Source organism: Micromonospora sp. NPDC005257, assembly GCF_042872445.1.
In the GTDB taxonomy this organism is placed as follows: Bacteria; Actinomycetota; Actinomycetes; order Mycobacteriales; family Micromonosporaceae; genus Micromonospora.
Window position 1 is genome coordinate 111,197 of sequence record NZ_JBIAKL010000010.1, and the last position, 54,917, is coordinate 166,113.

Genomic DNA, 54,917 nt, shown 5'->3' on the forward strand with positions numbered 1-54,917 from the left:
CCGGGTGACGCTGACCGTGGCCGACGCCGGACCGGGACTGCCACCCGGACCGGTGCGCCGGGGCGCCAGCCGGGCCGGCTCGACCGGGCTCGGCCTGGACATCGCCGAGCGGGCGGCGCGGGCCGGCGGCGGCCGGCTGGAGTTGACCGGTGCGCCCGGCGGCGGCGCCGAGGTGGTCCTCACGCTCTCCGCCCGGGTTCTTAACCCGCCGTTGTCCCTCGGCTAGCGCGGCCCTCACCAGCCGGCGCGCACTCTCGTCGGCAGGAACGAGGAGAGGTGGAGACCATGCGACGGATGTCCCTGATGCTGGCGGCGGCCGGTGGCGTGGCGGTGCTGGCGGTGGCCGGTGCGGCGCTCGGGGTGGCCGCGGCCGACCGGTCGGGCGGGCCCACCGCCCCGGCGGCCGTGACCGCGGACGGCACGGGCCCGGCCGGCGAGGACAACCCGGCCCGGCAGGGCGTTGACGACGACGGCGGTGCGACCCCGGCCGACGACGGGGGTACGACCACGGCGCCGGCGCCCGCGCCGACGAGCGGTGCGGCGGTGGACCGGCAGCGGGCCGCCGAGGTGGCGCTCGCCCGGATCGGGGGCGGCCGGGTGGTCGAGGTCGAGGCGGAGACCGAGCACGGCCGTCCGGCCTGGAGCGTGAAGATCACCCGGGACGGGTGGCGGCACGAGGTCAAGGTCGACCGGGGCGACGGCACGGTGCTGGAGGTCGAACGGCAGCGGGCCGGCGCGGACGACCGGGGCGGCGCGGACGACCGGGGCGGCGCGGACGACCGGGGCGGCGACGACTGAGCGCCGGCCGGGGCCGGGTGTGGACGCGTCCGCACCCGGCCCGTGGGCGCACGTGCCGGCCGCGCCGGTCCGGCCGGAACCGGACCCAGCGCGTCGGCTGGGCTCACTCCTTCTCGGCGAACCCGAACTGGACCACGCCCTCGTCGTCGACGACCGCGTCCACAGACGTGTCATTCAGCAGCTCGGCCGCGTCGGAGTCGAGGAAGATGCGCGCCCCCTCGGTGTCCACCACCTGGTCGCCCTGCACCGGCTGCGGCACCAGCTCGATCGAGAGCGAGCCGGCGTCGGTGTCGGCGGCGATGCGCAGCCCACCGGCGTCGGCGACGTCCTGCTGGGCGGCGAGGTCACGGATCACCAGGACGGCGTTGTCGGTCATGGTCAGCATGGCTGAACTCCTCATGGCTGGGTGTCGGGTTTCGCGGGCGACACGGCCCACGCGGTCGGCTCGCGACCCGGAAGCGGGCGGAACAGGTTCTCGCCGCGCTGGAGGCAGGGCGTTCCACCGCCCTCACCCCACCGTGCCCGCTGACCGGCCATCCGTCAAACGGAACCCGATGATCGGCCGCTCCCCGGTGAACAGGGGTTTTCCCCGGCCCGGTCGGGGAACTCCCCGAGGTTCGCCGACGGTCCCGCCGATCTCGCAAATAACCTTTCACGCCGGAGTCTTCTCTGCAGGAAATCTCCGTGGCAGCATCTGGACATGCATCGTCGCCTATTCCCCCGGGCGCTGGCGGTGCTGGTGCTGGTCGCCACCGCGGCCACCGCCGGCACCACCACCGCCACGGCCGAAGCGCCCACCCCCGCGCAGACCCGGCTGCACGCCACCATCGACGCGGTCCTCGCCGACAGCCGGCTCGCCGGGGCCCAGGCGGGTGTGGTCGTCGTCGACACCACCACCGGCCGCACGCTCTACGATCGCAACGGCACCCGACGGCTCGTCCCCGCCTCCAACACCAAGCTGCTCACCTCCGCCGCGGCGATGGAGCTGCTCGGCCCGGGCCACCGCTTCGCCACCGAGGTCAGCACCGACGGGCAGCGCCACGCCGGGATGCTCTCCGGCGATCTCTACCTGCGCGGCGGGGGTGACCCGACCATCCTCGCCGCCGACTACGACCGGCTCGCCCAGCAGGTCGCCGCGGCCGGCGTACGCGTGGTCGCGGGAAATCTGGTCGCCGACGACACCCGGTACGACCGCGACCGGCTCGGCCCGGACTGGACCTGGGACGACGAGCCCTACTACTACGCCGCTCAGGTGTCCGCGCTGACCGTGGCCCCGGACACGGACTACGACGCCGGCACCGTGATCGTGCACGCCGCCCCGGGCACCCGGGCGGGCGCCCGGCCGAAGATCACCATGACGCCGGACAACGGCTGGCTGCGTATCGACAACCGGGCCGAGACGGTGACCGAGGGCGAGACCACCATCTCCTTCGAACGCGAGCACGGCGGCAACACGGTGGTGGTGACCGGCCAGATAGCGGTCGGCCAGGCCGCCGAGAGCGACTGGGTGACCGTCTGGGAGCCGACCGGGTACGCCGCCGACGTGTTCCGCTCCGCGCTGCGCCGGCACGGCGTACGGGTGCTCGGCCGGACCGTGCTGGGCAGCGCCACCCCGGACACCGCCAAGCCGCTCGCCCGGCACGACTCGATGCCGCTGGCCGACCTGATGGTGCCGTTCCTCAAGCTCTCCAACAACGGGCACGCCGAGGTGCTGACGAAGGAACTGGGCCGGCAGCTGTCCGGGTCCGGGACCTGGGCCGCCGGCCTGTCCGCGATCAGCGGGTACGTGGGCGACGCCGGAGTGGACACCGGCACGCTGCGCCAGCGCGACGGGTCCGGCCTGTCCCGGCGCAACTTCGTCCCGCCGGCACAGTTCGTCACGCTGCTCTCGGCGGTCCGCGCCGAGCCCTGGTTCGGCACCTGGTACGCCGCGCTGCCGGTGGCCGGCAACCCGGACCGGTTCGTGGGCGGGACGCTGCGCAGCCGGATGGGCGGCACCCCCGCCGCGAACAACGTGCACGCCAAGACGGGCAGCCTGACCGGGGCGTCGGCGCTCTCCGGTTACGTCACCGACGCCGACGGGCGGCTGCTCGCCTTCTCGATCGTGCTGAACAACTACCTCACCTCGTCGGTGAAAGGGCTGGAGGACCAGATCGCGATCGCGCTCGCCGCGTACACCGAGAAGGAGACGGGAACCGCCCGGCGGACCGTGCCCACCGCGCCGGACTCGCCGCGCGTGCCCGAGGGGCGGGAGTGCTCCTGGGTGAAGCCCGCGCTCTGCTGACCGGCCGTGCCGCCCCGGCGCTCAGGCGCCGGGGCGGTACGGGCGCGGGCCCGCCCCGGGGTCACCCCGCTCGACGAGCGCGTCGATCTCGGCCGGCGGCAGCCCTCGCAGGGTGAGCACCCGCCGGCCCCACCGGTGCAGCCGGCACGGGTGCGGGCTGGCGTCGTTGCGGCAGACGGTCCCACCCGACCAGGTCCGGGGCGCGTGCACCACCACCGCCCGCACCGCGAACTGGACGTCCTCGACCGTCACGTACGGCGGCATCGGGATCTCGCGCAGCACGTCGGCGTCGGCACGCGGGCGGGCGGGGGCGACGGGGGCAGAGCCGGTCATCGGTCGGGCCTCCACAGAGGATGGTCGGACGTGGCAACGGAAACGTACGACGCCCGGCCGGGTACGCGACGGACAAACTGTCCCCGCTCAGCGCAGCGCCACCGCCTGGAGGCTGACGTTGCCGCAGTCGCCCAGTGACTCCTCCACCGTCCAGTTCAGCAGCAGCTTCGCGCCGCGCGGGGCGCGGTACTTCACGGTGAACTCGGTGGTGAGCGCGGTGTGCGGATCCTCCATCCGCAGCGTGGTCACCGGGCCGCCGGTGGAGACGCGCACGTCGAGGCGGCCACGGGCCATCCAGAGCCCGGCGTACAGACGCACCGTGCGAAGGCTCCCGTCGGCGGCCACCGCCAGGGTGAACCCGTTGCCCCGGTGGCAGGTGTAGACGCCGGACATGGTGCCGCTCGCCGACGCGACCGGGACGCCGTCGCGCCAGGCGTACGCCTCCGGGTTGTTGCTGAAGCTCTCCCGCCGCCCCCGGCCGCCCTCGTCGCGGATCTCGCCGGAGCCGCCCCGCTTGCGGACCGTGCGGTCGGCGCCGTTGAGCCCCCAGTGGACCCAGTCGGCGGGGCCGGCGGCGGTGAGGTCGACGGTGGCGGGCACCTCGGCGCGGGTCACTGTGACTGTCGGCGGCGGCGCGCTCGACGGCGACGGCGACGGTGTGGACGGCGACGGGCTCGGCGACGGCGGCCGCTGCCGGGGCCGCAGCCCCGGGTTGACCACCGTTTCGCCGGCCTCGTTCGGCAACCCGACCGGGCCCGGCGGAGCGACGGGCAACCCGGCGTGCTCCTCGCGCGGCGCGTCGTGCCGTTCCACGCCGAGATAGAACGCCAGCGCCGCCAGGCAGAGGACCGCGGCCAGCCCTTCCAGCATCAGCCGCCGCCGACGGCGCAGCCGGCGCAGCGCGGACCGGGTACGCGGAAGGCCGTGTCGATGCGATCCGGGGCCGGTACGCGGACGGTCCTCCTGGCCCACCACACCCTCCACTTCGGTCACCGCACCGCCGGGTACGACCGGAGCGTGACGGGCTTCACGGTGTCATCGGATGAGAGTTTGCGCCATATGTCGAGCGACGGGCTTTTCCAGTTTGTTACATGATGATCTGCCACCGGGCCGGTCAGCTTACCGTGATCGCTTGCAACGCCACCCCGTCGTTCTGCCCACCGGTCACGGTCAGCGCCCGCCACCTGATCAGCAGCCGCTCCCCCTGGGGCGCCCGGAATCGGACGACGTACTGGTAGAAGCGGTCGCCCGCGGCGAGGGCGACCTCGCGGACCACGGGATCGCCGCCGCCGGACAGCGACAGGTCGAGCCGCGCGCCGGCCGAGAACGTGCCGACGAACAACCGGACCGTACGCAGATCCCCGCTCCCGGCCACGCCGAGCGTGAAGCTCCTGCCCGCGCCGCGCTGGAAGACCCCGGCCCGGGTGCCCGCCTGGGCGGCCGTCGGTGTGCCGTCGGTCCACTGGAGATCGCTGGCGCCCGCGTTGTGCTCCAGCCGCTCGCCGCCCGGATCCTGAATCTCACCGGTGCCGCTCACCTTGCGATGGAAGCTGTCCGCGCCGTCGCCGCCCCAGTGCCGCCAGTCCCGCGTACCGAGAGCGGTGAGCGACACCGTCGACGGCAGCGGCGCCAGGTCCACGTCGAGCAGCGCCCTGCCGGGCGACCCCGGATCGCCGGTGACCGGCACGCCCGGCGCCTGCCCGCTCGGCGCGGCCGCGGGCGCGGTCGCTCCGGTCAGCGGGGGTGGCGCGGGTGACCGGACCGCGTACGTGAGCGCCGCCACCAGCCCGGTCACGGCCACCGCCGCCAGCACGGACCGTCGGCGCCGGCGGCGGGCCCGGGCGGTGGCGACCCGCGTGGCCGGGGCCTCGGGCGAGTGCCGCAGCGGGTCGGCGATCGGGGCGAGCGACCGGCTCAGCCGGGTCTTCGCCGCCCGCACCGCGGCGCGCAGCCGGACATCGATCCCGCCCGTCAGGTCTGCCAGGCGCGCCGGGACGCTCTCCCGGGCGGAGTGCCGGCCCGATCTCGCCTCCGCGTCCGCCTCCTGCAGCGCTCCGAGGTCGGCCGGCTCGGCCGGCGTGGGCGGTGCCCGCCCGGACCGGCGACGGAGCGGACAGGTGCAGGCCGATCGGGGCCGGCCCGACCAGCGGAACCCGGCCGGCGGGCGGGCTCGGTCGCGGCTCGGGACCGACGGGCGGCGAGGCCCCGCCAAGGAGCGGACCTCGGGCGAGCTGGCCCGGGGCGAGCTGGCCCGACGCAAGTGGGCCGGGCGCGACGGGCGGGGCGGTGGGGCGGCGAGGGCGGGGGGGTCAGCTCTCTATCAGGAGGTGGTCGGGTGGGTCGCCTACTCGGGTGAGCACCACCTCGGTCAGCTCGATCCGGAAGCTGTGCGAGCCGTCCTCGGCGGGCGGCTCCTCGTGCGCCCGGCCGGCGATCTTCGCGTCCCCGTCCACGTGGACGGGTCGTCCGGCGGGGCGTCCTCGGTCGGGCTGTGCAGCGCCACCCGGGGGTCGCGGCGCAGGTCGAGCGCCTTGACCGCACCGGCCATGCTGCCCAGTCGCAGCTGCCCGTCGTCACCGAACTCGAACTCGGTACCGCTGATCCGCGGCGAGCCGTCCCGCCGCACTGTCGCCATCGTGCCGTGCTTGCGAACCGCGAAGCGGGCGCGCACCCGCGCCGCGAACTCGGGTTCGGCCGCCACCAGATCGGACCACCATGTCATGCGCCCGAGTCTGTCCGGAAACCTGACAACCCGCGGCGTCTTCCGACGGCTCAGCCCACCTGGAAACCGAGCGCCTGGGCCAGCAGCACCGCCTGCTCGGCGTCGATCCGCGCGCCGGAACGCTGCACCGCCGTCGGGTCGAGCGCGGACAGGTCGCTGCCGCGCAGGTCGGCGCGGATCAGCTTGGCGGCGTGCAACTGGGCGCCGGAGAGGTCCACGCCGGTCAGAGTCGCGCCGGTGAGGTCGGCGCCGGTCAGGTCGACCTCCCGCATCCGCACGTCGGTGATCCGCGCCCCGCGCAGGTCGGCGCCGGCGAGCGTGACGAAGGACCAGTCACCCCGGTCGACCCGCAGCGGACGCAGGTCGCAGCGGTCGAACGTGCTGCCGACCAGCTTGCAGCCGGTGAACTCGGCCTCGAAGAGGTTGCACTTGGTGAACGAGCACCTGGTGAACGCCGAGTCGGTGTGCCGGGAGGAGTTGAACGCCACGTTGCCGAACACGCAGTCGGTGAAGACCGCGCCCCGGCTGACCGCCTCGGTCAGGTCGACGTGGAAGAACTCGCACCGCACGAAGTGCCGGTCGGCCAGCTCCTCGGCGTACCAGTCCTCCTGGCGGTAGGTGACGTCCTCGACCTGCTCCGGCATGCCCCCGACCCTAGTGACACTTCCCGGCCGGGGAGCCTGCGGGTAGGTTCGCGTCGTGAGCGTCACCGTGAGCACCGACCCCGGCCGCGTCGGTTTCGATCCCGCCCGGCTGACGCGGATCGACGAGCACTTCGCCGGGTACGTCGACGACGGCCGGCTCGCCGGCTGGCAGATCGTGGTCACCCGCCGGGGCGAGGTCGCCCACTCCTCGACGTACGGGCTGCGGGACCGGGAGGCCGGTACGCCGGTCGAGCCGGACACGCTGTGGCGCATCTACTCGATGACCAAGCCGATCACCTCGGTCGCCGCGATGATGCTCTGGGAGGAGGGCCGGTTCGAGCTGAACGACCCGGTCAGCCGCTGGCTGCCGGAGTTCGCCGACGCGCGCGTCTACGACCGTGGTTCGGTGCTCAAGCCGTACACGGTGCCGGCGACCGAGCCGATCCGGATCTGGCACCTGCTCACCCACACCGCCGGCCTGACGTACGGTTTCGCCCGGGTCTCGGTGGTCGACGGCCTGTACCGGGCGGCCGGCTTCGACCTGGGCGTGCCGCCGGGTGCGGACCTGGCCGCGGCCGCGGCCGGGCTGGCCCGGCTGCCGCTGCTGTTCGAGCCCGGCACGAGCTGGAACTACGGCGTCTCCACCGATGTGCTGGGCCGCCTGGTCGAGATGGTGTCCGGGCAGTCGCTGGACGCGTTCTTCGCCGACCGGATCCTGGGCCCGCTGGGCATGACCGACACCCGCTGGTGGGTGGACGCGGCGGACACGAAGCGCCTCGCCGCCCTCTACAGCCCGCACCCGGCCACCGGTCAGGCGGTACGCGCCGACGGGATAGGCCGGGCCGCGCTGGCGGAGCCGGCCTGGCACTCCGGTGGGGGCGGGCTGGTCTCCACGGCGGCCGACTACCACCGCTTCACCCAGTTCCTGCTGCGCGGCGGTGAGCTGGACGGGGTGCGCCTGCTCGGGCCCCGCACGGTGCGCTTCATGACCCGCAACCACCTGCCGGGCGACCGGGACCTGGCCTCGTTCTCGCCGGAGGGCTTCGCCGAGACGGTCCTCGACGGGATCGGCTTCGGGCTGGGCTTCGCGGTCGTGCTGGACCCGGTGCCGGCGCGGGTGCCCAGCAGCGTCGGCGAGTTCTACTGGGGCGGTCTGGCCAGCACCGCCTTCTGGGTGGACCCGGTGGAGCAGATCACCGCGCTGCTGTTCACCCAGTTGATGCCGTCGAGCACCTACCCGCTGCGCAGCCAGTTGCGCCAGCTCGTCTACTCGGCGATCGTCGACTGAGCCGGTTCGGCGGAACTCCCGCCGCCCGCCGGTGGGCTGCCTAGCCTGTGAGGCATGAGCGACATCGTCGTGTTCGGCGCCGGCGGGACGGCGGGCTCGCGGATCGCGGCCGAGGCGGTCGAGCGGGGGCACCGGGTGACAGCGGCGGTGCGGCGTCCGGAGGCGGTCGGCTATCTACCACCCGGCGTACGCACGGTGACCGGCGACGCCACCTCGGCGCGGAGCGTACGCGAACTGGCCGAGGATGCGGACGTGCTGGTCGTGGCCATCGGCGGTGGCGAGCGGGAGCTGTGGCGCGACGCCGCGCGGACGCTGGTCGGCACGCTGCGTGAGCTGCCCGATCCGCCCCGGGTGATCCACGTCGGCGGCGGCTCGACGCTGCTCACGCCCAAGGGCACCCGCTACCTGGACGAGCCGGACTTCCCGGAGGAGTACCGGGACTCGGCGCACGGCCAGGCCGACGCGCTGGAGTTCTACCGGTCCAGCGCGGACGGGGTGACCTGGACGTACGTCTCCCCGCCGCCGCTGGAGTTCCACCCGGGCGAGCGGACCGGGCACTACCGCACCGGCACCGACCAGCCGGTGACCGACGCGCAGGGCCGGTCGGTGCTCACCTACGAGGACCTGGCGGTGGCGATCGTCGACGAGATCGAGAGTCCCCGGTTCGGCAACGCCCGGTTCACCGTCGCGTACTGATCCGGCGCGTACCGGCTCAGTCGGCCAGCCGGGCCGGGAAGCCGCCGGTGGCGATCGGACCCCAGGACTCGATCGTGACCCGGATCAGCGACTTGCCCTGCGCGACCATCGCCGACCGGTACTCGTCCCAGTCCGGGTGCTCGCCGGAGATGCTGCGGAAGTACTCGACGAGCGGCTCCAGCGCCTCGGGCAGGTCGAGCACCTCGGCCACGCCGTCGACCTGCACCCACGGGCCGTTCCAGTCGTCGGAGAGCACGCACGCGGACACGCGCGGGTCGCGGCGGATGTTCGTCACCTTGGCCCGCTCCGGATAGGTGGAGATCACCAGCCGGCCCTCGGCGTCCACCCCGCAGGCCACCGGGGAGGACTGCGGGCGGCCGTCGGAGCGCGTGGTCATCAGCACGACGTGGTGCCGGGGGCGGAGGAACTCGATCAGGGCGTCCCGGTCGACCCGGGTGTTCTTCGCGATGCTACGTGCCATGCCTCGGTTCTACCAGCCGGGTCGACGGTTCTCAGCGCGGACGGCCGGCGGCTCGCTGTGCGGTGACCTGTTCCGGCACGCGTGGGCGGGCCGCCGGCCGCCACGCGCGGCCGTTGGCGTAGATGACCCGGAAACCGAGGTACGCGGCGAGCGGCGCCCAGTGCGCCGAACGCATCCGCATCTCCGCGGCGTTGTGCCGCTGCCCGTTCGCGAGCACGTCGAGCAGCACTGTCTCGAAGGCGGCCGACTCGACCCAGTCCACCTCGCGGGTGAAGCCGCAGATCAGGGCCGCGCCGGTGACGTCGAGGAACTCGCGCAGCGTGGCGTCGGAGGCGCGCAGCACCGAGCAGCTGCCGAAGTAGAGGCGCCGGCCCTCGCAGCGGCCGGCCATCCGCTCGGCCACGTCCGACAGCTCGACCGAGTCCCAGTCGGTGAGGCAGAGCCGGCTCGGCTCGCCGTGCATGGCGAAGAAGCCCACCCGGTGGTCCGCGTACTGCTTGAGCAGCCAGCGGTCGAGGAAGTAGAACAACTCGTCGCGGGTGGCCGCGTCCTTGTGGATGTAGCGGATCCGGCCGAGCCGTTCGAGCAGGTCGAGCGTGGGCAGGACGGATCCTCGTTCGTTGAGGTCGCGGTGCCACTGCCCCTCGACGCAGAACACGCCGCCTCGCGCCACGCCCACCTCCCCGCCCGTCGAGGTCGCCGCCCGGGTCCGGGAGCAGACGTTACCGCTCTCCTCCGGCAGGCGACACCTGGCGGCGGGTTCGCAAACGGGCACTATTCACAGCTGATACTCAGCAACCGCCTGATGTGAGAACAATTTCGGCTAATCACCACGAAGATTCCTCGCACCTGTCACGGTGAGAGAGACGGGACGTACCGGTCGATGTGCCCGTCGAACCCCAGTTCCGCTCTGACATCGGGAGGACTCTGTGCGCGTCAACACCCTGAAGCGGGCGGCGGTCGCGTTCGCGCTGGCCCTGCCCGGGGCCGCCGTGTCGACCGTCGTGGCCGCGCCACCGGCCCACGCCGACGGCTGCTACACCTGGAACCGGACCCTGTCACAGGGGCGCTCCGGCTCCGATGTGCGGCAGCTCCAGATCCGGGTGGCCGGCTGGGCCGGGTACGCCGGCATCGTCCGGGTCGACGGCATCTACGGCCCGGAGACGGCCGCCGCGGTCAAGCGCTTCCAGGCCGCGTACGGGCTGCGCGCCGACGGTGTGGCCGGGCCGCAGACGTTCGCCAAGATCTACGGCCTGCAGAAGGACAGCGACTGCACGCCGCAGCACTTCAGCTACGCCGAACTGGACAACGGCTGCGGCAAGGGCGGATGGGCCGGCGGCCCGCTCTCGTCGGCGGCCACCAAGGAGAACGCGCTGCGCACCATGTGGAAGCTGGAGGCGCTGCGGCGCAGCCTCGGCGACAAGCCGCTCTACGTGACCAGCGGGTTCCGCAGCATCGCCTGCAACCGGCAGGTCGGTGGCGCCGCGGAGAGCCAGCACCTCTACGGCAACGCGGCCGACCTGATCGCCAAGCACCGCAACCTCTGCGAGATCGCCCGATCGGCCCGCGACCAGGGCTTCAGCGGCATCTACGGGCCCGGCTACCCGGACCACGACGACCACACGCACGTGGACTCGCGGCGGGAGAACAACCGGGACAAGGTGGCGAACACCAGGGACTGGTCCGCCCCGGACTGCGGCGTCGAGTGACGCGGTGACGGCGGCCCGGCACGGGGGTGGGGGCTCCCCGGCCGGGCCGCCGTCGGCATGCTCCGGCGCGATCGACGCCACTCCGCGACGGGGCGTGGACGCGACCGGAACGGGACGCCGGGCGTCACCTCACCCGGACCGGCGGGCCTGGGTGGGCCCGCCCGGGGCCGGGCGAGGGCTCGGCGTCAGCTCGCCCGGGACCAGGCGAGGGCTTGAGGGTCAGCTCGCCCGGGACCGGGCGAGGGCTCGGGGGTCAGCTCGCCCTGGGCCAGCGGGGGCGGGCGGCGGGTGCGGGCCGCCCGGCGACGGGCCGCATCCCGGGCCGCACCGGCGGCGCGGCGACCCGAGGGACCGGACCGCGGGCCGCCTGGGCCGCGGCGGCCGGGCGGGCGACCTGCCCCGGGGCCGGACGCGCGCCGGACCGACCGGTCAGCACGAACGGGAAGGGCACGTGCACGAACGGGTTGCCGTGCCGGATCAGCGCGTCGATCTGCCGGTCGTTGAGACCGTGTGTCTCCAGCACACGCCGGCCCCAGCGATGCAACCGGCAGGGAAAAGACGACCCGTCGTTGCGGCACTTCGGCCCCGCGGGCCACTCCTCGGCGGCGTGCACCACCACCGCCCGGACCGCGAGGCGGACGTCCTCGGGGGTCAAGGGCGCCGGGACCGGCACCTCGCCCAGGATCTGGTCGATGGGATCCGTCGACTGCTCACCAACTCGCACGGCAGGCCTCCCGCAGTTCGGCAGCGGTGCGGCGGAACGGCCGCACCACATCCTCGACCACTGGTACGGCCGGGAAACGGCAGCAGTTCAATCCCGCCACGCGGCGAGTCAGACCAGGCCGGCGTCCTGGACCAGCAGGGCCACCTGCACGCGGTTGTTCAGGTCGAGCTTCGTCAGCAGACGCGACACGTACGCCTTCACCGTCGCCACGCTCATGAACAGCTCGGCGGAGATCTCCGCGTTGGTCCGGCCCCGGCCGAGCAGCACCGCGACCTCCCGCTCCCGCTCGGAGAGCCCGTCGAGCAGCCGTACCGCCCGCTCCCGTTTCGGATCCGGACCGCGCGCCGGCGCGGTGCCGGTGACGTGCGCGATGAGTTTGCGGGTCACCGCCGGGGACAGCGTCGCCTCCCCCGCCGCGACCCGGCGTACCGCCGCCACGATGTCGGCCGGCGGGGTGTCCTTGAGCAGGAAACCGCTCGCCCCGGCGCGCAGCGCACGCAGCACCTGCTCGTCGGCGTCGAAGGTGGTGAGCACCAGCACCTCGGGCGGCTCGGCGGTGGCGCGCAGCGCCTCGGTGGCGGCCAGCCCGTCGACCCGGGGCATGCGGATGTCCATCAGCACCACGTCCGGGGCGTACGCGGCGACGGCGTCGGGCACCTCGGCGCCGTCGGTGGCCTCGCCGACCACAGTCAGGTCGGGCACCCCGCCGAGGATCATCGACAGCGCGCCGCGGACCAGTGGGTCGTCGTCGACGATCAGCACCCGTACCGGGGCGCTCACTGAGCCGCCGCCCAGGGCAGCCACGCGGTCAGCCGGAACGTGCTGTCGGCGTCCCGCCCGTGCTCCAGGCGGCCACCGGCGAGCGTGACCCGTTCGGCGATCCCGACCAGCCCGGTGCCGGTGCCCGGGATGGCGGTCGCGGGCGCACCGACGGGCCACGGGTTGACGATCTCCACCGCCAGCCCCTCCCCCGGGCCGCCGGCCAGCCGGACCGTCACCACCGCCCCGGGCGCGTGCTTGCGGGCGTTCGTCAGCCCCTCCTGCACGATCCGGTAGGCGCTGCGCCCGATCGCCGCGGGCACCGCCTCCTGCTCGATCACCTCGTCGACCACGGTGACCCGTACCCCGGCGTCGCGGCTCTCCGCGACGAGCGCCGGCACGTCGGCAAGCGTGGGCTGCGGCCGTTCCGGCGTGGCCTCGGAGCCGACATCGGCCCGCAGCACGCCGATCACCTCGCGCAGGTCCTGGAGCGCGGCGTGCGCGCTGGCCCGGATCACGCCGGCCGCCCGGGCGACCTCGTCCGGCGGCGCGTCCGGCCGGAACTCCAGCGCGCCCGCGTGCAGGCTGAGCAGGGAGATCCGGTGGGCGAGCACGTCGTGCATCTCCCGGGCGATCCGGCCGCGTTCGAGTTGCCGGGCCTGGTCGAGCCGGAGTTGCTGCTCGGCCTCGGCCCGTTCGGCGCGGTCCCGCAGGGACAGCACCAGTTGGCGTCGGGCCCGGACGAACAGCGCCCACGCCACCACCACGCCGATGCACAGCGCGGTCCAGACCACGGAGGCCCAGAACGGCATGGTCGGGTCGGGCCGGACGGCGAGGTAGACCGGCAGGACCAGCAGGTTCCAGCCCACCACGGCCAGACCCACCGGCAGCGGCCGGTGCACCAGCACCGTGAACGTGATGACCAGCAGCGCCAGGCCGGCGGTGACCGAGAAGAGTGCCAGCGGCGCGGTCGCCACCGCGAGCCCGACCGGCCAGCGCCGGCGCAGCCACAGCGCACCGCTGATGAGGAAGCCGATCCGCAGGTCGAACTCCACCAGCCAGGCCGGGCCGGTGTTGAGTCCGAACTCCGGGGTGGCGCTGGTGACGTCGCCGTGCGCGAGGAGCACCCAGAGCAGCGCCGCCACGAAGAGCAGGCCGTCGACGAGCCAGTCCCGCGGGGTTCGCCGGGCGGCCCGGGCGGGCACCAGGGAGCCCGGCAGGAGCCAGGGATGATCGGGTACGGCGGCGCTGGTCACCCGTCCATGCTAGGAAGCCGTCCGGACCGGCTACCAGCTACCAAAGTCGACGTCTGCGGTGAACCGAGGTCGACGGTGACGGCGACCGCCGGCCGCAGCGCGTGACCGGGTGGCCCCGGCAGGCTCGACGGCATGATCGAAGTCGACCAACTCACCAAGCGGTACGGCCCGCACACCGCCGTCGCGGATGTCACGTTTCGGTGTGAACCTGGCTCGGTGACCGGTTTCCTGGGTCCGAACGGCGCCGGGAAGTCCACCACGATGCGGATGATCTGCGGGATGACGCCGCCCACCTCGGGTGACGCGACTGTCGCCGGCCGCCCGTACCGCGACCTGCCCAATCCGGGGCGGGAGATCGGCGTGCTGCTCGACGCGTCGGCCCAGCACGCCGGACGCTCCGGGCGGGAGACGCTCACGCTCGCCGCCCGCACCATGGGCGTGGACCGGGAGCGGGTGGCGGCGGCACTCGACCGGGTCGGGCTGAACGACACCGCGGCCCGGCGCCGCGTCGGCGCGTACTCCCTGGGGATGCGGCAGCGGCTCGGCCTGGCGCTGGCGCTGCTGGGCGACCCCCGGGTCCTGATCCTGGACGAGCCGGCCAACGGCCTCGACCCGGAGGGGATCTTCTGGATGCGCGGCCTGCTGCGCGACTTCGCCGACCGGGGCGGCACTGTGCTGCTCTCCTCGCACCTGCTGCGGGAGGTGGAGGCGGTGGCCGACCGGCTGGTGGTGATCGGCGGCGGCCGGGTGGTCGCCCAGGGCGGCAAGGACGAGCTGCTCGCCGGCGCCGGCACGCTGGTGCGCGCCCGAGACCCGCAGGCGCTGCGCCTCACGCTGGACCGGGCCGCGCTGCCCGCGTCCCCCGGCACCGACGGCGGCCTCGTCGTCCGGGCCGAGCCGGGCGAGGTCGGTCAGGCCGCGGCGGACGCCGGACTGGTCCTCACCGAGCTGCGCCCGGCCGGCAGCGGCGGCCTGGAACAACTCTTCCTCACCCTCACCGCCGGCGCGTCGACCAAGGAGGCCGTCCGATGACCACCACAGCCGTTCCGACCGCCCCGCCGCGGCACGACCCGGCCGTCGCGGGGCCCTCGCCGGCCCGGCTGACCGGCGTGGAGCTGCGCAAGCTGGCCGACACCCGGGCCGGACGCTGGCTGCTGATCACGATCGGGCTGGTCGCCGCGGTGATCGTGGTGGTGCAACTGTTCGTCCTCGACGCGCCGGAACAGACGTTCACCGCCTTCTTCACCCCGTCGCTGCTGCCGGCCGGCCTGCTGCTGCCGGTGCTCGGCATCCTCTCCATCACCGGCGAGTGGTCGCAGCGCACCGCGCTCACCACGTTCGCGCTGGTGCCACGCCGGGAGCGGGTGATCGTCGCCAAACTCGCCGCGGTGGTGCTCGCCGCACTCGCCTCGGTTCTCGTCAGCCTGGCCGTCGCCGCCGTCGGCACGCTCGCCGCCCGCGCCACCGGCGGAGCGGGGGCCTGGACGTTCGACTGGCAGCTGCTGCCCCACGCGGCCGTGTTCCAGGTGGTGAACGTGCTGATGGGCGCCGGTTTCGGCCTGCTGCTGCTGAACACGCCGCTGGCGATCGTCACCTACCTGCTGCTGCCCACCGTGTGGAGCCTGCTGTCCGCGATGATCTCCAGGCTGCGTGAGCCGGCCCGCTGGCTGGACACCTCGCGCACGATGGAGCCGCTGCTCGGCGCCGAGATGACCGGCGGGCAGTGGGGCCGGCTCGGCGTCTCGCTCGCCGTCTGGGTGCTCCTGCCGCTGGCCGTCGGCCTGGCCCGCACGCTACGCCGGGAGGTGTCGTGACAATGGCGGCCCGGGGAATCGGCGAGGACGTCGTGGTCGACGGCGGACGCGGCGAGCTGGTGTTCATGTGGGTGGGATTCCCACTGCTCGGGGCCGGGCTCGGTGCCGGCCTGACGGCGCTGTCCGGCTGGATCGCCGGGCTGCCCTGGTTCCCGTTCCAGGGCTTGTTCGAGCTGTTCGCCGGCTGGCCGGACGAGCGGGCGTACCCGGTCGGGGCCGGGGTGGGCCTGCTCGGCGGCCTGTTCGTGGCGCTGGTGGCGGTCCGCGAGCGGCTGACCGTCACGGTCGGGCACCGGACGGTACGGCTGCACCGCGACGGGCACGGCCGGGACGTGGCCCGCGCCGACGTGGCGGGGGTGTTCGTCGACGGTGAGGCGCTGGTGCTGCTCGACACCGCCGGTGGCGAGCTGGCCCGGGAGAAGTCCGACCTGGACGCCGAGCGGTTGCGCGCGGCGTTCACCCGGCAGGGCTGGCCGTGGACCGGGCAGGACCCGCACCGGGACGCGTACCGGAGGTGGGTCGAGGGGCTGCCCGACCTGCCGCCGGGCGCGGACGCCCTGCTGCGCGCCCGGCAGCGGGCGCTCGACGGCGGCCACGACGCCGAGACCCGGGAGCTGCACGGGGAGCTGGCCCGGCTCGGCGTGGTGGTCCGCGACGAGGGCAAACGGCAGTACTGGCGGCTGGTCCCCGGACCGCCGGCGCGGTGACGGCCTCCCGCCGCGCTGCGATCTTCGAACCGAGGATTTTGCGTTCGGCCATGGCGGGTGCGGCTCGTCGGACGGCGGCGGCCTCAGGCGGCGATCACCACCACGGCAAGCGCGGCGAAGGCGGCGGACAGCGCCGCGCCGGTCCAGCGTTGCCACGGCGGCGCCCCGGCCACCAGCGGCAACCCGCGCCACCGCTGGACGGCGGGCACCACCGCGGCTCCGGCAAGCGCGGCGCCGAGCGGCCAGATCCAGCCCGGCACCACCGACCAGTCGCCGAGCCGGTGGCCGAGGCCCAGGGAGACCACCGCCCAGGTCGCGTCGGAGAGCACCGTCACCCGGTCCTGTCCGCCCCGCGCGGTGCTCCACAGCGACAGCCCGCCGAGGAACGTGAACGCCAGCGCGAGCGCGGCGCCGATCCATCCGTCCAGGCCGGTCGACTCGTCCGCCGCGTCGCCCCGGACGTCGAGCAGCCGCAGGCCGATCGGATCCACGTCGCGCGTGGTGTTGCCGAGCACCACCACGCCCCGGCCGGCGGCCCGGTCGAAGCCCAGATACGCCCGGAAGCCGCCGGTTCCCCCGTTGTGCCAGACGATCTCCCGGTCGCCGTGGCGGCTGGTGAACCAGCCGTACCCGATCCGGCGGTCGTCCCCGGCGTCGAAGCGGGGCGTGGCGGCGTCGGCGCCGGGGGCCGTGCCGGCGAGCATCGCGGCGGTGAGCCGGGCCAGGTCCTCGGCCGTGGACCAGATCCCGACGCCGGCCGGGGCGTAGCCCGCGCCCAGCCACGGGTCGGCGGACCGGCCGGCGGCGGTGGCGCCCTCGGCCCGCCGGGGCGGCAGGTGCCCGGCGTCGGTGGCGGCCAGGGTGCCGGTCATGCCCAGTGGACTCAGCACGTCCCGCCGGACCAGTTCCGGGTAGCCGACGCCGGCCCGGGCCGCCAGCGCCTGGCCGAGCAGCGCCGCGCCGAAGTTCGAGTAGGAGACGGTGCCCCGGTCGCCGCCCGGCTCGGTGCTCCCGGCGGCGGCGACGACCCGGTCCACGTCGTAGCCGGCGTACGCGTTCCCGGCCGTGGACGCCGCCCACCACGTGCGGACCATCGCGCCGGCGGAGCCGAGTGCCAGCCGGGGCAGCCCGGCCCGATGACTGGCCAGTTCGGCGAGGGTTACCTCACCGGCCGGACCGGTCACGCCGGGCAGGACGGCGGCCAACCGGTCGTCGGGACCGACCGCGCCGGCCGCCACCTGCCGGGCCAGAAGCATGCCGGTGAGCGGCTTGGCGATCGAGCCGATCTCGAACGGGGTGCCCGGTTCGACGACCGGCCCGCCGCGAGCCCGCTCGCCGAGGCCCGCCACGCGGATCCGGTCGCCCTCGATCACGGCCACCGCCAGACCGCGCAGCCCTTCGGGATCGTCGACGGCGGCACGGACGGTAGCGGCCAGGTCCGCGTCGCCGGTCTGCTGCGGGCCCAGTTGCGGGGGCTCCGGCTTCAGGACCGCCGCCACGGCCGCCGCGGCGAGGCCGGCGGCGACGGTGAGAACGATCGGGGTACGCATGGTGTTGCCTTCCGTCGGGGTGGGTGGCCGGGTCAGCGGCGGGCGGCGGTGAGGATGGCCAGCAGCGGCACCACCCGCTCGGGCGGTATGTCGTAGCGCCCGCGTGCGCCGCTGCGCAGCCAGCCGGCGGCGGCGAGGTGCCGCAGGTGGTGGTGGAGCTGGCCGGTGGTGCCGATCCCGTCCAGGTCGGCCAGTTCGGCGGTGCCGTGCCGCCCGCCGAGGATCTCCCGCAGCAGGCGCAGCCGCACCGGATGCGCCAGCGCCGTGAGCGTGCCGGCCAGTGTCGTCCAGTCGTCGTCGAGCAGGTCGTCGACGGTGGCGCCGTACTGCCAGTCGTAGTTGCGGTCCCCGGTGCGGACGGTGCCGGTGTAGAGGACCGCGCCCGCGCCGTCGGCGGGAACCCGCTGCTTCAGGCCGCCCAGCGCCCAGAAGACGTCCGCCGGCACGACCTCGCTGTTCGCTTCGCCGGCTTCGGCATCCCGCTCGCCGGCCAGCCGGGCCACCTGGGCCTCCAGGGCCGCCAGCCGTTCCTCCACGCTTGCCACGACCGCTACGGTACGGAAGTACGTACTTACGTGCAAGCAAACAAACGAGCGGAGCCGCCGATGGCGCGACTACTCATGGCGCGTTTCCGGTATCAGAACGAACCGTTCGGGCATGTTCTCCGTACACAGGTGTGGTACGTGACGTCTACCTCGGAGGCATGGTGTCCGCACTTCGAACTGATCCATTCGCGGGGGCGATTCTCCAGGTCGGCGTACTCGCGGCCCTGGCCGGCACGGTCGGCCTGAGCGCGTACGGCTGGCTGGCCGGTCTGCTCTTCGGGGTGGTGATGGTCGCGGCACTCGGCTACGGGCTGCGCCGCTCGGGTGCGGACCGGCTCGGGCCGGCCGACTGGGTGACGCTCACCAGGGCGACGCTCACCGGTGGCGTCGCCGCGTTGGCAGTCGACTCGTTCCGCGGCCCGATCGCGGTCCCGCTCCTGGTCGCGCTGGCAGCCGTGGCACTCTCCCTCGACTGGGTCGACGGGCAGGTGGCCCGGCGTACCGGCACGACCAGCGCGCTGGGCGCCCGGTTCGACATGGAGGTCGACTCCTTCCTCGTCCTCGTCCTCTGCGGGTACGTCGCCGGCCAGGTGGGCGCCGGGGTGCTGGTGATCGGCGCGATGCGGTACGCCTTCGTCGCCGCCGGCTGGGTGCTGCCGTGGATGCGCGGCTCGCTGCCGCCGCGCTACTGGCGCAAGGTGGTCGCCGCCGCGCAGGGCATCGCGCTGGCGGTGGTCGCGGCGGGCGTACTGCCCCGGCCACTGGCGGTGGCGGTGCTTCTCGGCGCGCTCGCGATGCTCGTCGAGTCGTTCGGCCGCGACGTCGCCTGGTTGTGGCGGCACCGCGTACCGTCGCGGCGGCGCCCGGCGGCGCTCCCGGCCGCGCCGGTCTCCCCCGCACCGGCGGGCCACCGGCCCGAGTGGGCGCCGGGCGTGCGGATCGCGCGGCAGCCCGCCGAGGCCGGCGGGCGACGCCGGTGAGCGACCTGTCCTCCCGGGCGGACGACGACGACACCCGGCACGGCACCGCAACCGACCGCATCACGACCGACGACACCGCGGCCCCCGGCCAGCAGCGTGCCGGGCGGCTGGTCGCCGCGACGGTCACCGCGCTGGCCGCCGCGCTCGTCCTGGTGGCGCTCGTCGCGCCGAGCGACGTCAACCGGTTCAGTCCCGGCGCGTTCCTGCGCATCCCGGTGGAAGGGCTGGTCGCCGTCGCCCTGTTGCTGGTTCTGCCGGCACGTCCGCGCCGGGTGGCGGCCACGATTCTCGGTGTGCTGCTCGGCCTGGTCCTCGTCCTCAAGGTCACCGACCTCGGGTTCTCGCTGGTGCTGGACCGCTCCTTCGACCTGATCGCCGACTGGACGTTCCTCGGCGCGGGTGCGGAGTTCCTCTCCGAGTCGTACGGTCGCGCCGCCGAGGTGGGCGCGGTGGCGCTCGCGGTGGTCGCGGTGCTCGCCGTACCGCTGCTGGTGACACTGTCGGTGCGGCGGCTGACCCGGGTCGTGGCCGCGAACCGGATGGTGACCGCGCGCGCGGCCACCGCGTTCGCCGCGGCCTGGGTGGTCTGCGCCGTGCTCGGCGCCCAGATCGTGCCCGGCGTCCCGGTCGCCGCCGACACGGTGGCGGCCGGCCTCTACGACCGGGCCCGGCAGGTACGGGCAGGCCTCAACGACCAGGAGAGGCTCAACACGCAGCTCGCCGGCGACCCGTTCCAGAACGTGCCGGGCGAGCAGTTGCTGACCGCGTTGCGCGGCAAGGACGTGCTGTTCACGTTCGTGGAGAGCTACGGCCGGGTCGCGCTGGAGGACCCGGACCTCGCGCCGGAGGTGGACGCCGTCCTGGACGAGGGGACCCGGCAGTTGCGCGCGGCCGGCTACGGCAGCCGCAGCGCGTTCCTCACCTCGTCCACCACGGGCGGCGGGAGCTGGCTCGCGCACGCCACGCTGATGAGCGGCATCCGGGCGGACAACCAGTTGCGCTACACCAACCTGGTCCGCAGCGACCACCTGACCCTCAACGGCGCGTTCAAGCGCGCCGGCTGGCGCACCACGCTGGTCATGCCGGCGCTCACCCGGGCCTGGCCGGAGGCCGAGTTCTTCTGCCCCGACCAGGTGTACGGCGTGAAGGAGCTCGGCTACCGGGGACCGCTGTTCAGCTTCTCCTCCCCGCCGGACCAGTACACGCTGTCGACGTTCCAGCGCCGGGAACGCGGACCGGGGCACGCACCGGTGATGGCCGAGATCCCGCTGCTGTCCAGCCACATCCCGTGGACGCCGGTACCGCCGCTGGTCGACTGGGACGACGTCGGCGACGGCTCGGTCTACAAGGGGTCGGCGCGCGCCGACCGCTCCGCGGAGGGCACCCGGGAGGCGTACCGGCAGGCGGTGGTCTACACGCTGCGCACGCTCATCTCCTACGTGCAGCGGTACGGCGACGAGAACCTGGTGCTGGTGTTCCTCGGCGACCACCAGCCGGCCCGGGCGGTGACCGGCGAGGGCGCCGGCAAGGACGTGCCGATCACGATCGTGGCGAAGGACCCGGCCGTGCTCGACCGCATCGCCGGGTGGGACTGGCAGGACGGCCTCAACCCCGACCCGCGGGCGCCGGTCTGGCCGATGGAGTCGTTCCGCGACCGGTTCCTGCACGCGTTCGGACCGAAGTCCACCAACCACAGTTAGGGATGTCGTGACGATGCTCGCGCGGGCCTGGGGGATCACCCGTTCCCTGGCCGTCTACCACGGTCAGCCGGCCAAGCACCGGCGTGCCCGGCAGCTCTACGGGCAGTTCCTCTCCCCCGGCGACCTCGCCTTCGACATCGGCGCCCACGTCGGCGGCCGGGTGCGCACCTGGCGGCGGCTGGGCGCGCGCGTGGTGGCGGTCGAGCCACAGCCGGACTGCCTGCGGGTGCTGCGCCTGGGCTTCGGCCGGGACGCCGACGTGGTCATCGAGCCGACGGCCGTCGGCGCCCGGTCCGGCAGCGCGCGGCTGGAGCTGTCGAGCGCGACGCCGACGGTGTCCACCATGTCGTCGTCCTGGATCGAGTCGGTCACCGCCGATCCGAGCTTCGCCGGGGTCCGCTGGGACCGGTCGATCGAGGTGCCGGTGGTGACGCTGGACGACCTGATCGAGCGGCACGGCGTACCGGCGTTCTGCAAGGTCGACGTCGAGGGCTTCGAGGTCGACGTGCTGGCCGGGCTGAGTCGTCCGGTGCGCGGGCTGTCCTTCGAGTACCTGCCGCCCGCGCACGACTCCGCGCTGGCCGCGCTGGAGCTGGTGGAACGGCTGGGCGCGGCCGCCGGCGGCTACCGCTACAACTACTCGCCGGTGGAGACCATGCGGTTCGCCGGTGACCGGTGGCTGGACGCGGCCGAGCTGGTACGGCTGCTGCAGACGTACCGCCCGGCCGGTCGCTCGGGCGACGTCTACGCTCGGCTGGCGGCCTCCTGAGCGGCGCCGTCAGAACCGGTACGCGGTGTGGTACTCGGGCACCAGCACGCGGCTGCGCGGCGAGACCCGGCGCACCTCGGCGACGAGGGCGTCGAGGCGTTCCCGGTCACCGTCGGCGACGGTCGGCGGGTTGGTCAGCGGCGTCTCGAAGTTGTCCCAGTGCACCGGCACCACGACCTTCGGACGGCCCAGCGCGGCCATCAGCCGGGGCACGTAGTCGGCGGTCGCCGTGGTGGCGGCGGAGGCGACCATCGCGACGTCCGGGGCGAGCCCGCTCAGCTTGCGCTCGTCGAAGTCGCTGGCGCCCATGAAGAACACGGACGGGCCGCCGTCGATCCGGATCTGGTACGCCAGCGTGTCCCCCTCGGGCAGGTCGGCGATCGTCTCCGGACGGGGCGGCGGGGTGAGCCGTACTCCGGGGAAGGCCATCGACCAGGTGGGATTCCGGCTGTGCAGCGAGCCGACCACCTCCACCGTGTACCCGTCGAAGTCGAGCACCTCCCCGCCCTTGACCGGGGCCAGCTGCCCGGCCGGCAGCCCGTACGCAAGACCGAGGTGATACGCGGTGAGCGTGCCGAAGACCCGGGCACCGGTCCGGGCGGCGATGTGCGGCACGTCGTTGACGTGGTCCCAGTGGGTGTGCGTGACGAGGATGTTCTCCGCCCGGTCGGCGAGCCGGTCGACCACGTCGGCGGCCACTGTCAGCCGGGTGTCGGGGTTGAACGCCTTCCGGAACAGACCCGTGTCGTACCGGCTCAGGTACGGGTCGACGAGCACCGTCCGGTCCCCGATGTCGATGCGCCAGCCGGAGGTGCCCCACCAGCGGAAACTCACCGCGCCGCCGCGTCGCGTACCGCCGGCGGCGCGGCTCGGCGCGGCGACGGGGCCCGGCCCGGCGGCTCCCGCCGGGGTGCCGGCGACGAGTCCGGCGGTGGTGACGGCGGCGGCGCCGACGGCGGTGTCGCGTAGAAGTCGTCGGCGGGCGTAGCCGGACGGCCGGTTCTCGGGCATGTGTCGTCCTCCCCGTTCGGGATCGGTGATCGGTAGGCCCAGCCCACCACCCGACCGACGGCGATGTCCAAGATCGACGAGCGCAACGACCGATATCCGGACCGATATCACCGCAGCTCAGCACCGATGCGCCGACCTGGATCAGCGCAACGACTCGACGGCGGTGCGGGCCGCCTCCCCCATCGCCAGGTCCACGTCGATCCGGCGGGCGGCCAGCCGTTCGGTGCGTACCGCCACCGCGATCGCATACCTACGACCGTCGGGGTACTCCGCGACGCCGGCTTCGAGGTGCAGTCCCGGCAGAGTGCCGGTCTTCCCGGCGACCCGAACCCCGGGTGGGAAGCCGGCGGCTAGCCGGGTCCAGAAGAGTTGCCGTGCCATCAGCTCCCGGACCATGGCGCACGCGGGCACCGGGCCGGCCTCGTCCCGCCACACCAGACGGAGCAGCCGGGTCAGCTCGCGGGCGGTGCTGGAGCTGGTGTGCTCGGGGTCGAAGACCCGCATCGCGCGGATCCGTTCGGGCGACAGCGTGGGGAAGATCCGCGCGAAGTCCGCCTCGGTGCGTGCGCCCACGTCGGAGAGCATCGTCTCGGCGAGTTGCCGGGGGCCGCCGACGATCCGGGTGCGCGGCAGGTCCAGCTCCGCGGCCAGCATCGGCAGCACGTCCGCGCCGACCCGGCGCAGCAGAAGGTCGGCCGCCGTGTTGTCACTCACCGACATGGCCAGATAAGCGAGGTCACGCAGGGAGATCTCGACGTCGTCGGCGCAGCCGGCCACACCCCAGCCGCCGAGCCGGTCGGCGGGACCGACCACCACCCGTTCGGTCGGGTCGAGCTGCCCGGCGGCGGCCTGCCGGGCGAACTCCAGCACCAGCATGATCTTGAAGATGGACGCGATGACGATCTGCTCGTCGGCGCGCAACGCCACTTCACCGCCGGCCGGGTCGTCCACGTCCACGACGTGCAGGCAACCCCGCAACCCGGCCCGTCCGAAGATCTCCGCGACCTGCTCCCCCGCATCCACGCCGACACGGTAACCAGCGACGACGCTAGGGTGCCCGGATGGATCTGCTGCGGCACCTGCGGCATTTCGTGGTGGTCGCCCGGGAACTGCACTTCGGCCGGGCCGCCGAGACGCTGGGCATGGCGCAGCCACCGCTGAGCCAGTCGATCCAGCGGTTGGAACGGGAGCTTGGCGTCACCCTGTTCGACAGGTCGCAGCGCCAGGTCGGCCTCACCACCGCCGGCCAGTTGCTGCTCGGTGAGGCCGACGAACTGCTGGCCGGTGAGCGCCGGCTGCGTCACCTCGCCGAGCGGGTTCGGCGGGGCGCGCTCGGGGTGCTGCGCGCCGGCGTACCCCCGGAGACCCCGGCCGTGACGTTGCGCGCACTGCTCGACGCGCTCGCGGCCCGCGCGCCCGGGCTCGCCCTCGACCTGCACGAACTGACGAGCGCCGAGCAGCACCGGAGGCTTGCGGACGGACGGCTGGACGTCGGCCTGCTGCACCATCCGGTCGACGGGGCCGGGCTGCGCTTCGGCGAGCCGGTGGACGTGCCGGTGGGTGTGCTGCTGCCCCGGGCCTCTCCGCTGGCCCGGCCGCGGGAGATCGCGCTCGCCGATCTGGCCGGCATGGATCTGGTCACCGCGCCGCCGGCCACCGCGCCCGGCTGGCACGAGCATCTGCTGGCCGTGTGCCGGCAGCACGGTTTCACCCCGGCCCGGGTCCGCCCCGCGCGCAACCCGGAGTTCCTGTTCGGTCTGCTCCTGGCCGGCGGCGCGGTGGCCGTCGAGCCCGCCGCGCTGGCCCGCCGGGAACCACGAATCGCCTGGCGACTGATCGCCGGCGCGCCGCTGGTCCGGCGGATCTCCGCGGCCTGGCCGATCCGGGCGGCGCACCCGGCCGCGCCGATGTTCGGCCACCTCGCCACCGAGACGCTCGCCGCCCCCGACGAACAGGGCGAGCCGGCGCTCCTCGCCCCGGCGACCCGGCCCTGGCCGGTGCTGTTCGAGGCCGGCCGGGACGAAAAGTTGGCCCGGTGACCTCCCGCAGTTCACCGCATTCCGGCTAACATCGCTGATCATGAATATGAAGCGCGTCACCCGCTCACGACCCGGGCGGTTGATCGCGGCGGTCGTGCTCGCCGTCGCGGTCGCGATCCCGCTCGGCGTGACCGGCGCCGCGTCGGCCGCGACGACCCTGACCGTGGCGCAGGCGCTCGCCGTCCAGGACGGCCGGACCGCCACCGTCACCGGCTACGTCATCGGCCAGCCCACCGCCACCAACACGGTGCTCACCTCCGGCTTCACCGCGGACACCGCGATCGCGCTCGCCGACCAGGCCGGCGAGACCGGCACCGGCCGGATGCTGTACGTGCAGGTGACGGCCGCCTGGCGGAGCACCTTCGGGCTGCTCACCAACCCGTCGCTGCGCGGGCGGCAGGTGACCGCGACCGGCGCGCTCACCGCGTACTTCAGCCACGGCGGGCTGAAGAACCCGACCGCGATGAGCCTCGGCGGCGGCGCCACGCCGAGCCCGACCCCGAGCCCCACGGCGAGCCAGACGCCGACGCCGAGCCCGACCGGCACGACCGACGCCTACTACGCGGGCGCGGCCGGCCGGACCGGTCCGGCGTTGCGCACCGCGCTGCACGGCATCATCAAGGTGCAGACCAAGCTCAGCTACGACCAGGTGTGGGACGCGCTCAAGGACACCGATCAGGACCCGGCCAACCCGGCCAACGTGATCCTGCTCTACAGCGGACGGTCGCAGAGCAAGAGCACAAACGGCGGCGGCGTGAACGACTGGAACCGGGAGCACGTCTGGGCCAAGTCGCACGGCGACTTCGGCACCGCCACCGGCCCCGGCACCGACGTGCACCACCTGCGCCCGGAGGACGTGTCGGTCAACTCGTTGCGCGGCAACAAGGACTTCGACGCCGGCGGCGGCACGGTGGCCGAGGCGCCCGGCTGCTACACCGACGCCGACTCGTTCGAGCCGCGCGACGCGGTGAAGGGCGACGTGGCCCGCATGATCCTCTACATGGCGGTCCGGTACGAGGGCGACGACGGCTGGCCGGACCTGGAACCGAACGACTCGGTCTCGAACGGCTCCGCGCCCCGGCTCGGACGGCTGTCGAAGCTGCTGGCCTGGAACGACCAGGATCCGCCGGACGCCTTCGAGCAGCGCCGCAACCAGCGCATATACGAGCGCTGGCAGGGCAACCGGAACCCGTTCGTCGATCACCCGGAGTGGGCGCGGGCGATCTGGGCCTGACACTCGTCCCCGATGTGAGGAAGCGTGGCGATCGGGTAGATGACTCTCATGGCCCCGAACAACATTCCGGACATCGCACTCAACGACGGAAACACCATCCCGCAGCTCGGCTTCGGCGTGTTCCAGATCGAGCCGAAGGACACCGCCCGGGCCGTCGGCACCGCGCTGGACGTCGGCTACCGGCACATCGACACCGCCCAGATGTACGGCAACGAGGCCGAGGTGGGCCAGGCGCTGCGCGCCTCCGGGCTGGACCGGGGCGAGGTCTTCGTCACCAGCAAGCTGAACAACGGCTTCCACCGCCCGGACGACGCCCGCAAGGCGTTCGAGCAGTCGCTGCGGGAGCTGAAGTTCGACTACCTCGACCTGTTCCTGATCCACTGGCCGCTGCCCACCCGCTACGACGGCGACTTCGTCTCCACCTGGAAGGTGCTGGAGGAGCTGCGCGACGCGGGCACGGTCCGCTCGATCGGCGTGTCCAACTTCCAGGTCGCGCACCTGGAGCGGCTGGCCGCCGAGGCGGACGTGGTGCCTGCGGTCAACCAGATCGAGGCGCACCCCTACCTCGGCAACGAGGAGGTGCGGGCGTACGACAAGGCGCACGGCATCCTCACCGAGGCGTGGTCGCCGATCGCGCAGGGCAAGGTGCTCGACGATCCGACAGTCGTCGACGTGGCCGAGCAGGTCGGCCGGACCCCGGCCCAGGTGGTGCTGCGCTGGCACGTGCAGCGCGGCGACATCGTCTTCCCGAAGTCGACCACCCCGAAGCGGATCGAGGAGAACTTCGCGATCTTCGACTTCACGCTCGACGACGCCGCGATGGAGCGGCTCACCTCGCTGGACCGGGGCGAGGCCGGCCGGACGGGCCCGAACCCGGACGAGTTCGACTACATCCCGAACTGAGCAGTCACACACGGCGGAAGGGCCCCGGGAGACCGGGGCCCTTCCGCTTGTTGACTTCGCGCGCACTCGAAGGGGCAGGGTGACCGGCAAAGCTCCGACGGGGAGGAAGACATGCGCTACCGCACCATCGGCACGGACCCGGCCACCCGCCGTGAGGTCAGTGTGCTCAGTCTCGGCGCGATGCTGTTCGGCACCGCCACCGACGAGGCCACCTCGTTCGCCATCCTCGACCGGTACGTCGAGGCGGGCGGCACCTTCATCGACACCTCGGACAACTACGCCTTCTGGCAGAACGGGGGCCAGGGTGGCGAGAGCGAGGAGCTGCTCGGCCGCTGGCGGCGCAGCCGCGGGATCGGCGGCGAGGTGGTCATCGCCACGAAGCTGGGTGCCCGGCCGCTCGCGCCGGGCACCAGCTATGTCGACAACCCGGAAGGGCTGTCGGCGAAGGTGATCCGCGAGTCCGCCGAGCGCAGCCGGGAGCGGCTCGGCGTCGAGCGGATCGACCTGCTCTACGCCCACATCGAGGACCGGACGATCCCGATGCGCGAGACCGTGGAGGGCTTCGCCGAGCTGGTCGGCGAGGGCACGGTCGGGTTGCTGGGCGCGAGCAACCACCGCGTCTGGCGGGTCGAGCGGGCCCGCGCCCTGGCCGCCGCGGCCGGCCTGCCCGGGTACGAGGTGCTCCAGTACCACCGCAGCTACCTCCCCCGGCGCCTGGACGTGCCGAGCGAGCTGGATCCGGACGGCGACGTCGGCTGGGTCGGCCCCGACCTGCTCAGCTACCTGCGTACGGAGCCGCAGCTCACGCTGGTCGCGTACTCGCCGCTGCTGAAGGGCGCGTACGTCCGGCCGGAGCGGCTCGGCGAGGAGTACGTGACCCCCGCCACCCCGGCCCGGCTGGCGGCGCTTCGGGCGGTCGCCGCCGAGACCGGCGCCACGGTCAACCAGGTGGTGCTGGCCTGGCTGATGGGCGGGGACCAGCCGTCGATCCCACTCGTCGGCTTCTCCTCGGTGGCGCAGTTGGAGGAGAGCCTGGCCGCTGTCGACCTGGAGCTGACCGCCGAGCAGCGGACCCGGCTGGACTCGGCACGCTGACCGGCGCCTGGCCGGGTGGCCGCCACGCCACCCGGCCCGTGCCGCTCAACCGGCTCGTGTCACTCAGCCGGCTCGCCGCTCAGCCGGCCGGGTACCGGTCGACCTCGACGTCAAGCCGCAGCGTTCCGGTGCCCGGCAGTGTCACCTCCGTGGCGTCGGCCGGGCGGGCCGCGCCGTCGTACCAGCCGGCGTAGCTGACGTACGGGGGCGTCCACAGCCACGCCACGGTGACCGGCTGGGGGCCGAGCACGCGCAGCGCGTACTCGCCGTCGCGATCCATATCCAACGTGTAGCCGATGACCTCACGGGTACGCGCGTTGCGCACCGTCAGCTCGGCGACCACCGGGCGGCCCTCCGGGTCGACGAGCCGGCCGGTGACCAGGACGCCACGCCGCACGGCGAGGTTGTAGACGGTGGCGGCGCCGGCCCGGACCGTGACCGGCACGGCCTTGCCCCGCAGGGCGAACCCGCCGGACCACTGGGTGGCGTTGTCGGCAGTGGTGAACAGCAGCGGCCAGGCGTACGGGCCGAGCCAGTCGATCCGGTAGCGGCCCTGCGCGTCCAGCTTCACACCCCAATTGAGGACGACGCCCGACTTGGGCGCGAGCGCCACGGCGCCGGAGGTCGCCGGCCTGCCGGTGGCCGAGCTGGTCACGGTGCCGGTGACGACACCGGCGCGGTCGAGCCGGATCGGGGGTACGGTGACCGTCTGCCCGGCGCGGAGGGTGACCACCCGGGCCTGCTTCGCGTCACCGGTGCCGCCGGTCGCGCCGACCCACTGCGCGCCGTACGCCGATCCGCCGGCGGGGCGGGCGAACAGGTTCCAGGAGCCGGCCTCGACCAGGCCGACGCGGACGTTCCCGGAGGCGTCGGAGCAGTACCGTCCAGGGTTCTCCGGAAGCTCGCCGGTGCCGGCGGGCGCCGGCGTCACACAGGCCCCGGCGACGGGCGCGCCGGTCGCCGCGTCGACCACCCGGGACACCACGTGCGCGGCCGGGGTCAGGTCGACCACCGCGCTGCCGCTGCCGTCGGCCAGCACGGTCACGGTGGTGTCGCGGGGCAGGTGGGAATCGCCGTCGGTGTAGACCCGTACCTCCTGCGGACCGGGGACGAGCGGCGGCACCGTCACCTCACCGTCGCCGCACAGGTTGCGGCGGGTGTCGACGTACACGCAGACGCCGTCGATCAGGGCGCCGGTGACCGCGTCACGCGCCCGCAGGGTCAACGGACTGGGCGTGAGCAGGCGCTCGGAGACGTCCGTCGTGCCCCCCCGCGGACACCCGGACCGTTCCGGCCCCCGCCCAGTCCGTCCGGCCCGGCACCCACTGCCGCAGCGAGTCGTCGGGCAGGTCGGGATCGACGTACGCCGGGCTGATGGCGATCTTGTAGTCGCCGGCCGGCACCTCCACGCGCAGCTGCCCGGACTCGTCCAACTGGAGCAGTTGGACGTCGTAGCTGCTGTCCGCGGCCACCACGTCGACACTGCCCTGGCTCGGGGAGCCGTCGGGCGCGATGACGGTCAGGTGGAGGACACCTGCCGGCTCCTCGGCCGCGCCGGCCGCGGCGGGTGAGACGGTGACGGCCAGGGCCGCCACGGTGAGTGCGCCGAGCACTCTTCGGACGATGGACACGGTGGACCCCTCTCGGTTTCAATGCACGAAGAGGCGTCCGCGTAGCCACAACCGGGACACGCCCCCCGTGCGTCGGATGTCGGCGCAGCATATGGCAGACGATCGATCGGGCACTGTCGGCGACCGGTCACCCGGCGGACCGCTGAGGGAACGGTCATAACCCACCTTCCTCCCGTACCGGCCACCGTCGGCCGGGGATCCACCCACCGCCAGAACGGATCTGGCGGGCCGTCTGGCGCCTTGGGGTGAGGCCGGTACAACCACAGCTTCCCGGCCTCGTTGAAACAGGCGATCGGTCTGGCGGTACGCCCATACGCCTGTCGAGGACACCGACGAGGAGAGGTAGCGATTCATGAGCAACCGGAACACCGGCCTGGCCGTCGAGGCCGAGGGCCTGGTCCGGTCCTTCGGTTCGACCCGGGCACTCGACGGGCTGGACCTGCGGGTTCCCGCCGGCACCGTCTACGGCGTGCTGGGTCCGAACGGCGCCGGCAAGACCACCGCCGTACGGGTGCTGGCGACGCTGTTGCGCCCGGACGGCGGCACGGCCCGGGTCTTCGGGCACGACGTGGTGCGCGAGGCCGACGCGGTCCGCTCCCGGATGAGCCTGACCGGCCAGTACGCCTCGCTGGACGAGGACCTGACCGGGGCGGAGAACCTGGTCCTGCTGGGCCGGCTGCTCGGACTGAGCCGGGCGTCGGCCCGGGAGCGGGCCGAACGGCTGCTCGCCGCGTTCGGGCTGACCGAGGCGGCGGGACGGCAGGTGAAGAAGTACTCCGGCGGGATGCGGCGGCGCATCGACATCGCCGCGAGCATCCTGAACACGCCGGACCTGCTGTTCCTCGACGAGCCGACCACCGGCCTGGACCCGCGCAGCCGCAACCAGGTGTGGGCGATCGTGCGGGCGGTGGTGGCGTACGGCACGACGGTGCTGCTCACCACGCAGTACCTGGACGAGGCGGACCAGCTCGCCGGCCGGATCGCTGTGGTCGACCACGGCCGGGTGATCGCGGAGGGCACCCCGGGCGAGTTGAAGTCGTCGGTCGGCGCGGGCAGCGTCCACATCCGGCTGCGCGATCCGGGGCGGCGGGCCGAGGCCGAGCAGGTGCTGCGGACGTCGCTCGGCGTACCGGTGCAGCTCGCCGCCGATCCGGTGGCGCTGACCGCGCGCGTCGGCGAGCACGGCACCGACCTGGAGGCCGGCGCGCAGGCGGCGCGGGCGCTCGGTGAGCTGGCCGCCGTCGGCATCGTGGTGGACGACTTCTCCCTCGGCCAGCCCAGCCTGGACGAGGTCTTCCTGGCCCTGACCGACCACCCGGCCGTCCCGGCAGGCGAGCGGGACGACGAACTGGAGGTGGCGCGATGAGCGACACCGCGATCACCACCGGGCGGGCGCCGTCCGTCTACGTGCCGTCCGCCGAGGCGCTGGCCACGGTACTCGCCCCGGCCGAACGACCGGCCCGGCCCGGCCCGCTGTCGGCGTCGCTGACGTTCGGCTGGCGCGCGCTGCTGAAGATCAAGCACGTGCCGGAGCAGCTGTTCGACGTCACCGCGTTCCCGATCATCATGGTGCTGATGTTCACGTACCTGTTCGGTGGCGCGCTCGCCGACAGCCCGCGTGCGTACCTGCAGTTCTTCCTGCCCGGCATCATGGTCACGAGCGTCGTGATGATCACCATGTACACCGGGGTCGGGTTGAACAACGACATCGAGAAGGGCGTCTTCGACCGGATCCGTACGCTGCCGGTCTGGCGGCCGGCGGCGCTGGTCGGGATGATCTTCGGCGACGTGCTGCGTTACATCCTCGCCGCCGTGGTCATCCTCACGGTGGGCGTGGTTCTCGGCTTCCGTCCCGACGGCGGCCTGCTCGGGGTGCTCGCCGGGATCGGGCTGCTGGTGGTCTTCTCGTTCGCGTTCTCCTGGGTGTGGACGTTCTTCGGCCTGGTGCTGCGCAGCGAGAAGTCGGTGATGGGGGTCAGCATGATGGTGCTGTTCCCGCTGACGTTCCTGAGCAACGTGTTCGTCGAACCGTCGACCATGCCCGGTTGGTTGCAGGCGTTCGTCAAGGCCAACCCGATCACCCAGTTGGTCACCTCGGTCCGCGCGGTGATGGCCGGTTCGATGGACGGCCCGAGCACCATGTGGATGGTGCTCTGGAGCGCGTTCTTCCTGGTCGTGTTCGGCACGCTCACGATGTACCGCTACAACCGCCACTGACGCGACACCGGTGGCGGGGCCCAGGCCGGCCCCGCCACCTCGGCGGTCAGACCCGCGCGTCGGTCACCACGTGCGAGCACGCCGGGCAGGCCGCCGGTCCCTGTTCGGCGAACCAGCGGCAGGTACGCCGGATCGCGCACTTCGGCAGCGCCTCCTCGGCGGGCGGGGCGACCTCGGCGTACGAGGCGGCCAGCCGGGCGCCCAGCCCGCACTGCGAGCCGGTCCAGAAGCCACAGGACGAGGTGACGCACGGTCCGGCCAGCCGGGCCCGCGACTCGATCGGCTTCTCGGAGTCGCCGAGCCCGGCGAGCGCCACCTCGGCCGGTACGGCCGGGGTCACGTAGGCCACCCGGCCCGCCGGAGTGATCATGCCGAGGAACACCGTGGCGTTCGACGCCGGTGTGCTCGGGCACATCCGCTCCGGCGTGCCGGCCGGCGGGGCGGTGTCGGTCACCGCTGGATCCAGAACCCGATGTCGTTGATCTTCTGACCGAGCTCGTCGGCGAACGGACCGTCGATCACCCAGAGGCCCTTCCATTCGCCGCGCAGCTTGAGGTTACCGTGACCGAGGGTCAGCGGGTTGATCAGCTTGGCGTCGGCGGTACGCAGGGCGGCCAGGCCGGCCTTCTGGATCTCCGCGGCGATCACGTTGTGCTGCTCGGGGGTCAGGTCGACGCCGTCGACCACGAAACGGAACTCGTTGCGGGCCATGTGCTTCCTCCGGTCACTCGTACGATTCGGTGCCCAGCCCGCGACGCAGGCTGGTGCGGGTGAAGGCCGCCCAGCCGACATGCGAGGCGGCGGGTGTGCGCTGTCCGGTGCGGGCGAGCACCCGGGCGGCGTGCTCCGCCCACCGGTCGGCGGTCGCCGCCGCGTCGCCCCAGAGTTCGCGGCAGGCGGCGACCGCGAAGGCGACCTGTTCCGGCGATCCGGTGAACCCGGCGGGCCCGTCGGCGACCCGGATCGTGCCGTCCGGGCGGACCCGCACGCTCGGGAAGTGGTGGTGCAGGCTGGCCAGCGTGGCCAGGTGGGTGGCGTCCCGCCGGCCGGCGGCGAAGCCGGCGCGCAGCTCGTCGTCGCGGCGGTGCCGGATCGCGTGCAGGACCAGCGCGTCGCCGGCCGTCTCGATCCGGGCGACCACCTGCACCGGCACGCTCCACGGCGACGGTGAGTTCGCCGACCAGAACGCGAGCCAGGCGGCGAGCCGGGCGTGGAAGTCGGCCTGGACGGCGACCGCGGGCGCGGATCCGTCGGGCGCGCGCAGCGCGGCGGTGGCGATGCGGTCCCGGGAGACGAGCGGCGCCGCGGCGCGGCCCGGGGCGGCCACGGCGGCGGTGGTGGAGGCGACGGTCAGGCCGGTCAGTGTGACCGCCGAGGCCGCCGCGGCGCCGGCGAGCAGTCGCCGACGGTCGAATGGGTGTCCGTTGTCGTTCATCGTCGGCCCTTCGTCGACGGCAGTGGCCCCGACGCTATCGACCGGAAGGGATCAGTTAAACACCCTGCGTGACGGGAGGTTGACAGGAATCCCACGGATTCCCGGCGGCGTGAAGGACGGTTCCTGTGCCGCGTTCACGTGGCGGTGGACGGGAACCGTTGGTGTCCGAGTACGGCGAGCAGCCGCAGCTTCTCCTCGTCCTCGCTGCGCGGCGCGGCGGTGAGCACCAGCAGCGCCTGCGACTGGTCCTCGGTGAACAGCACCTGGCAGTCCAGCTCGATCGGCCCGAGTTCCGGGTGGATCAGTGTCTTGTGGTCGGCGAAGCGTTGCGCCACCTCGTGCCGCTCCCACAGCTCGGCGAACTCCCGGCTGGCCGCACAGAGCGCCCGCACCAGCTCGCCCGCGCGAGACCGGGGACCTATCGACCCGTACGCGGCACGCAGGTTGGCGACCTGGGCCCGGCTCTGCCGGTCGCGGTCCTCCACCGGGTAGCGCTCCCGCTCGGCGAGGTCGGTGAACCAGCGGTACACCTCGCTGCGGGCGAGCCCGGTGTGGCCGGAGCGGTCGCCGAGCAACGCGGCCGCCAACTGGTTCTGCGCCAGCGTCTCGCCGAGGTCGGACAGGATGAGCGCCGGGGTGTCGGACAGCCGGTCCAGCACCCGCAGCAGCGCCGGCGCGACGTGGCCGGTGGTGGCGACGGTCTCGGGCGGGCTGTGCCCGGCGACCCGGAACAGGTAGGCGCGTTCGTGCGCGGTGAGCCGCAGCGCCCGGGCCAGCTCGCCGAGCATGTACGGGCTCGGCTGCGGCCCGCGCCGCTGCTCCAGCCGGGTGTAGTAGTCGGTGGACATGGCAGCGAGCGACGCGACCTCCTCCCGTCGCAGGCCGGGTGCCCGGCGTCGGGCGCCGTCGGGCAGCCCGACGTCGCCGGGGCGCAGCGTCTCCCGGCGGCGGCGCAGGAATTCGGCCAGGGCTGTGCGGTCCATGATCCGAGTATCCGCCGTACGCCGCCGGGAACCAGGGATCCGCGATCCCCCGATCCGGGATCTCTTCACCCGCCCCGCCGCGCACCGCAGGCTTGCGGCATGGACATCTCCGGAAACACCATCTTCATTCCCGGCGCCACCAGCGGAATCGGTCTGGCCCTGGCGCTCGCCCTGCGGGACCGGGGCAACACGGTGATCGTCGGGGGCCGGCGTACCGGGTTGCTCGACGAGATCGCCGCCGCCCACCCCGGCCTGGACACCGTCACGATCGACACCGCCGACCCGGCGAGCATCGCCGCCGCCGCGGACCGGGTGCTGGCCAGGCACCCGGACCTCAACGTCCTGGTGACGATGGCCGGCGTGATGCGGATCGAGGACTGGCGCTCGCCGGACACCTTCCTCGCCGCGGCCGAGGAGGTGGTGACCACGAACGTACTCGGACCCATCCGGCTGATCGCCGCCTTCGTCGAGCACCTGCGGCAGCGCGGCGACGCCACGATCCTCACCGTCTCGTCCGGTCTGGCGTTCGTGCCGCTGCGGGTCACGCCGAGCTACAACGCCTCCAAGGCGGCGGTGCACATGCTCAGCGAGTCGATCCGGCTGAACCTGGCCGGCACCGGCGTACGGGTGCTGGAGCTGGTGCCACCCGCGGTGCGCACCGAACTCCTGCCCGGTCACGACACCAACGAGACGGCAATGCCGCTGGACGAGTTCGTGTCCGAGGTGACGGCGCTGCTGGAGGCGCAGCCGGACGCGACGGAGATCCAGGTCGAGCGGGTGAAGCTCCTCCGCCACGCCGAGGCGCGTGGGGACTACGACAAGGTCGTCGCCGCGATCAACGCGGCCGATCCGCACGCGTCCACCCCTTGATATCGATAGATGGCTATCTATAGGCTGGCGGCGTTCCGCTCACCCCCATCCCAAGGAGTGTGAACCATGCGTCAGCCCAAGCTGTCCCGGATCCTCGCCACCCTCGCGGCCGCGACACTGGCATCGCTCGGCGCGGTAGCCGTCAACCCGGCTCCGGCCTCCGCCGCCGTCCGCAACGTCTGCTACAACATCAGCCAGGCCGGCCCGTTCGCCAACACGGCGGTGCAGGCGGCGGCGATCTGGAACAACTACACGAACAACATCAACATGGCGCAGTGCGGGTCCAACCTGCGGATCACCTACACCTACGGCGGTGGCTCGTACGCCCAGCGCACCAGCCTCGGCAACGGCCGCGTGGTGATCGACTACAACCAGGCCCAGCAGTACTCGCCGCTGCGCATCATGACGCACGAGATCGGCCACATCCTCGGCCTGCCGGACAACTACAACGGCAACTGCGCCATCCTGATGTCCGGCGGCAGCGCCGGCACGAGCTGCACCAACCCGTACCCCAGCTCCGCCGAGGCCTCCCGGGTCGACTCGCTGTTCGGCTTCGCGGCCCGCAGCGCGACGCCCGCCCAGGTCTTCACCGGCAGCTGGCCGGCCGTCTCGACGGTGGGCGCCCAGCGCTGACGACGCCGTGACGACGGGGTCGGCGGGTCACCGCCGGCCCCGTCCGCCCGCCCGCCGACCGGTCGCGGCATCGTCCACGAGACCTGCCGCGCGGCGGCTCAGCTCCTCGACCCGCTCCCGGAGCCGGCGCGGGGCCCCGGCGTCCCCGTCCAACTCGGACACCTCGTCGAGCAGGCCGACGTAGTCGGCGGCCAGCCTCCGGTAGGCCGGGGCGACCGGCCCCGCGTGCCCGTCCAGGTCGATGATCTGCTGGGCGAGGACCGCTGTGGCGGCGCCGAGCGCGGCTCGCTCGTCGGCGCGCGCGTCCCGCCCGGCCCGCCGCGCGTCGGCCAGCCGCCCCGCCCGCCGGCCGCCGAACCAGAGCACCGCCGCACCGGCGACGACCCCGGCCATCGCGCCGCCGGCCAGTAGATACCGGGGCAGCGACGGGCTGATGGTACGAGCGCCGTCCGGCACCAGACCGGCCCGGACCAGCCGGTCGTAGTTGAGCACGATCACCTTCAGCGCCTCGACCGGCCGGTCCACGAACGCGTCCACGCCCCGGCCGATGGTGGTCTCGGTGACCACGGCCCGGCCGAGGTCGCGCGAGCCGTCACCGCCGAGGCGGGAACAGCCGTAGGTGTCCCAGTCCTCGCCGTCGCGGCTCATCGCCAGCACCAGCGTGCCCCGGGCGGCGCGTTTGGTGTCGGCGCACGCCTCGCGCAGGTCGGCGCCCGGTTCCATGATCAGCACCACCAGCCGCCGGTTGCCGATGACCCGTTCGGCGGCGGCCCGGTCCAGGTCCACACCGGGCGCCGCGTAGACCGACGAGCCGCGCACCTGCCGGGCGACCGGCCCGTCCAGGATGCCCCCGGTCCACAGCGCCCAGCCGGCCAGCGCCAGGCAGGCGAGCGTCGCCCGGCCGAACGCGGTGCCGAACAGGCGCCCGAGCAGCCGGCGCGGACCGGCCGCCGCCGCGCCACGAGGGGCCGCCGCCCGCCCGGGCCGGCTCGCGACGCGGCTCACGACAGCCTCGCCCGCAGGTAGACGTCCGGCCGGTAGCCGGGCATCCGCACGTCCCGGGCCACGTCGTCCAGCTCGGCCGCCGCGTCGGCGAGCAGTCCGCGTACGTGCCGGTCGGGCAACCCCTCGTCGAGCGCGTCCCGGGCCGCCCGCAACCGGCCCACGCCCCGGACCAACGCCGGATCGCTGCGCGCGCCGGTGAGCAGCGACAACTCCACCGCCAGCGCGGAGAGCCCGGCCAGCCGGGCCGTCGTGCCGGCGGGACCCACATCGGCCGGACGGCGGCCGGACCCCCGCACGGTACGGATGGACAGCACCACGAAACCCGCGACGCAGGCGGCGAAGAGCCAGGGCAGCGCCGGCAGCGCCACCCGCAGCGGGTCGAACGGCCGGTACGGCAGCGGACGGTCGAACAGCCCCGCGTACCGCACGTCGGTGACCTGGGCCAGATAGGTGCCCAGCACGTTCTGCTGGGGGTAGGCGTAACGGCCGATCCGCGCGCCGAACTGGGCGAAGAAGCTCGCGGCGGCCACCTCGGCGAATTCCGCCGCGCCCGGACCGTGGTACTCGATCCAGTCGCCGTACATCACCACCAGCGGTTGGTCCGGGGCGAGCCGGTGCAGCGCCGGCCCGTACGCGGGCAGCGGCTCCCCGTACGGCTGGGCGGGCAGCACCACGAACCAGGCCCCGTCCGGGAACGCGGCGCTCGCCGCCTTCTCCGGCAGCCGGGGCAGCGTCGCGCCGGCGCCCACGTACCGGCCGGTGGCGCGCAGCGCGGTGACCACCGGGGCCAGCTCCGGGCCGGCCGGTTCGCGCCAGCGCAGGTCGTCGCGGTCCGGCGGGAGGGGCTGGTCGTGCAGCGTGGCCAGCAGCGTGAGCAGCGCGCCGGTCACGTCGCGGGTGGCGAACCGGGCCCGCCAGCCGGGCAGGTCGTCCGGCGAGGCCACGTAGAGGCCGCCGCTGACCTCGGTGCCGACGATCCGGATCTCGGCGTTCCCCACGTCCTTCACCCGTCGGCGTTCGGCCTCGTCCAGACCGGGCGGGGCGACCAGGATCCGCGTGCCCCGGTCACCGACGGCGGCCCGGACCCGCTGCTCGTCCCAGCGCGCGATCGCACCCGGCAGCCGGACCACCGGGTCGGCCGCCACCAGCGCGGTCATCTCCTCGACCGAGGGCACGCTCGCGTCGCTCAGCTCCCCGGCCGAGCCCTCGGGCAGCGCGCCGCTCGACGGGGAACGCCCGTAGCTGACCTCCACGCTCTGCCGCTGCGCGACCAGGAACACCACGAGCACGGCCGCCGCGGCGGCCAGCAGCGACCAGCGCAGCAGTTCCCGGCGTACCCCGGTCATCGCCCGGCCCGCCACAGCTCGTCGGCGCGGCGGGCGTGCTCGGCCGCCGCGCGGGCCGCGCCGGCGCCGCCGCCCCCGGCGGCGAGCAGCTCAGCGCGGGCCAGCAGCCGCTCGGCCGCCGGCACGGCCGCCGGGGCGGCGTCCCGGCTGACCGTGGCGTCGTGGATCGCCGCCCGCGCCGACGACCAGGCAACCCGCCGGCCCTCGGCCCGGGCGCGGCGCCGGGGCAGCAACGCGGCGAGGAAACCGGCGGCCACCGCCACCAGGCCCCCGCCCAGCCAGGGCAGCACGCTCGCGGTCATGATCCATGTCTAACGCACCGCCGCCAGCGCCGCGAACCGGGCGGGGTGCCGGCCCGCCGCCTACGACGACGAATAGCCCTCGTCGAAGCCCTGCATGAACCCTTCCGCGAACCCGGAGATGACACACCCGGCACAGCACAGGATCACCAGCAGCGCCGGCACCGCCACCCACAGGACGATCGCCCACCTGCTCATCCCCTCGCTCGGCTGCTCCACGTACGCCGGCGGATAGTACGGCTGCTGCTGATACGGCTGCTGGTACGGATCCTGGTGGTAGGGGTCGTGAGGATGCATCCGGCCATCGTGCCCACCGGCCGGGACCGCCGGAAGATCCGAACGGTCCGCCGATCCTGCCGCGACGGCCCTCCCGTCACGCCCGGTGCGCATCGAGGTGGGTCAGCACCGTCTGGTTGGCCTCCCAGCCGTCCGGGAACTTCACCGGCACGTCGAGGTGCACCCGCTCGGTCGACGGGTACGCGTCGAGCAGCTCACCGATCCCGGCACGCGCCACCACCACACAGGCGTGCCGGTGCCGCGACGCGAGCACGCACAGCCGCCCCGACTCCAGGTGGAAGGCGGTCGCGTCACGCCGGCCGGAGAGCGGGTGCAGCACGATCGTCACGTCGTACTCCCGGCCCTGGAGCCGGTTGGCGGTGTCCACGGTGATGCCCGCCCCGGCCGCGCCCAGCCGGGACCGGATGGCCGCGACCTGGTCGCGGTGCGCGGCCCCGACGGCGATCCGGTCCGCGGTGACCGGCGCGCCGCCGGGCGCGGCCTCGCTGACCGCGACCGCGCCGCGCCGCAGCACCCGCAACGCCAGCTCCGCGCAGGCCGCGGCGGCTTCCCCGTCGGTACGCACGGTGTGCCGCGCCGGCAGCTCGTGCAACGCCCAGCCGGTGGCGGCGGCCACCTCCACCGAGGCGTCGTAGGCGTCACCCGCGCCGGGCTCGGTGAACGCCAGCGCCCGGTCTGCCGGCCCGGTCCCGGCACGGAACCCGGTGAACGGATAGAACGCGGCGGACACCACAGGGGCGGCCGAGTCGGGCAGCCGCCACGACACCGGGAGCCGGTGCACCGGAAGATCCGGGTTGTGCCGCAGCAACGTGGCCACCGCCGACTGCATTGGATCCCAGGTCAGACCGGTCCAGCGGAACGTATCCACGGTGCTGAACGGATCGAGCTGCCCCGGGTCGCCGACGAACAGGGCCCGCTCGAACCGGCCCGCCACGCGCAGCAGCGCGTCCGCGCGCATCTGGTACGCCTCGTCCACGATCGCCCACGGCCAGCTGCCCTCGGTGACGGTGGCCCACTTGGCCGCCGTACCGATGGTCACCGCCGGGCCGCCCAGGTCGGCGACCTTCGCCGCGACCCGGACCGCAGGGTGGGCGGTGACCCGCTCGGTGGGCCGGTAGTCGGTCGCCGAGAGCCGCCCGACGCGCAGCTCCGGAGCCTTACGGCCGAGCCGGTCGATGAGGTCGTCCACCTGCTCGTTGGTCTGCGCCACGATCATCAGCGGGTCGCCGGTGGCGGCCGTCTCGATCGCGGCGCGGACCACGAGGGTCGACTTCCCGGCGCCGGGTGGCGAGTCCACGACGACGCCGCGGTGCGTGCCGTCGCGCAGATCCCGCAGCACACGCTGGATCACCTGCTCGGCTTCGTGCAAGGAAGGGCCCCCTTTTAACGTCTCCGGTAGAGGCGGGGCCCCTTCTTAACACGTGCCACCTGGGCGCGGCTCCGGCACCTGCGCTTCGGGTCGTACCGTCGAGGGCTCGCGGTGTCCGCGAGCGGGCGCCTACGGCTTGCGGGCAAGCAGTCCGACGAACGTGTGGTAGGTGTCGGTCTGCTGCGGGGCGGGCGCGTCCGGGTCCGGACGCCACTCCGCCAACGGCACCAGACCCGGCTCCAGCGGCGTCAGCCCGTCGGCGAAGGCGAGGATCTCCTCGTCGGTACGCCAGCGGCCGGTACCGAGCGACTCGTTGAACACCCGCTCGACCTCGCGGGCCTTGCGGGAACCCTCCGGATCCCGCTCACCCGGGTCACGGAAGTGCGAGATGGCGACGTAACTGCCGGACGGCAGCGCGTCGATCAGCGCCGCCGCCACCGATCGCGGGTCCTCGTCGTCGCCGATGTGGTGCAGGATCGCGAACAGCAGCAGCCCGATCGGGCGGTCGAAGTCGAGGAACCGGCGGACGTCCGGATCGTTGAGGATCTCCTCCGGCTCCCGGATGTCGGCCTGGATCACCGTCGCGGTGCCCTCCGCGGCGAGCAGCGCCCGCCCGTGCGCCAGGACGATCGGGTCGTTGTCCACGTACACGACCCGGGCGGCCAGGTTGTGCTCGATGGCGACCTCGTGCACGTTGCCCTGGGTGGGCAGGCCCGACCCGATGTCGAGGAACTGGTCGATGCCCGCCTCGGTGACGAGATGGCGAATCACCCGGCGCAGGAAGGCGCGGTTCGCCTGGCCGGCGGCCGGCCCGTCCGGCGTGATCTGCAAGGCGTGCTCGGCGACCTTCCGGTCGACCTCGAAGTTGTCCTTGCCGCCCAGGAAGTAGTCGTAGACCCGGGCCACGCTGGGAATGGTGACGTCGATTCCGGGCGGTGCGGCCTTGTCGCGGGTCACAGGATTCTCCAGACTCCGTCGGGCGGTTCCGGGCGCTTTCGGGGAGTGTAGCGACCGTACAGGGTGGATGGTCGCCCCATCTGGGACCGCTCCCAGCGGATCGGCCCGTCACCAGGACGAACACCGGTCGACACGCCGAAATAGCGCCGGCGTCAGCGCGGCTCCGTTGCCCCGCAAGGCCCGCCGTGACCATCCCGCAATCGGCAGCGCTCACCGTCGGGCAGCCGCACATCGCACCAGACCCGGTACCGCACGTGCTGGGCGTCCTCCTCGCTGAGCGTCGTCTCACCGAAGTCGACCGCGTTCAAATGCCCGAGCGAACGGGCGAGCGCGGCGGCCAACTCGGCGGCGACGTCCCGGCACGTCAGCGTGGTCGGCAGGTGAATCACCCAGCGCGGTTCACTCATCGTGGCCGCGTCGCCGGCAGCCGTTGTGGCGGGACTGCCATTGCCGCAGCGCCTGGCGGACCCGTTCCGACTCGGTGCGCGCTGTGGTCAACTCCCGGTGCAGCCGGTCCATCTCGTCGGCGACCCGGCACAGGTAGTCGTGCACCTGCGCCGGGTCCAACCCACGCCAGCGGGTGTCGAACACGGCGCTGCGCACCTGGTACGCCTGCACCCGCTCCCCGGTCACGTAGATCACGACGCCACCACCGCAGCCGCCACGGCCTCGTCGGGCAGCCCGGCCGCGGTGAGCGTCGCCCTCCCCCACCGGGCCAACCGGCAGGGGTACGGGACGCGCTCGCTGCGGCACAGCGGCCCCTGCGGCCAGTGCTCGGGCACGTGTACGCGCACCGCCAGCGCGGCGACGAGCAGATCCTCGTCGGTGACGGGGATGAGGACGGGGAAGTCGGCGAGTGCGGTGGACATCGGCAGGCACCTCCGGATTCGGTCTCGTGGAGTGGCGCCGGGGCGGGCGGGGACGGCGGAAGCCGCGATCGGGGGACGCGGTGCCGCCGGAGCCCAGCACCCGCCCCGGGCCATGAGCCGACCTTCAGTCCTTCTCAGCAGGCGGCGCATGCCCTGTTGATCGTGGCCGCCATGCACAAAGCACATACGGTCAGTGACCGAGACGAAACAGTCGATGATATGCACGGTGCGTATACCGGGCCGCTCCGGAACGGGTTGAATGGCTAGGCTCGACTCCGGACACAGGTTCTCCGCGAACGGCGAGGTTGCCGGTGACACCTGCGAACTGCCCCCGCTGCGGCGGCCGCCTGGCGCGCGACAACGGCACGGGACGCTGCGCGCCCTGTCAGGCCGCCGAACGTGACCGCCTCAGCACGCCGCCCGCCGTACCCGATTCGTTCTGGGACCATGAGCCGGTACGGACGGCGCTGGCCGGGCGGCACCTCGGGCGGGTGATCCGTGCGTACCGGCACCACCCGTACCACGGGCGGAGCGCTCTGCCGCAGAGCGTCGTCGCCGGGTGGCTGGGAATCACCCAGGCGCAGTTGAGCCGGATCGAGAACGGGCCTGCCCAGGTGCATCTCGACCGGCTGACGCATTGGGCGACAGTGCTCCACATCCCGCCGACATCGCTCTGGTTCGCAGTCGGTCCGGGCTCCCCGACGAGCGCCCGGACCGACGCAGCACCGGACCTGGGACGGCGAACACTCTTGGCCGGCATCGCGGCGGTGTCGGCGGGAGCCGGACTGGTCGGCGTCGGTGAGGAACCCCGGCCCCGCCGCATCGGCAGTGCGGACGTGTCTCGGCTGAACGCGGTGCTGGAGCTCTATCGGTCAGTCGACTACGAATGCGGCGGTGGCCTGCTCTATCGGGAGGTGGCCCGGTTCGCGGAGTCGGTGTATCGCATGCTCGACTGGTCGCACTCGGCCGGATTGACACCACGCCTGGTCGCGGCGGTAGCGGCGGCTCGTCAACTGGCGGGCTGGACCGCGCTCGACGCCGGCCGGCACGCCGACGCCCAACGGCATTTCGTTGCCGGCGAGCGGGCGGCGACGACCGCTGACGACGCTCCGCTAGCGGCCCTGATTCGCTACTCACAGGCCAAGCAGCTACAACACCTTCGGCACAACCAGGACGCCCTGGCCGCTCTGCGTCTGGCCCACTCGGAGCTGGGATCGCGGGCAACCCCGGCGGTGAGGGCGCTGCTCTGGGGCGCGGAGGCCGCCTCGACAGCCGCGCTCGGCGACCACCGCAATGCGCTCACCCTTCTCGGTCGGGCGAGTGATCAGTTCGAGCGTGTGGATCCCGAGCGCGAGCCGGCATGGATGGCCTTCTACGACCGCGGTGAACTGCTCGCCCAATACGGTCGGGTGTACCGCGACGTGGCCCGGCAGACCGGAACACAGGCGACGCAAGCCGTACGGAGCGTCGAGGAAGCGATCGTCGCCTTCGGTCCGGCGAACGTCCGCAGCACGGTCCTGAACGAGGTCGGGTTGTGCAGCGCGCTCTTCCTCGCCGATGAGCCCGAACGGGCGGTCACTGTCGGCATACGCGTGGTGGAACAGTCACGTGCGTTGAGTTCCAGTCGAGTGGTCGACCGAGTGGTGAATCTGCGCCGCGACGTAGGACGGCACCGCCACCTTCCGATCGTCGCCGAATTCGAACGGACGCTCACCGCACGAGCTGCGGCCACGGCATGAGCGGCCGGTTCTCGGAAGAGGCGATGGCTCGGGCCATGCGGGAGATCGCCGGCAAGCTTGACGTGCCGGCCGAGAATGCCCGACTCCTGCGGCTGACAAACAACGCCGTGTTCGCGCTGCCGGAATCCGGGCTTGTCATCCGGATCGCACGAACGCACCGACTCAGAGACCGGGTGCAGAAGGTCGTTCAACTGGCGCGATGGTTCGCCGAGCTGGACGCGCCGACGATCCGGCTTGCGCCGGGCGTGACACAGCCGGTCGAAGTCGGCGACTTGGTGGCCACGGTGTGGACCTACGTGCCAGCCACCGCACCTGTTCCAACTGTGGATGACCTCGGCTCGGCGCTGCGGGGATTTCATACGCTTGGACCTCCGCCTTTCCCGTTGCCAGCCTGGGATCCGATCGGGGACGCACGTCGACGCCTGGCGGATGCCGACGGGCTGAGCACCGAGCACCACGACTATCTGGTGGGGTGGTGCGACCGCTTGGAGCCGCAGGTCGCCGACCTCAGCCATCGGGCGTCGCACTCGCTCATCCACGGGGACGCGCACGTCGGCAACCTGCTCCGGGATGCATCGGGTCGCATCCTGCTCTGCGACTTCGACGCCACCTGCCTCGGGCCGTGGCAGGTGGACCTGGCCGCGGTCGCTGTGGGCGAGGCCCGCTTCGGCAAGACCGGGGCGCATCGGGCTCTCGCCGAAGCGTACGGATATGACGTGACATCCGATCGCGACTGGCCACTACTGCGGGAAGCCCGCGAGCTCAAGATGATCGCTGCTGCCACGCCGCTCCTCGCGAGTTCGTCGAGCGTTGCGGCCGAATTCGCCACCCGGCTACGTTCCGTATCGGAAGGCAATCGCAGTGCGAGTTGGACCCCGTTTGCTGATCTTGTTGACCCTGCAGCGAGTTAACCGGCCCGGGATAGATCCGAGTGCAGTGGCGCCATGATCGATAACTCGATGTGGGAAGACGCAGCGGGGAAAGTGACCGCCGGCCGATGAGATCCTGTCCTCGTGCGGGAGCATCTGCGACTACGCCACCAGACCGCGGCAGAGGCCGAGGGCCTGGTGGGCCAGCTAGTGGACGTGTACCTCGACGCGCACGCCGCCGACGGTCCCCGCTACACAGCTGAGCGGTACGAACGGCAGCTCGCGGCGCACATGCCCCGGCAGGGCTGGGAGCTGGTGTCGGCCCGCGTCGAAGACGAGTTGGTCGGCTACGTCTACGGCTTCCCGCTCGCAGCCGATACGCCCTGGTGGGACGGCATCAACGAGCCGGTGCCGGAGGGCTTCACAGACGAGAATGGGCACCGGACTTTCGCAGTCTGCGAATTGCTGGTGCGGCGATCGTGGCAACGCCGGGGTATCGCGCGGGCGCTCCACGACCGGCTCCTGGGCACGCGGCGGGAAGAAAGGGCCACGCTGCTCGTACGCCCCGACAACACTGCCGCCCAGCATGCGTATGACTCCTGGGGTTGGCAACCGGCCGGGTGGCTCCAGCCGACGCGGGCAGGCGCACCGCTGTTCGAGGTCCGCATCAAAGCCATCGCGTCGAGCCGGTGATGGGCGACGCGTCGACCTTCACCTCCAGGTGTCGATGATCTGACAGGCGGAGGGACAAAGCTCCTGACACCTACCGCACCAGCTTCCGCCTGGCGTTCATCGCGGCTAGCTTGCCCTCGTGGGGGATCTTGAGAAGGGCATCTACGAGCACCTGATCACGGAAAAGCTGGCGACGCAGCTCAGACACATCGACAACGCCCTGGTCCGCGACGCGAAGCTGGATGCCGCCGACGCGCATGACGTCCTGGCCCGGCACATCGCCGGCCTCGCGCGACGGGCGCTCCTCGGCGTCGGCGGCGGGGAGAACAAGCTGGCCCGGCAGGTCGACCTGGCAAACCGCATCGCCGCGCACATCGCTCAGGCCGAGCCCCGCGCCGTCACCGCCGACGACCAGGTGGCGGACGTCCAACGTCTGCTTCACGCCATCGCGGCACCACCCACCCCGCCGGCCGCACCGGTCTTCCCGATCCGCCCATCGACGCCGCTCTCCACCGGCGCGCTCCTGGTCAACGGCCGGCACCAGCCGCGCATCGGCCACGAGGTCAGCCACGAGATGGCGTCGGCGGACGAGGTGGACCTGCTCTGCGCCTTCATCAAGTGGCACGGTCTGCGCATCATCGAGCCGGCCATCACCGAGCTGATCGCCCGGGGTGGCCGGGTTCGGGTCATCACGACCACGTACATGGGTGCCACCGACCAGCGGGCGCTCGACCGGCTCGCCGAGTTGGGCGCCGAGGTCAAGGTTTCCTACGAGACGCGGACCACCCGTCTGCACGCCAAGGCGTGGCTGTTCCGGCGGCACAACGGCACCACCACCGCGTACGTCGGCTCGTCGAACCTGTCAAAGGCCGCACTCGTCGACGGCGTGGAGTGGAACGTCCGCATCTCGAACCTCGAACAGCCGCACGTCATCGACACGTTCGAGGCGACGTTCGCCGACTACTGGCACGACTCGGCGTTCGAACCGTACGACCCGGCAATGGACTCCGAGCGCCTGCGCGTCGCGTTGCGCGGTGAACGCGCCGACGACGCACCGACCGAGATCGCGAACCTGGACGTGCGGCCGTTCCCGTACCAGCAGGAGGTTCTTGACGACCTGGACGCCGAGCGTCTGGTGCACGGCCGCTGGCGCAACCTTGTGGTGATGGCGACCGGCACCGGAAAGACGGTGGTGGCGGCGCTCGACTACCGCCGGCTCCGGCGGGCAGGTCATGTCGACTCACTGCTCTTCGTCGCGCACCAGGAGCAGATCCTGCGGCAGAGCCGGTCGGTGTTCCGCCAGGTCATGGGCGACGGCACGTTCGGCGAGACGCTGGTCAAAGGCGATCGGCCGCAGGGATGGAAGTACGTGTTCGCGTCGATCCAGTCGCTGCATCGGCAGGAGATCGACCCCGAGGCGTACGACATGGTGATCGTCGACGAGTTCCACCACGCCGAGGCACCGACGTACACGGCGTTGCTGGAGCGGCTTCGGCCGCGCGTACTCCTGGGTCTGACCGCTACTCCCGAGCGCAGCGACGGCGCCGACGTGCGCCGGTGGTTCGACGGCCGCGCATCGGTGGAGCTGCACCTGTGGGAAGCCCTCGAACGGCAGTTGCTGGCGCCGTTCCAGTACTTCGGCCTGCACGACGATGTGGACCTGGCGCGGGTGCGGTGGAAGCGCGGACAGGGGTACGACAAGAACGACCTGGACGGCGTCTACACCGGCAACCACGCGCGTGCGCGGCTCATCCTGCACGCGGTCCGGCGCATCGCTGATGTCGGACGGATGCGCGCGCTCGGATTCTGCGTGAGCATCGGGCACGCGGAGTTCATGGCCGACTGGTTCACCCGGCAGGGTGTGCCGTCGGCGGCCGTGACCTCAAGGGTCAACCGATCGGAGCAGCACGCGCTGATCGACCGCTTCCGCAAGCGCGAGCTGAAGGTGCTCTTCACAGTCGACCTGTTCAACGAGGGCGTCGACCTGCCGATGGTCGACACCATCATCATGCTGCGCCCCACCGAGAGCGCCACGATCTTCCTGCAGCAGCTCGGCCGGGGTCTGCGGCTGGACGACGACAAGCCGTGCCTGACCGTGCTCGACTTCATCGGCGGTCAGCACGCGAACTTCCGGTTCGACCTGCGCTGGCGGGCGCTCGCCGGGGTCAGCCGCCGGGCGGTCGAAGCCGCCGTGCGGGAAGATTTTCCTTCGCTACCCAGCGGTTGCCACATCGAGCTGGACCGGGTGGCGAAGGACATCGTGCTCGCCAACCTCAAATCGGCGCTGCCGACGTCGAAGAACGCGCTGGTGGCGGAGCTGAGGCAGCTCGGTGACGTGAGCCTGTCCGACTTCCTGCGCGAGACCGGCCTGGAGATCGAGGACGTTTACCGGTCGGCGAACATCGGTGGCTGGGCCGGGCTGCGGCGTCTCGCCGGACTCGACCCGGCCGGAGGCGGCCCCGATGACCGCGACCTGGGCCGGTCGATCGGCCGGATGCTCCACATCGACGACGTCGATCGGCTGGAGCTGATCGCCCGGGTCGCCACCGGCCAGCGCCCTTCCACGGGACGGCTGCTCGACATGCTGCACTTCAGCCTCTGGGGGCCGTCGGTGCCGCTGGCCGAACGCGACGCCCGGCTCGAGCGGCTGTGGGCGGAACCGGCGCGCTGCGCCGAGCTGCGGCAGGTCGCCGACGTGCTGCGCGACCGGATCCACCGGGTCACCGAGCGGCCGGCAGGCGGCCGGGTCCCTCTGCGGGTGCACGCCCGCTACAGCCGTAACGAGGCGTGCGCGGCGTTCGGCATGACGAACCCGGGCTCGCTGCGCGAGGGCGTGAAGTGGCTGCCCAACGAGAAGGCGGATCTGTTCTTCGTCACGCTCGTGAAGTCCGAGGAGCACTACTCCCCCACCACCATGTACGCCGACCGCGCCATCACCGACCGGCTGTTCCAGTGGGAGTCGCAGAGCACCACGTCGTCGGGCTCGGCCACGGGAGGGCGGTACGTCAACCACATCGCGCAGGGCTCGACGGTGCACCTGTTCGTCCGCGAGACCAAGATCGCCGATCGTGATCTGGGCGCACCGCCGTACCTGTATGCCGGGCCGATGACGTACCGGGAGCACACCGGCGACCGGCCCATGCGGATCCTCTGGGAGTTGCGGACTCCGCTGCCCGCCGACATGTACGCCGCCGCTCGGGCGATCGCCGCCTGACATAGACGGTCCATCCGCTAGGAAGCAGCTCACCTGCTGCTTGGTACTCCCGCCGAAATCCGTTCGAACCTGGGGTGGTGGTGTGATGTTCTCCCTTGGCGGGCTTCTCTCTTTGTCCCGGACAGCCATGAGGTAGGCGACCAGTGAGGTGGCCCGGTCGAGGATCACCTACGGGAGTCGACCGTGGACGTCGAGTGGGAGAAATGTGCACCCTTTGCGCTGATCGGGCAGGTCGGAACCACGCAGACGCGAATGCCATCCCTTCCGCCGGAAGGGCACGCCGAGAGTCAGTAGACCGCCTCCGCCGAGCGATAGTCCGGGAAGGAGAATCTGTCTGAGATCTGACATGAGAATCAGGCGCACATGGACATTCGGTTTGGACTTGACCTTCCATGGCCGCCATTTCGACATTCGACAGAGACCGAGTGTCCTGCGCACTGGGTAAGGTGTCGATTCCGCACCCCTCCTGACACCAAGGAACGACTGTGGGCATTCTCAAGGAGATGCAGCGGGCGCACGCGCGGCAGGTGCGCGCCCAGAAGCAGGCTCAGGCCGCCGCCTACCGGCATCAGCAACAGATGCGCCGCGAGGCAGACCGCGCGATGAAGGCCGCTCAGCGCGCCAGCGCCGCGAACGAGCGCGAGAGAAAGCGACTTTACGGGGAAGCGCGCGCGGCGGAGGTAGTCGCCGATAACGCTGATCTACAGTCGCGCCTCGAAGAGTTGGACAACCTCCTCTCGGCAACGCTCGATGTCGACGACCACATCGACCTCCGCCGCCTGCGGCGGTCCGCGAAGCACCCGCCTTTCGACCCCGGGTCCCTCGGCACGCCCCTGGCTCCTCCGGACTGGCGACGCTTCGCTCCCCCCGCTCCAAGCGGGATCAGTAAGATCTTTGGTGGTCAAGCTCGCCACCAGCAGCAGATGGCGGCGGCACAGCAGTCATTCGCGCAGGCTCAGACGCAACACGCGGCGGCCGAGGCCGATCGGCAGCGCCGACTGTCTGCCGCACACCATAAATATCAGCAGCACTGCGCGAAGGTCGACGCAGAAGTCAATGCGCACAACGCGGAGATCGAGCGCTTCGCGACGGCCCTCGCCGCCGCCGAGCCCGAGCCCGTGGTCGAATACTTCGGCATGGTGCTTGGCAACTCCGTTTACCCCGACGATTTCCCCCAGCACTACCGCCTCGCCTACGTGCCGGAGTCTCGGCAGTTGGTGGTCGAGTACCACCTGCCAACGCTGGACGTGATCCCTGCGGTCCGCGAATATCGGTACATCAAGTCTCGCGACGAGATCACCACTGCCGCCCGCCCAGCTAAGGAGATCAAGGAACGGTACGCGAGTCTCGTCGCCCAGGTCACGTTGCGGACGGTGCACGAATTGTTCGAGGCGGACCGCTCCGGGCTGGTGGAGACGGTGGTGTTCAACGGGATCGTCGACACGACCGACCCTCGGACCGGCGCGTCCGTCCAGCCCTGCCTCGTCACGCTTCGGACCACCCGAGACGTGTTCAGTGCGCTGAACCTGAAGCTGGTCGAGCCGCTGGCCTGCCTGCAACACCTCAACGCCTCGGTTTCCAAGCGTCCGGCGGAGCTGGCTCCGGTGCGGCCGGTGTTGGAGTTCGACATGGTCGACAAGCGCTTCGTCGACGAGGTCGACGTACTTGCCGATCTTGACCAGCGACCGAACCTGCTCAAGCTCAGTCCGACCGAGTTCGAGAGCCTGATCCAGAACCTTTTCGGCAGGATGGGCCTAGACACCAAGCAGACCAGGCCGTCCCGCGACGGTGGCGTCGACTGCGTCGCCTTCGACCCCCGACCCATCTTCGGTGGCAAGGTGGTCATCCAGGCCAAGCGTTACCGCCACGCGGTGGATGTCTCCGCTGTCCGCGACCTGTTCGGCACCCTGCAGAACGAGGGCGCTTCCAAGGGGATCCTCGTCACCACCAGTGGCTACGGTCCGGCCTCGTACGAGTTCGCCTCCGGGAAGCCTCTGGAACTGATCGACGGTTCGAACCTGCTCTACCTGCTTGCCGAGCATGCGGAGGCGAAGGCCCGGATCGACCCTAGCGAACTGGATTGAGTGGTGAGCCGTAGCACACCTGAACGTGCGCGAATCATGCACTTCACGCACATCGCCAACCTACCGAACATCCTTGCCGCCGGTCGGCTGCTCGCCGACAGCGCCGTTGGTGCTCAGTTGAGGACCGACGTCGGAGCAGTCGGCATTAAGGCGAGCCGTCGGGTGCGGCCGGTCACCTGTCCCCCGGGCGGATTTGTCGCGGACTACGTGCCGTTCTACTTCGCCCCCCGCTCGCCGATGATGTATCGGATCTCCTGCGAACATCGAGACGGGAAGGCAGGTTGCTACCCAGGTGGGGACGATCCACTCGTCTACCTGGTGAGCTCAATTGACCGGGTGCAGGGAGCGGGGCTGCGTTGGGTAGCGAGTGACGGCAACTGCGCCGCGGGAGTCACCGCCTTCTCCAGGAACGTCGACGACCTGGGCGAACTGGTGGACTGGCCGTTGATGGGAGCGACGTACTGGAACAACGTGCCGGAAGACCCCGACCGCGTCCGACGCCGGATGGCCGAGTTACTGGTACACCGCGAATTTCCTGTCAACCTGATCACCGGTTACGTCGTCCGGACCGATGAGCGAAAGGCACAGCTGGGGCACGTGCTCCACTCTGCTGGCATCATCGACGCGTACGTTGATGTCAGACAGCACTGGTACTACGGATACCAACGAGGGGAGGTGCGTGAGTGATCGTCATCAGCCATGGCAACCTGCTGACCGCCGATGCCGAAGCCCTCGTGAACACGGTCAACACGGTGGGCGTCATGGGCAAGGGCATCGCCCTCCAGTTCAAGCGCGCCTACCCGGCCAACTACACCGCCTACCGAGCCGCATGCGCAGCTCAAGAGGTCAAACTAGGCGAAATGTTCGTTTTCGACTCGGCTCGCCTTGGCCCACGGCGATACGTAATCAACTTCCCCACCAAGAGCCACTGGCGGGCCGACTCGCGCATCGAGGACATCCGCTCCGGGCTGACGGATCTGGTCCGCGTGGTACGCCAGACGGGGATCACGTCCGTAGCGGTGCCGGCACTGGGCTGTGGCAACGGTGGCCTCGACTGGGGCGAGGTTCAGCCCATGATCGAGGAGGCATTTTCCGAACTCCCCGAGGTCCGGGTGCTGCTGTTCCCTCCCGAAGGCGCCCCCGATCCCGGTGACATGCCGGTTGCCACGGAGAAACCCAGGCTCACTCCTGGCCGAGCCACGCTGCTGCGCGCGATCGAGCGCTACGTCGATCGCGCCCGCGCACTGGAACCGCGCGACGGGGTCACCGTCCTGGAGATCCAGAAGATCGCATACTTCCTTCAGGTTCTCGGGCAGCCCCTCCGCCTCCAGTTCACCCGCGGGCGTTACGGCCCCTACGCGGAGAACCTGAACCGCGTCCTCGACCGGATCGAGGGGCACTACCTCACCGGGTTCGGCGACCGGTCCGCCCGAGTCCAGGAGCTTCAGCCGGTCCGCCTGGTCGACAGCGCGGCCGACGACGTCGCCGCGTGGTTTGCCGCACGTCCCGCACCGGACGCGCTGCTGGACCGTTTCGCACGGCTTGTCGACGGTTTCGAGGCGCCGTACAGCCTCGAACTGTTGGCGACTGTGCACTACGCCGCCGAACTGCACCCTCCGGCCACCGACGTCGATGTGCTGGTCGATCGGGTGCGAACGTGGAGCGGGCGCAAGGCCCGGCTCTTCACGTCCGCCCACATCCGGATGGCCTACGGCCGCCTCCAGGACGTTGGGCTGCTGCCGAGCCCGGCACGAACCTGAGGCCCTCTGCGCCACCATCTGTAGTAGTTCTCCACCTCGTCCAGGAGGTGACGTGCGGCCGTCAGACCGGGGCGGCGTCCGCCGTCTCGGGTGCCGCGTGCCGGCCGCCACCGCTTCGCCGCTCGTCGCCGTGCCCCGGCCACCACGCCTTGTGGCCGATCAGCCCGGTCAGCGCCGGTACGAAGAACATCGACATGACGAACGCGGCGAGCACGATCCCGATCGCCACCGCGAAGCCCATCTGCTGGAGGAACGAGATCGGCGCGAGCATCAGCACGCCGAACGTGCCGGCCAGGATCAGCCCGGCCGCGGCGACTGTCGGGCCGGCGTGTTCCACCCCGATCGCGGCGGCCCGGTGCGGTTCGTGGCCCTCGCGCGCCTCCTCGCGTAGTCGGGCGATCATCAGGATGTTGTAGTCGGTGCCGATCGCCACCACGAACAGGTAGAGGATGATCGGTAGCTGGAACGTCACGCCCGGGTTGCCCTGGAGCCCTTGGAACACGTAGACGGTCGCGCCCAGGGTGGCGGCGAAGTTGAGCAGCACCGCGACGACCAGGTAGATCGGCGCGACGAGGCTGCGCAGCAGCAGCGCCAAGATGATCGCGATCAGGAGGGCGGCGACCGGGAGGATCACCGACAGGTCCCTGTTGTTCGCCGAGTTGATGTCCGCGAAGATCGCCGTGGCGCCGCCGACCAGCGCCCTGGTGCCCGGCGGAGCCGCCTCGTGCACCGCGTCCCGCAGGTCGTCGCGCACGAGCGTGATCGCCTCGTTGGACATCGGGTTCTCGTCCAGCAGCAGGTTGATCCGGACGACGCTCGGGTCGGTGGTGCTGCGCTCCGGCGGCTGCGCCTGCCCGACGCCGGGAGCGCGTGCCGCCGCGGCGGCGAAGTCGTTCACCTGCTGTTCGCTGAGCGGGGTGCCGTTGCCGGTGGTCAGGTAGACCTCGGTGGGCGCGAGCGCACCGGCGGCGAAGCCGCGCTGGAGGTCCTTGGCGGCCCGCGCCGACTCGGTGTCCTGCGGGAATCCGGCGCCGAAGTCGTAGTCGGCCTTGTAGCCGAGCACCCCGGCGGCGAGCGCGACGAGCAGCGCGCCGGAGGCCGCGGCGACGACGGCCGGGCGGCGGCCGACGGCGGCGCCGAGCCGCCGGGACAGGGTCGCCTTCGGTACGCGCTGCCACGCCTTCGACGGCCAGAACACCCACCGGCCGAGCAGCGACACGAGCGCCGGGATCAGGGTCAGCGAGGTCACGAGCATGACGCCGACGGCGATGGCGAGCGCCGGGCCGAGCGAGCCGAAGAAGCCGAGCGAGGCGAGCAGCAGCACCAGGAACGCCACGATCACCGCGCCGGCGGCGGACGTGATGACCTCCCCGACCCGCTGCACCGTGACGACCATCGCGGTGCGCTTGTCGTCACCGGCGCGCAGCCGCTCCCGGTAGCGGAACAGCAGGAACAGGATGTAGTCGGTGCCGATGCCGAACAGCACGATCAGCAGGATGGTCTGCAGGTCCTGGCTGACGTTGAGGTCGAACGCCTTGCCGGCGGCGGCGACCAGCCCGGTGGTGACGGTCATGACGACGCTGATGACCACCACGGGCAGCAGCGCGGCGATCGGGCTGCGGAAGATGATCAATATCAGCCCGATGATGAGGACGATGGTGGCGACACCGACGACGGCGAACGCCTCGTTGAACGTGTTCTCGTTGTCGACGAAGCTCGCCACGTCGCCGGCCACCCCCGCGGTCAGGCCGCTGCCGGCCAGGTCCGGCCCGAGGGCGGTGCGCAGAGCGCGTACGGCGTCGAGCAGGCCCGGGTCGTCCGGGCTGTCGGCGTCGAGACCGACGGTGACCACCTGCACCGACCTGTCCGGCGCGACGGCCTGCGGGCCGGTCAGGTAGCCGGAGGTCTGCGGAATGTTCCGGGCCTTGAGGGCGGCGGCGAACTGCCCCACGCGCGCCTCGTCGGCCGGGGTCAGCGGCTTGCCGTCGCTGCGCTTCACCACGACGGTGGCGGTGGCGGTCGCCGCCTGCGGGAACGACTTCTCGGCCAGCTCGGTGGCCTGCACCGATTCGTAGGAGCGCGGCAGGAAGCTCTCCTGGTCGGCGGAGGTGATGTCGCTCAGTGACGGGCTCGCGGCGATGATCGCGATCGCGGCGACGACCCAGCCACCGATCACCCACCACGCCTTGCCCACGACGAATCTGCCCAGGCGCTCGAACATCGTTTCCCCCGTGTGTTCGGCTGTGTCACGCCCGATACTACGCTGAGTGAGCGATCCCTTTCGGACGGCTCGCGGACTTTCGTCGATGATCCGGACGGCGCACGGTCGGCTGATGAGCATGCGGCTGCCCGGGTGGCCGAGCCGGTCTCCGTCCCACCGGGCGACTACGGCAGCGACGCCGCGACGTTCGCCTGGGTGGCGACCGTACGGGCGCCCACGGCAGGGCTGTGGACGCTGAACTGCCGCACGGACGACCCGGAGGCGTCCTACGTGGTGGGTGACGTGCCGGAGATCCGGGGCGCGGTGGGCTCCCTGATCCACTGGCCGGCAGGCGTGATCGGGCTGCTCGGCGCGGTGCCCGGCCTGCTGATCGTCGCGGACACCGCGCGGCGACGGCGCGCGCCAC

The 54,917-nt window shown here is 72.5% G+C and carries 59 protein-coding genes (2 of these 59 running past the window's edge); 28 read left to right on the plus strand and 31 right to left on the minus strand.

Translation table 11 applies throughout. The features are described from left to right. Nucleotides 1–226, plus strand: the end of a protein-coding gene (locus ACFYO8_RS21645; protein ID WP_354873417.1) for a HAMP domain-containing sensor histidine kinase. It extends 1,070 nt beyond the left edge of the window; 226 of the gene's 1,296 nt are visible here — the last part of the coding sequence; the start codon falls outside the window, past its left edge; its stop codon occupies nt 224–226. A gap of 59 nt (nt 227–285) precedes the next feature. Continuing rightward, the gene (locus ACFYO8_RS21650; protein WP_355014926.1) at nt 286–798 is read left to right on the plus strand and encodes a PepSY domain-containing protein; all 513 of its coding nucleotides are present in this window, start codon (nt 286–288) and stop codon (nt 796–798) included. 103 nt (nt 799–901) lie between these two features. Here ACFYO8_RS21650 and ACFYO8_RS21655 read toward each other — a convergent pair whose 3' ends face one another. After that, nucleotides 902–1,183, minus strand: a complete 282-nt coding sequence (locus ACFYO8_RS21655) for an iron-sulfur cluster biosynthesis family protein (RefSeq protein WP_354873413.1) — start codon at nt 1,181–1,183, stop codon at nt 902–904. Between the two features lie 315 nt (nt 1,184–1,498). Between ACFYO8_RS21655 and dacB the strand changes: the two genes are divergently transcribed. After that, nucleotides 1,499–3,082: a D-alanyl-D-alanine carboxypeptidase/D-alanyl-D-alanine-endopeptidase gene (gene dacB, locus ACFYO8_RS21660; RefSeq protein WP_354873411.1), complete on the plus strand. Its 1,584-nt coding sequence runs from the start codon at nt 1,499–1,501 to the stop codon at nt 3,080–3,082. A gap of 21 nt (nt 3,083–3,103) precedes the next feature. Here the strand turns inward: dacB and ACFYO8_RS21665 are convergent, their stop codons facing one another. The 5 genes from ACFYO8_RS21665 to ACFYO8_RS21685 form a co-directional block, all read right to left on the minus strand. Then, nucleotides 3,104–3,415 carry a hypothetical protein gene (locus ACFYO8_RS21665; protein WP_354873409.1) on the minus strand — a complete coding sequence of 104 codons (312 nt, stop codon included), beginning with the start codon at nt 3,413–3,415 and terminating at the stop codon, nt 3,104–3,106. Nucleotides 3,416–3,502: 87 nt separating this feature from the next. Then, nucleotides 3,503–4,408 carry a hypothetical protein gene (locus tag ACFYO8_RS21670; RefSeq protein WP_355014925.1) on the minus strand — a complete coding sequence of 302 codons (906 nt, stop codon included), beginning with the start codon at nt 4,406–4,408 and terminating at the stop codon, nt 3,503–3,505. 121 nt (nt 4,409–4,529) lie between these two features. After that, nucleotides 4,530–5,354 carry a hypothetical protein gene (locus ACFYO8_RS21675; protein WP_387257454.1) on the minus strand — a complete coding sequence of 275 codons (825 nt, stop codon included), beginning with the start codon at nt 5,352–5,354 and terminating at the stop codon, nt 4,530–4,532. Nucleotides 5,355–5,783: 429 nt separating this feature from the next. Then, nucleotides 5,784–6,137: a pyridoxamine 5'-phosphate oxidase family protein gene (locus ACFYO8_RS21680; protein WP_354873403.1), complete on the minus strand. Its 354-nt coding sequence runs from the start codon at nt 6,135–6,137 to the stop codon at nt 5,784–5,786. Between the two features lie 50 nt (nt 6,138–6,187). Continuing rightward, nucleotides 6,188–6,781, minus strand: coding sequence for a pentapeptide repeat-containing protein (locus tag ACFYO8_RS21685; protein ID WP_354873401.1), 594 nt, complete (start codon nt 6,779–6,781; stop codon nt 6,188–6,190). A 55-nt stretch (nt 6,782–6,836) separates the two neighbouring features. Between ACFYO8_RS21685 and ACFYO8_RS21690 the strand changes: the two genes are divergently transcribed. Together ACFYO8_RS21690 and ACFYO8_RS21695 are read left to right on the plus strand one after the other, a co-directional pair. Continuing rightward, the gene (locus ACFYO8_RS21690) at nt 6,837–8,069 is read left to right on the plus strand and encodes a serine hydrolase domain-containing protein (RefSeq protein ID WP_354873399.1); all 1,233 of its coding nucleotides are present in this window, start codon (nt 6,837–6,839) and stop codon (nt 8,067–8,069) included. A 54-nt stretch (nt 8,070–8,123) separates the two neighbouring features. Then, nucleotides 8,124–8,765, plus strand: coding sequence for an NAD(P)H-binding protein (locus tag ACFYO8_RS21695; RefSeq protein ID WP_354873397.1), 642 nt, complete (start codon nt 8,124–8,126; stop codon nt 8,763–8,765). A 16-nt stretch (nt 8,766–8,781) separates the two neighbouring features. On the opposite strand, the gene ACFYO8_RS21700 is transcribed toward ACFYO8_RS21695, so the two are convergent. Both ACFYO8_RS21700 and ACFYO8_RS21705 read right to left on the minus strand, forming a co-directional pair. Next, nucleotides 8,782–9,246, minus strand: a complete 465-nt coding sequence (locus tag ACFYO8_RS21700; RefSeq protein WP_104114630.1) for a PPOX class F420-dependent oxidoreductase — start codon at nt 9,244–9,246, stop codon at nt 8,782–8,784. A 31-nt stretch (nt 9,247–9,277) separates the two neighbouring features. After that, nucleotides 9,278–9,919: a DUF6642 family protein gene (locus tag ACFYO8_RS21705; protein ID WP_354873395.1), complete on the minus strand. Its 642-nt coding sequence runs from the start codon at nt 9,917–9,919 to the stop codon at nt 9,278–9,280. A 256-nt stretch (nt 9,920–10,175) separates the two neighbouring features. On the opposite strand from ACFYO8_RS21705, the gene ACFYO8_RS21710 reads away from it, so the two are divergent. After that, complete coding sequence (locus ACFYO8_RS21710; protein WP_355014924.1) at nt 10,176–10,955, plus strand: D-Ala-D-Ala carboxypeptidase family metallohydrolase; 780 nt, start codon at nt 10,176–10,178, stop codon at nt 10,953–10,955. Between the two features lie 253 nt (nt 10,956–11,208). On the opposite strand, the gene ACFYO8_RS21715 is transcribed toward ACFYO8_RS21710, so the two are convergent. The 3 genes from ACFYO8_RS21715 to ACFYO8_RS21725 form a co-directional block, all read right to left on the minus strand. Beyond that, nucleotides 11,209–11,679 (minus strand): hypothetical protein, encoded by a 471-nt coding sequence (locus tag ACFYO8_RS21715; protein WP_354873391.1) that lies wholly within the window; start codon nt 11,677–11,679, stop codon nt 11,209–11,211. A 108-nt stretch (nt 11,680–11,787) separates the two neighbouring features. After that, nucleotides 11,788–12,459 carry a response regulator gene (locus tag ACFYO8_RS21720; protein WP_387187329.1) on the minus strand — a complete coding sequence of 224 codons (672 nt, stop codon included), beginning with the start codon at nt 12,457–12,459 and terminating at the stop codon, nt 11,788–11,790. Continuing rightward, a complete protein-coding gene (locus tag ACFYO8_RS21725; RefSeq protein ID WP_355014922.1) occupies nt 12,456–13,694 on the minus strand; it encodes a histidine kinase in 1,239 nt (412 codons plus the stop codon). The genes ACFYO8_RS21720 and ACFYO8_RS21725 overlap by 4 nt, the downstream gene beginning before the upstream one ends. 132 nt (nt 13,695–13,826) lie before the next feature. On the opposite strand from ACFYO8_RS21725, the gene ACFYO8_RS21730 reads away from it, so the two are divergent. From ACFYO8_RS21730 to ACFYO8_RS21740, 3 genes are read left to right on the plus strand one after another with little or no spacing between them, the layout of a single operon-like run. Further along, nucleotides 13,827–14,726, plus strand: coding sequence for an ATP-binding cassette domain-containing protein (locus ACFYO8_RS21730; protein ID WP_354873385.1), 900 nt, complete (start codon nt 13,827–13,829; stop codon nt 14,724–14,726). Further along, nucleotides 14,723–15,508: an ABC transporter permease gene (locus tag ACFYO8_RS21735; protein WP_355014921.1), complete on the plus strand. Its 786-nt coding sequence runs from the start codon at nt 14,723–14,725 to the stop codon at nt 15,506–15,508. The genes ACFYO8_RS21730 and ACFYO8_RS21735 overlap by 4 nt, the downstream gene beginning before the upstream one ends. 2 nt (nt 15,509–15,510) lie before the next feature. Further along, nucleotides 15,511–16,215, plus strand: a complete 705-nt coding sequence (locus ACFYO8_RS21740; RefSeq protein ID WP_354873381.1) for a hypothetical protein — start codon at nt 15,511–15,513, stop codon at nt 16,213–16,215. A gap of 83 nt (nt 16,216–16,298) precedes the next feature. Here ACFYO8_RS21740 and ACFYO8_RS21745 read toward each other — a convergent pair whose 3' ends face one another. Continuing rightward, nucleotides 16,299–17,765: a serine hydrolase domain-containing protein gene (locus tag ACFYO8_RS21745; protein WP_355014920.1), complete on the minus strand. Its 1,467-nt coding sequence runs from the start codon at nt 17,763–17,765 to the stop codon at nt 16,299–16,301. 32 nt (nt 17,766–17,797) lie between these two features. Continuing rightward, nucleotides 17,798–18,310: an ArsR family transcriptional regulator gene (locus ACFYO8_RS21750; protein ID WP_354873377.1), complete on the minus strand. Its 513-nt coding sequence runs from the start codon at nt 18,308–18,310 to the stop codon at nt 17,798–17,800. A 158-nt stretch (nt 18,311–18,468) separates the two neighbouring features. Between ACFYO8_RS21750 and ACFYO8_RS21755 the strand changes: the two genes are divergently transcribed. Genes ACFYO8_RS21755 through ACFYO8_RS21765 form a run of 3 tightly spaced genes read left to right on the plus strand, consistent with a single transcriptional unit; the run spans nt 18,469 to nt 21,759 of the window. Next, entirely contained in the window at nt 18,469–19,290 is an 822-nt protein-coding gene (locus tag ACFYO8_RS21755) for a CDP-alcohol phosphatidyltransferase family protein (protein WP_354873375.1), read from the plus strand. Beyond that, nucleotides 19,287–20,990, plus strand: coding sequence for a sulfatase (locus ACFYO8_RS21760; protein WP_355014919.1), 1,704 nt, complete (start codon nt 19,287–19,289; stop codon nt 20,988–20,990). Before ACFYO8_RS21755 ends, ACFYO8_RS21760 begins: the two co-directional genes overlap by 4 nt. 13 nt (nt 20,991–21,003) lie before the next feature. Then, a complete protein-coding gene (locus ACFYO8_RS21765) occupies nt 21,004–21,759 on the plus strand; it encodes an FkbM family methyltransferase (RefSeq protein ID WP_355096533.1) in 756 nt (251 codons plus the stop codon). A 9-nt stretch (nt 21,760–21,768) separates the two neighbouring features. Here ACFYO8_RS21765 and ACFYO8_RS21770 read toward each other — a convergent pair whose 3' ends face one another. After that, nucleotides 21,769–22,770, minus strand: coding sequence for an MBL fold metallo-hydrolase (locus tag ACFYO8_RS21770; protein WP_355014918.1), 1,002 nt, complete (start codon nt 22,768–22,770; stop codon nt 21,769–21,771). Nucleotides 22,771–22,911: 141 nt separating this feature from the next. After that, entirely contained in the window at nt 22,912–23,793 is an 882-nt protein-coding gene (locus ACFYO8_RS21775) for a serine hydrolase (protein WP_355014917.1), read from the minus strand. A gap of 38 nt (nt 23,794–23,831) precedes the next feature. Between ACFYO8_RS21775 and ACFYO8_RS21780 the strand changes: the two genes are divergently transcribed. The 4 genes from ACFYO8_RS21780 to ACFYO8_RS21795 all read left to right on the plus strand — a co-directional run bounded on the left by ACFYO8_RS21780 (nt 23,832) and on the right by ACFYO8_RS21795 (nt 28,041). Further along, nucleotides 23,832–24,809 (plus strand): LysR substrate-binding domain-containing protein, encoded by a 978-nt coding sequence (locus tag ACFYO8_RS21780; RefSeq protein ID WP_355047148.1) that lies wholly within the window; start codon nt 23,832–23,834, stop codon nt 24,807–24,809. Between the two features lie 40 nt (nt 24,810–24,849). Then, on the plus strand, nt 24,850–26,043 hold the full coding sequence (locus ACFYO8_RS21785; RefSeq protein WP_354873366.1) for an endonuclease: 1,194 nt from the start codon (nt 24,850–24,852) through the stop codon (nt 26,041–26,043). A gap of 48 nt (nt 26,044–26,091) precedes the next feature. Continuing rightward, the gene (locus ACFYO8_RS21790; RefSeq protein ID WP_355095821.1) at nt 26,092–26,946 is read left to right on the plus strand and encodes an aldo/keto reductase; all 855 of its coding nucleotides are present in this window, start codon (nt 26,092–26,094) and stop codon (nt 26,944–26,946) included. A 111-nt stretch (nt 26,947–27,057) separates the two neighbouring features. Continuing rightward, a complete protein-coding gene (locus ACFYO8_RS21795; protein ID WP_355095817.1) occupies nt 27,058–28,041 on the plus strand; it encodes an aldo/keto reductase in 984 nt (327 codons plus the stop codon). A 79-nt stretch (nt 28,042–28,120) separates the two neighbouring features. On the opposite strand, the gene ACFYO8_RS21800 is transcribed toward ACFYO8_RS21795, so the two are convergent. Together ACFYO8_RS21800 and ACFYO8_RS21805 are read right to left on the minus strand one after the other, a co-directional pair. Then, on the minus strand, nt 28,121–29,266 hold the full coding sequence (locus ACFYO8_RS21800; RefSeq protein ID WP_387187324.1) for a hypothetical protein: 1,146 nt from the start codon (nt 29,264–29,266) through the stop codon (nt 28,121–28,123). Next, the gene (locus ACFYO8_RS21805) at nt 29,247–29,672 is read right to left on the minus strand and encodes a hypothetical protein (protein ID WP_387187322.1); all 426 of its coding nucleotides are present in this window, start codon (nt 29,670–29,672) and stop codon (nt 29,247–29,249) included. Before ACFYO8_RS21805 ends, ACFYO8_RS21800 begins: the two co-directional genes overlap by 20 nt. 352 nt (nt 29,673–30,024) lie before the next feature. Here ACFYO8_RS21805 and ACFYO8_RS21810 point away from each other — a divergent pair, with 352 nt between their 5' ends. Together ACFYO8_RS21810 and ACFYO8_RS21815 are read left to right on the plus strand one after the other, a co-directional pair. After that, entirely contained in the window at nt 30,025–31,038 is a 1,014-nt protein-coding gene (locus ACFYO8_RS21810; protein ID WP_354873362.1) for an ATP-binding cassette domain-containing protein, read from the plus strand. Continuing rightward, a complete protein-coding gene (locus tag ACFYO8_RS21815; protein WP_355095819.1) occupies nt 31,035–31,889 on the plus strand; it encodes an ABC transporter permease in 855 nt (284 codons plus the stop codon). The genes ACFYO8_RS21810 and ACFYO8_RS21815 overlap by 4 nt, the downstream gene beginning before the upstream one ends. 46 nt (nt 31,890–31,935) lie before the next feature. On the opposite strand, the gene ACFYO8_RS21820 is transcribed toward ACFYO8_RS21815, so the two are convergent. The 4 genes from ACFYO8_RS21820 to ACFYO8_RS21835 form a co-directional block, all read right to left on the minus strand. After that, nucleotides 31,936–32,343, minus strand: coding sequence for a hypothetical protein (locus ACFYO8_RS21820; RefSeq protein ID WP_354873358.1), 408 nt, complete (start codon nt 32,341–32,343; stop codon nt 31,936–31,938). Then, a complete protein-coding gene (locus tag ACFYO8_RS21825; RefSeq protein ID WP_354873356.1) occupies nt 32,340–32,600 on the minus strand; it encodes a hypothetical protein in 261 nt (86 codons plus the stop codon). Before ACFYO8_RS21825 ends, ACFYO8_RS21820 begins: the two co-directional genes overlap by 4 nt. 13 nt (nt 32,601–32,613) lie before the next feature. Beyond that, complete coding sequence (locus tag ACFYO8_RS21830; protein WP_387257456.1) at nt 32,614–33,324, minus strand: hypothetical protein; 711 nt, start codon at nt 33,322–33,324, stop codon at nt 32,614–32,616. A gap of 134 nt (nt 33,325–33,458) precedes the next feature. After that, on the minus strand, nt 33,459–34,307 hold the full coding sequence (locus ACFYO8_RS21835) for a helix-turn-helix transcriptional regulator (protein WP_387257458.1): 849 nt from the start codon (nt 34,305–34,307) through the stop codon (nt 33,459–33,461). Nucleotides 34,308–34,406: 99 nt separating this feature from the next. On the opposite strand from ACFYO8_RS21835, the gene ACFYO8_RS21840 reads away from it, so the two are divergent. After that, nucleotides 34,407–35,177, plus strand: a complete 771-nt coding sequence (locus ACFYO8_RS21840) for an SDR family NAD(P)-dependent oxidoreductase (RefSeq protein WP_355093674.1) — start codon at nt 34,407–34,409, stop codon at nt 35,175–35,177. Nucleotides 35,178–35,243: 66 nt separating this feature from the next. Then, a complete protein-coding gene (locus ACFYO8_RS21845; protein ID WP_355093672.1) occupies nt 35,244–35,810 on the plus strand; it encodes a snapalysin family zinc-dependent metalloprotease in 567 nt (188 codons plus the stop codon). 27 nt (nt 35,811–35,837) lie between these two features. Here the strand turns inward: ACFYO8_RS21845 and ACFYO8_RS21850 are convergent, their stop codons facing one another. The 9 genes from ACFYO8_RS21850 to ACFYO8_RS21890 all read right to left on the minus strand — a co-directional run bounded on the left by ACFYO8_RS21850 (nt 35,838) and on the right by ACFYO8_RS21890 (nt 41,952). Further along, complete coding sequence (locus ACFYO8_RS21850) at nt 35,838–36,815, minus strand: hypothetical protein (RefSeq protein ID WP_355093670.1); 978 nt, start codon at nt 36,813–36,815, stop codon at nt 35,838–35,840. Continuing rightward, nucleotides 36,812–38,161 carry a hypothetical protein gene (locus tag ACFYO8_RS21855; RefSeq protein WP_355093668.1) on the minus strand — a complete coding sequence of 450 codons (1,350 nt, stop codon included), beginning with the start codon at nt 38,159–38,161 and terminating at the stop codon, nt 36,812–36,814. The genes ACFYO8_RS21850 and ACFYO8_RS21855 overlap by 4 nt, the downstream gene beginning before the upstream one ends. Beyond that, nucleotides 38,158–38,463 carry a DUF6403 family protein gene (locus ACFYO8_RS21860; RefSeq protein WP_355093666.1) on the minus strand — a complete coding sequence of 102 codons (306 nt, stop codon included), beginning with the start codon at nt 38,461–38,463 and terminating at the stop codon, nt 38,158–38,160. The genes ACFYO8_RS21855 and ACFYO8_RS21860 overlap by 4 nt, the downstream gene beginning before the upstream one ends. Before the next feature lie 60 nt (nt 38,464–38,523). Continuing rightward, on the minus strand, nt 38,524–38,757 hold the full coding sequence (locus ACFYO8_RS21865) for a hypothetical protein (protein WP_355093664.1): 234 nt from the start codon (nt 38,755–38,757) through the stop codon (nt 38,524–38,526). A 76-nt stretch (nt 38,758–38,833) separates the two neighbouring features. Continuing rightward, nucleotides 38,834–40,126 (minus strand): AAA family ATPase, encoded by a 1,293-nt coding sequence (locus tag ACFYO8_RS21870; protein WP_355093662.1) that lies wholly within the window; start codon nt 40,124–40,126, stop codon nt 38,834–38,836. Nucleotides 40,127–40,255: 129 nt separating this feature from the next. Then, nucleotides 40,256–41,083, minus strand: coding sequence for an SAM-dependent methyltransferase (locus ACFYO8_RS21875; protein ID WP_355093660.1), 828 nt, complete (start codon nt 41,081–41,083; stop codon nt 40,256–40,258). A gap of 152 nt (nt 41,084–41,235) precedes the next feature. Then, the gene (locus ACFYO8_RS21880; protein WP_355093658.1) at nt 41,236–41,490 is read right to left on the minus strand and encodes a hypothetical protein; all 255 of its coding nucleotides are present in this window, start codon (nt 41,488–41,490) and stop codon (nt 41,236–41,238) included. Beyond that, nucleotides 41,483–41,725 (minus strand): DivIVA domain-containing protein, encoded by a 243-nt coding sequence (locus ACFYO8_RS21885; RefSeq protein ID WP_355093656.1) that lies wholly within the window; start codon nt 41,723–41,725, stop codon nt 41,483–41,485. Before ACFYO8_RS21885 ends, ACFYO8_RS21880 begins: the two co-directional genes overlap by 8 nt. After that, nucleotides 41,722–41,952, minus strand: a complete 231-nt coding sequence (locus ACFYO8_RS21890; protein ID WP_355093654.1) for a hypothetical protein — start codon at nt 41,950–41,952, stop codon at nt 41,722–41,724. Before ACFYO8_RS21890 ends, ACFYO8_RS21885 begins: the two co-directional genes overlap by 4 nt. Nucleotides 41,953–42,263: 311 nt before the next feature. On the opposite strand from ACFYO8_RS21890, the gene ACFYO8_RS21895 reads away from it, so the two are divergent. The 7 genes from ACFYO8_RS21895 (at nt 42,264) to ACFYO8_RS21925 (ending at nt 52,290) form a co-directional block, all read left to right on the plus strand. Next, nucleotides 42,264–43,691, plus strand: a complete 1,428-nt coding sequence (locus ACFYO8_RS21895) for a helix-turn-helix transcriptional regulator (RefSeq protein WP_355093652.1) — start codon at nt 42,264–42,266, stop codon at nt 43,689–43,691. Continuing rightward, nucleotides 43,688–44,602: an aminoglycoside phosphotransferase family protein gene (locus tag ACFYO8_RS21900; RefSeq protein ID WP_354873325.1), complete on the plus strand. Its 915-nt coding sequence runs from the start codon at nt 43,688–43,690 to the stop codon at nt 44,600–44,602. The genes ACFYO8_RS21895 and ACFYO8_RS21900 overlap by 4 nt, the downstream gene beginning before the upstream one ends. Before the next feature lie 102 nt (nt 44,603–44,704). Then, the gene (locus ACFYO8_RS21905) at nt 44,705–45,253 is read left to right on the plus strand and encodes a GNAT family N-acetyltransferase (RefSeq protein WP_355014915.1); all 549 of its coding nucleotides are present in this window, start codon (nt 44,705–44,707) and stop codon (nt 45,251–45,253) included. Nucleotides 45,254–45,371: 118 nt separating this feature from the next. Continuing rightward, on the plus strand, nt 45,372–48,446 hold the full coding sequence (locus tag ACFYO8_RS21910) for a DUF3427 domain-containing protein (protein WP_387257461.1): 3,075 nt from the start codon (nt 45,372–45,374) through the stop codon (nt 48,444–48,446). Nucleotides 48,447–48,931: 485 nt separating this feature from the next. Continuing rightward, the gene (locus ACFYO8_RS21915; protein ID WP_387257462.1) at nt 48,932–50,530 is read left to right on the plus strand and encodes a restriction endonuclease; all 1,599 of its coding nucleotides are present in this window, start codon (nt 48,932–48,934) and stop codon (nt 50,528–50,530) included. A 36-nt stretch (nt 50,531–50,566) separates the two neighbouring features. Then, the gene (locus ACFYO8_RS21920) at nt 50,567–51,217 is read left to right on the plus strand and encodes a DUF4433 domain-containing protein (RefSeq protein WP_387257463.1); all 651 of its coding nucleotides are present in this window, start codon (nt 50,567–50,569) and stop codon (nt 51,215–51,217) included. Beyond that, nucleotides 51,214–52,290: a macro domain-containing protein gene (locus tag ACFYO8_RS21925; RefSeq protein ID WP_387257465.1), complete on the plus strand. Its 1,077-nt coding sequence runs from the start codon at nt 51,214–51,216 to the stop codon at nt 52,288–52,290. The genes ACFYO8_RS21920 and ACFYO8_RS21925 overlap by 4 nt, the downstream gene beginning before the upstream one ends. A 61-nt stretch (nt 52,291–52,351) precedes the next feature. Here ACFYO8_RS21925 and ACFYO8_RS21930 read toward each other — a convergent pair whose 3' ends face one another. Then, nucleotides 52,352–54,511, minus strand: a complete 2,160-nt coding sequence (locus ACFYO8_RS21930) for an MMPL family transporter (protein ID WP_387257467.1) — start codon at nt 54,509–54,511, stop codon at nt 52,352–52,354. A gap of 132 nt (nt 54,512–54,643) precedes the next feature. Between ACFYO8_RS21930 and ACFYO8_RS21935 the strand changes: the two genes are divergently transcribed. Then, on the plus strand, nt 54,644–54,917 hold the 5' portion of the coding sequence (locus ACFYO8_RS21935; protein WP_387257469.1) for a hypothetical protein. Its footprint extends 35 nt past the window's final position; 274 of the gene's 309 nt are visible here — the first part of the coding sequence; it begins with the start codon at nt 54,644–54,646; the stop codon falls past the right edge of the window.

What these genes read in the sequence shown, in the direction of transcription:
- ACFYO8_RS21920 (WP_387257463.1), top strand. Translation starts at nt 50,567, where the DNA reads ATGCACTTCACGCACATCGCCAACCTACCGAACATCCTTGCCGCCGGT.
- ACFYO8_RS21795 (WP_355095817.1), top strand. Translation starts at nt 27,058, where the DNA reads ATGCGCTACCGCACCATCGGCACGGACCCGGCCACCCGCCGTGAGGTC.
- ACFYO8_RS21700 (WP_104114630.1), bottom strand. Translation starts at nt 9,246, where the DNA reads ATGGCACGTAGCATCGCGAAGAACACCCGGGTCGACCGGGACGCCCTG.
- ACFYO8_RS21680 (WP_354873403.1), bottom strand. Translation starts at nt 6,137, where the DNA reads ATGACATGGTGGTCCGATCTGGTGGCGGCCGAACCCGAGTTCGCGGCG.
- ACFYO8_RS21695 (WP_354873397.1), top strand. Translation starts at nt 8,124, where the DNA reads ATGAGCGACATCGTCGTGTTCGGCGCCGGCGGGACGGCGGGCTCGCGG.
- ACFYO8_RS21890 (WP_355093654.1), bottom strand. Translation starts at nt 41,952, where the DNA reads ATGTCCACCGCACTCGCCGACTTCCCCGTCCTCATCCCCGTCACCGAC.
- ACFYO8_RS21860 (WP_355093666.1), bottom strand. Translation starts at nt 38,463, where the DNA reads ATGACCGCGAGCGTGCTGCCCTGGCTGGGCGGGGGCCTGGTGGCGGTG.
- ACFYO8_RS21770 (WP_355014918.1), bottom strand. Translation starts at nt 22,770, where the DNA reads ATGCCCGAGAACCGGCCGTCCGGCTACGCCCGCCGACGACTTCTACGC.
- ACFYO8_RS21855 (WP_355093668.1), bottom strand. Translation starts at nt 38,161, where the DNA reads ATGACCGGGGTACGCCGGGAACTGCTGCGCTGGTCGCTGCTGGCCGCC.
- ACFYO8_RS21840 (WP_355093674.1), top strand. Translation starts at nt 34,407, where the DNA reads ATGGACATCTCCGGAAACACCATCTTCATTCCCGGCGCCACCAGCGGA.
- ACFYO8_RS21730 (WP_354873385.1), top strand. Translation starts at nt 13,827, where the DNA reads ATGATCGAAGTCGACCAACTCACCAAGCGGTACGGCCCGCACACCGCC.
- ACFYO8_RS21880 (WP_355093658.1), bottom strand. Translation starts at nt 41,490, where the DNA reads ATGAGTGAACCGCGCTGGGTGATTCACCTGCCGACCACGCTGACGTGC.
- ACFYO8_RS21825 (WP_354873356.1), bottom strand. Translation starts at nt 32,600, where the DNA reads ATGGCCCGCAACGAGTTCCGTTTCGTGGTCGACGGCGTCGACCTGACC.
- dacB (WP_354873411.1), top strand. Translation starts at nt 1,499, where the DNA reads ATGCATCGTCGCCTATTCCCCCGGGCGCTGGCGGTGCTGGTGCTGGTC.
- ACFYO8_RS21900 (WP_354873325.1), top strand. Translation starts at nt 43,688, where the DNA reads ATGAGCGGCCGGTTCTCGGAAGAGGCGATGGCTCGGGCCATGCGGGAG.
- ACFYO8_RS21930 (WP_387257467.1), bottom strand. Translation starts at nt 54,511, where the DNA reads ATGTTCGAGCGCCTGGGCAGATTCGTCGTGGGCAAGGCGTGGTGGGTG.
- ACFYO8_RS21650 (WP_355014926.1), top strand. Translation starts at nt 286, where the DNA reads ATGCGACGGATGTCCCTGATGCTGGCGGCGGCCGGTGGCGTGGCGGTG.
- ACFYO8_RS21765 (WP_355096533.1), top strand. Translation starts at nt 21,004, where the DNA reads ATGCTCGCGCGGGCCTGGGGGATCACCCGTTCCCTGGCCGTCTACCAC.
- ACFYO8_RS21745 (WP_355014920.1), bottom strand. Translation starts at nt 17,765, where the DNA reads ATGCGTACCCCGATCGTTCTCACCGTCGCCGCCGGCCTCGCCGCGGCG.
- ACFYO8_RS21865 (WP_355093664.1), bottom strand. Translation starts at nt 38,757, where the DNA reads ATGCATCCTCACGACCCCTACCACCAGGATCCGTACCAGCAGCCGTAT.
- ACFYO8_RS21845 (WP_355093672.1), top strand. Translation starts at nt 35,244, where the DNA reads ATGCGTCAGCCCAAGCTGTCCCGGATCCTCGCCACCCTCGCGGCCGCG.
- ACFYO8_RS21655 (WP_354873413.1), bottom strand. Translation starts at nt 1,183, where the DNA reads ATGCTGACCATGACCGACAACGCCGTCCTGGTGATCCGTGACCTCGCC.
- ACFYO8_RS21790 (WP_355095821.1), top strand. Translation starts at nt 26,092, where the DNA reads ATGGCCCCGAACAACATTCCGGACATCGCACTCAACGACGGAAACACC.
- ACFYO8_RS21830 (WP_387257456.1), bottom strand. Translation starts at nt 33,324, where the DNA reads ATGAACGACAACGGACACCCATTCGACCGTCGGCGACTGCTCGCCGGC.
- ACFYO8_RS21780 (WP_355047148.1), top strand. Translation starts at nt 23,832, where the DNA reads ATGGATCTGCTGCGGCACCTGCGGCATTTCGTGGTGGTCGCCCGGGAA.
- ACFYO8_RS21755 (WP_354873375.1), top strand. Translation starts at nt 18,469, where the DNA reads ATGGTGTCCGCACTTCGAACTGATCCATTCGCGGGGGCGATTCTCCAG.
- ACFYO8_RS21685 (WP_354873401.1), bottom strand. Translation starts at nt 6,781, where the DNA reads ATGCCGGAGCAGGTCGAGGACGTCACCTACCGCCAGGAGGACTGGTAC.
- ACFYO8_RS21665 (WP_354873409.1), bottom strand. Translation starts at nt 3,415, where the DNA reads ATGACCGGCTCTGCCCCCGTCGCCCCCGCCCGCCCGCGTGCCGACGCC.
- ACFYO8_RS21740 (WP_354873381.1), top strand. Translation starts at nt 15,511, where the DNA reads ATGGCGGCCCGGGGAATCGGCGAGGACGTCGTGGTCGACGGCGGACGC.
- ACFYO8_RS21810 (WP_354873362.1), top strand. Translation starts at nt 30,025, where the DNA reads ATGAGCAACCGGAACACCGGCCTGGCCGTCGAGGCCGAGGGCCTGGTC.
- ACFYO8_RS21835 (WP_387257458.1), bottom strand. Translation starts at nt 34,307, where the DNA reads ATGGACCGCACAGCCCTGGCCGAATTCCTGCGCCGCCGCCGGGAGACG.
- ACFYO8_RS21735 (WP_355014921.1), top strand. Translation starts at nt 14,723, where the DNA reads ATGACCACCACAGCCGTTCCGACCGCCCCGCCGCGGCACGACCCGGCC.
- ACFYO8_RS21785 (WP_354873366.1), top strand. Translation starts at nt 24,850, where the DNA reads ATGAATATGAAGCGCGTCACCCGCTCACGACCCGGGCGGTTGATCGCG.
- ACFYO8_RS21815 (WP_355095819.1), top strand. Translation starts at nt 31,035, where the DNA reads ATGAGCGACACCGCGATCACCACCGGGCGGGCGCCGTCCGTCTACGTG.